Origin of the sequence: Streptomyces venezuelae, assembly GCF_008642275.1 — a bacterium.
GTDB lineage: Bacteria > Actinomycetota > Actinomycetes > Streptomycetales > Streptomycetaceae > Streptomyces > Streptomyces venezuelae_E.
Window position 1 is genome coordinate 3,371,377 of record NZ_CP029189.1, and the last position, 53,712, is coordinate 3,425,088.

Here is a 53,712-nt window from a genome sequence, read left to right on the forward strand (position 1 = left end):
AGGCACCATGCGCGGCGCCCTCCTGCACGCGGACGGCTGGCACGACGAACACCTCCACGCCCGCCTGCGCACCGACGCCCCCGTGTGAGGGAGGGTCAGCGGGCCTGGGGCGGAGGCGGCGTGGGAGCGGCGGTCGAGGGCGGGGCAGCGCCCTTCTCGGTGGCGCGGGCCTTCTCCAGGAGCTCCGGATAGGGCGTCTGCGCCATGGAGCCGTGCTCACGCGAGAGTCCGTACCGCTCGATGGCCTCCTGATTCTCCAGGGGGTGCGGACCGCCGTAGTCGATCCGTTCCCCGGGCGGTGACACGTCCACGTTGAAGCGCGGCCAGTCGCCGCTGTCGACCTTCCACACGGTGATGCGCTGCGGGCCGCGGGTCGCGTTGAGGATCTCGCTGCTGTTCTCCATCTGCGACCGGTCCCGGTACGCCGCGCCCTTCGGAGCCCCGTCCCCGTCCTCCTTCACGATCCGGGCGGCATCATCCACCCTGGAACGCTGGTAGTCGGGGGACAACGTCATCCTGTCCTTCCTGATCACATACACCTCGGTCTCGGCCCTGAGCGCCTCGTACGGATGCTCCTTGCGGTTTTCAGGATGCTGGATCTCGACGACCGCGTCCTGTGCCACTTCTTCTCCGGGATTCAGCACGCGGCCGACCGGTGTGACGAACTCCCCGTCGTCGATCAAGTCGTACTGGGAGAGCTCCACGTCGGGCGGACTGGCCGGCGCACCGTGAATCCAGTAGATGCTGCCGAGGAGATAGACGGGGACCTGTCCGGCGTTCTTCACGGACAGGTGGACCGTCACGTACAGCGACCCGCCCTGTTTCATGTTCGATTCTTTGAACTCGGCCCCGCCCAGGATGAGGGGCGTCGTCACATAGGGCACGTAGATCTGCGAGTACGCCAGGTTGGAGCCGGCGAGAAGCACGGAGACGACCACTCCGATCGCAATCGACTTGGGAACGCGCAGCCCCTTCCACGCCCGGCATTCGAGGAGTTCCCACAGGGCTGCCACGGACCAGACGCCGAGTGCTATGCCGATCGCGGTGTACCGGTTCAACTGCTCGCCGATCTGCAGCACAAGGATGGAAAGGCTGCAGAAGAGCGCGATCAGGACTCCGATCAGAACGGCCACCCCGGAGTAACGCCACCGCCGCCCGCCCCAGTAGTCGACCGCGGCGGCCGCAGCAACCACTTCCATCACCGCGACCGCAAGGATGGTGAAACCCGCGATGCGTCCGCCGTAGGTCAGGGCCTCGTTGCTGTCCGACGCCCCGATCTTGAAGAGCGGATACGCGGTGGCGAGGAGGCCGACGACCATGAAGAAGCCGGTCGTCCTGCGCAGCCCCGCCCGGTCCGGCCAGACGGTCTCGTCCTCGCCGAGCCAGCGGACAGGGTTGTCCTCCGGTACGCCTTCACGGCTCAGGATGCTTCGGAATTCCTGGTAGGACCAGGCCTTGCCCTCGGACCTGCCGTCGATCAGCACCTCGCGTACTCCGAGGTCGTCAGGCGCCCCCACGACCACTACGCGTGCGTTTGCCATGACACCAGCCTGCCGCCGCTCCGGGGCGGGCGCCTCCGGAGCGCGCCCCGCGTGGGCACTGCCGCGTCAGGGTGCGCCCGACGCGGCAGCGGGCCAAGCTGGAGGTGAGCTGTTGGTGTCCGCTCGACCCCACGGGAGCCTCCATGCGTACACGACTTCTCGGCTTCACCACCGCCGTCGTACTGGCCCTGCTCGGCGCCTCGGTCCCTGCGGCACAGGCCGCGGCACCGGCCGTCACCGGACCGCAATGCACGCAATCCCAAGGCTCCGTGGAGTACATCTCCACCACCAGCCTGTGGACCTGCATAGGCGGCGCCTACGACGGCGAGCTCATCACGTCGAACTGAACGCCCGCCGCCGCCACTTCCCGAACCCTCTCAGCCCGCGGCGGTCCGCAGGAACCACACCAGGTCGTCGACGCCGTAGCCGAGCTTCGGCCCGCGCTCGGCGGCCATCAGCAGCAGCTGGCCCACGATTTCGGCACCCCAGCCGTCCGTACCGTCCTCGGACCACTCCCACAGCTTCTCGATGCCCAGGTCCGACATGAGCAGCCCGTGCTCCGTCCGGATCTCGCGGCAGGTCTCGGCGACGGCGTCCAGCAGCCGCACCCCGGGCCGCTCGCAGCGCAGCCCGAAGTACCCGCCGACGTAATCGACCACACACCCCTGTGGCGGCCGCGCCTCGATGCGTTCGTAGCTCGGCTGCTCGCCCACCGGGCAGTGGATCAGAGTGAACCGCTGCCACCCCGGCGGCGGAGGCGGCTGGGGACGCCACGCGGTCAGCCCGAAGGCCTCCTGGACCAGCGCGGTGGCCTCGTCCGCCGTGCCGGCCGTCCGCACCTCCCGGCGCTCCCCGTCGTCCCCGACCGCGTTCCAGACCGTGCCGCCCTCCCGCCCCTGCACGCGCACGGACAGCCCCATGCCTCCACGCCTCCACGCGCCGGCGGCGAGGGCGGTTTCCAACCCCCGCAGCTTCCAGCCGAGTTCGAAGGCGAAGTTCACCGCCTCCACGGACTCGCTCACGTACCCGCCGCCCGCTCGTGGAGAACGGCGGCCAGGCGGAGCGCGGTGTCCAGGTTGCAGCGGCCGAGATCGACCAGCGGCAGGCCGTACGTACCGGCGGCCGAGACCCGCTCCACGCCCAGCGAGGGGAACAGCACCCCGACCGCGGCGAGCGATTCCCGCAGCTGCCGGACGGCCTCCTCGGCCGCCTCCATGCGCTCCTGTGGGGAGAGCACCATGACATGTCACCTTTCCACTCTGTGTATCCGACTTCGACACACAGAGTGGCGACGGGCTCGCTAGCCTTTCAAGTGAGGGCCCCTCAACAACCGGACATGTTGCTCAGGGAGTTGTCATGCCACAAAAGAACCTCGATCCCTCGTCCTCACCCCGCGCCCTCCTGGGCGCGGAACTGCGCGTGGCGCGCGAACGCGCGGGCCTGAGCCAGGTCGAACTCGGCGAGCGGCTCTTCGTCAGCGGCTCGTTCATCGGCCAGCTCGAAACCGGGACGCGCCGCATGCAGCTGGAGTTCGCCCGCCAGATCGACCAGACCCTGGAGACGGATGGTTTCTTCGAGCGCAACTGTGGGGCGGCGGCCGAGTCCAAGTACCCGGACCACTTTGCTGCGGCTGCCGAAGCGGAGGCCCAGGCGAAGACCATCCGGGAGTACGCGCCGCAGATGATCCCTGGACTGCTCCAGACGGAGGCCTACGCGCGTGAGGTGTTCCGCGCGTACCAGCCGACGGCCACCGAGGAGACCATCGACGAACTGGTCACGAATCGCCTGGCCAGGGCCTCACTGCTCAATGACCCAACAACCCCACAGTTGTGGTGCGTCCTCGACGAGGCCGTCCTACGTCGCGCCGGGGAGAGTCCGGCAATTCTGGCCGAAGCGCTGCGACACATCGCGAGGCTGATCCGATCGCGCCGGATCATTGTTCAAGTCCTGCCGTTCAGCGCGGGTCCCCATGCAGCCATGGAGGGGTCCCTGAAGCTGATGTCGTTCGACGACGCACCCCCGCTCGCGTACGTCCAAGGCATGGGAACAGGGCAGCTGTTCGATGATCCGGCGACGGTCACTCAACACACCCTGGCCTACGATCTCCTCACGGCCAACGCGCTGTCACCGCGCAAGTCCCTGGCCCTGATCGAGTCGGTGGCGGAGGAATACGGACATGCCCAACACACCTGAGTACGAACTCTCGACAGCCACATGGCACAAGTCCAGCTACAGCGGCGGCGACGGTGGCGAGTGCCTGGAGATGGCAACCTGGCGGAAGTCCACGTACAGCGGCGGCAGCGGCGGCGACTGCCTCGAAGTTGCCGACGGCCATCCCGATCTCGTTCCCGTGAGGGACTCCAAGCAGCCCGAAGGCCCGCACGTGGTGTTCCACGCGCAGGCCTGGGCCCGGTTCGTCAGGTCGCTCTGAGCGATCAGAGGCCGTCGGTGAACAGCAGCTTGTTCGGGCCGTCGTCGCTGAGGTTCTGGACGATGTCCTTCGTGGACACCTCGTCCAGGAAGTCCGTCACCTCCGCCGGCAGCGCGTTCGGGTGCTCCGACTTGTAGAGCGCGGCCACGCCGGTGACGTGCGGCGCGGCCATGGACGTACCGTCCAGGGCCACGCTGCCGCCGCCCAGACGCGCGGAGATGATCTCCTTGCCGGGGGCGTAGATGTCCAGGCAGGTGCCCCAGTTCGAGAAGTCGGTCTCCTCGTCGAAGCGGTTCGTCGCGCCGACCGTCACCACGCGCGCGGCGGAGGCGGGCGAGACCCGGCAGGCGTCGATGTTGTCGTTGCCCGCCGCGATGACCGGAAGCACGCCCCGGTCCGACAGGGCGGTCGCGGCCGCGTTGACCGCTTCGAGCCGGCCGCCGCCCAGGGAGGCGTTCAGGACGGCGGGCTGGCGGGCGTTGTTGGCCACCCACTCGAAGCCCGCGATGATGCCCGACCAGGCACCCCGGTTGTCACAGCCGAGGACCCGGACGCTGACCAGGTTCACCTTGCGCGCCACACCGAAGGTCTCCCCGCCGACCGTGCCCGCGACGTGCGTGCCGTGGCCGTTGCAGTCCAGGCCGTTGCGGCCGTCACCGATGGCGTCGAAGCCCGGACGGGCGCGGCCGCCGAACTCGGCGTGACGGAAGTCGATGCCGCTGTCGAGGATGTACGCCGTCACACCCTGGCCGCTGCGGTTGGCGCTGAAGTCGTTGTCCAGCGGCAGGAACCGCTGGTCGATGCGGTCCAGGCCCCACGAGTGGGCGGGCGACTTGGTCCCGATCCCGGTCGCCGGGGCCGGCGGCGCGGTCACCGTCGCGTCCTCCGCCACTGCCGTCACACCGCTCGTCGCACGGACGGTCTTCAGCTGCGCCGCCGTGAGGGACGCCGCGAACCCGTTGATCGTCTTGGTGTAGGTGAACTTCGACGTCAGGCCCAGCTTCTTCGCGAACGCCGCCGGGGCGACCTTCTTGTCGAGGGTGACGATGTAGCTGCCCGGAATGGCTTCCGCGGAGGTGATCAGCGGGGCCGGGGTCGGCTCAGGCGTGTCGGCGGAGGCCGCACCGGCCGCGACGGGGGTCACTGCGAGGAGGGCGGCGGCGGTCAGGGCTGCGAGCTGACGCATGAAGGGAACTCCCAGAAGTGCGAGGTGCATCGGCGTGGGTGAGCCGCGCTCCTCACAGGCGAAAGCCTCCCGGAGCGCGGCCCTCCCCTTCATCGGGTGCGGTACGGCACGACCTTGAGCCGCCCGCCGCCGCCTGGCCGATAGACCGGGAAGCTTCCCGGGCGTCCACCGCGCACGGCGCAGAAAGGGTCATCCCCGGCGTTCTCCTGGGGCCGGGCCTTGGAGGCACCCCCTTCGAAGATTCATTCGTACGGGTGACGTGACCGACAGGTGTCAGAGGCCTCCGGTGAAAAGGAGCCGGTTCGGGCCGGTCGGGCCGGCGGCCTTCAGCACGTCCTTCGTGGACGCGTCGACCAGGAAGCCGCCGAGCTCCGCCGGGCCCGCCCCGGGGTGCGCCGCCTTGTAGAGCGCGGCGACACCGGTGACGTGCGGCGCCGCCATGGACGTACCGTCGTGGGCCACGCTGCCGCCGTCGAGCTGGGCGGACACGACACCCTGGCCGGGCGCGTAGAGGGACACGCACGGGCCGTAGTTGGAGAAGAAGGCCTGTTCGTCGGCCTCGTTCGACGCACCGACCGCGAACACCCGGTCGGCCGAGGCCGGCGAGACCGTACAGGCGTCCTTCGCCGAGTTGCCCGCCGCGAAGACCGGCAGCACACCCCGGTCGGCGACTTCGGTCGCGGCCCTGTTGACCGTGTCGGACGCCTCGCCGCCCAGCGAGCCGTTCAGCACGGCCGGCTGCCTGGCGTTGTCCGCCACCCAGTCCAGGCCCGCGACGACCCCCGACCACGTGCCCGAGCCGTCGCAGCCGAGGACGCGGACACTGACCAGGCTCACCCCCTTCGCCACCCCGTACGTCCTGCCGCCGACCGTGCCCGCCACATGCGTACCGTGGCCCTGGCAGTCCGCCCCGTCCCGGCCGTCGCCCACGGAGTCGAAGCCGGAGCGGGCCCGCCCGCCGAACTCCTCGTGCGCGTAGTCGATGCCCGTGTCGAGGACGTACACGGTCACCCCGGCGCCGTCGCCCGCGGTCGTGAAGCCGCCGTCCAGCGGCAGGGCGCGCTGGTCGATCCGGTCCAGGCCCCACGTACCCGCCGACCCGCGGACCGCTCCCGCCCGGCTCGGCGTCGGCACGGACCGCACCTTCGCGTCCTCCTCGACGGACTTCACCTCCGGGCTGCTGCGGACGGCCGTCAGCTGGAGCGGGGTCAGCGGCACGGCGAAGCCGTTCAGCGCGGAGGTGTAGACGAACGACGGCTCCAGGCCGAGCGCCTCCGCGACCTCGGCCGGGTCGTGCCCCTCCGCCACGGTCACGAGATACCGGCCGGGCACCGCGTCCCTGGAGGTGACCAGCGGGGCGGGGGTCGGCTCCGGAGCCTCGGCGGAGGCCGCGCCGGCCCCTACCGGGGTGACGGCGAGCAGGGCCGCGGCGGCGAGCGGGGCGAGCAGGCGCATGGAGGGAACTCCCGGGAGGGGTGGGGACACGAACGGGCCCCGCCCGCCCGGCGCCGATCGCTCCGACAGGTGTGGCCCTCATCCACATCGCTGCCACACCGGTACGGGTCGCACAACCCTCCCTCACCCGGCCGCCGGTCCGGCGGGCACGTGCCCGGCGCGGTCCGCCGCACCCGCCGCGGCCGGTTCGGCCTTGTCCCGCCGGGCCCGTGCCGCGGCCGCCGCCGCCGGCCCGGCCCGACACGATCACCCGTACGGCCCGCCCCCCATCGGGGGGCGCGTGACGGACCGGCTCCGCGTGCACCCGCCTCACCCCGGGACCTCGTTGACCCCCGCCGCGGCCCGTGATGGCCTCGGCCCATGCGCAACCGTCTGAGCCGAGCCCTGCCCGTGGCCGTGACCGTGCTGGCCGCCGTCGTCGCCCTGCCCGCGTGCGCGGCCACCGCCGCCGTGCGGGAACCCGTACCCCACACCGCTCCCGCCGCCGATCACGCCACGTACATCGTCACCGTGCGCCAGGACAGCGACCCCGCCGAGGTGGCGGAGCGCGTCGGCGCCACCCCGCTGCACGTCTACCGCACCGTCCTGCACGGCTTCGCGGCCCGGCTGAGCCCCGGACAGGTCGAGGACCTGCGGGCGATGCCGGACGTGGAATCCGTCGAGGAGGACCGCCCCGCGAGCGGCGACGACACCCCCGGCCACGGCCCGTACTGGGGATGGGGGCCCGCAGGCATGTGAACGGGGCCGTGGCTCAGAGCGCGGAGCCCCCGGTGGCGTCGACCACGCGCCCGGTCACCCAGCGGGCGGCGTCGGAGGCGAGGAAACCGACGACGTCCGCGATGTCCTCGGGGCGGCCGACCCGGCCGAGCGCGGAGAGGGAGGCGGCGTGCGCCTCGGCCTCGGCGTTGCCGCGCAGCCAGCCCGCGTTGACGTCGGTGTCGACGATGCCGGGGGCGACCGAGTTCACGGTGATGCCGCGTGCCCCGAGGGCCTTGGCGAGGTTCAGCGTGAGGGTGTCGAGCGCCCCCTTGGTGGCCCCGTAGGCGAGGATCTCGGGCATCGCGATACGGGCGGCGCCGCTGGAGATGTTGATGATCCGGCCCCCGTCGCGCAGCCGGCCGAGGGCCTCCTGCACCACGAAGAACGGCGCTCGCACGTTCACCGCGAAAACCCGGTCGAAGTCCTCCTCGGTGATCTCGCCGAGCGGAACGGGGAGTCCGATGCCCGCGTTGTTGACGATGACGTCGACCCCGTCCAGCCCCAGCGCGTCGTACGCCGCCCAGAGCGCCGCGGCGGAGCCGGGGCTGCCGAGCTCGGCCCGGAGGGCGAAGGCCCGGCCGCCGTCCTTCGCGATCCGCTCGACCGTCTCGCGGGCGGCCGCCTCGTCGCTCGCGTAGGTGAGCACCACGGTGACGCCGTCGGCGGCGAGCCGCTCGGCGATGGCCCGGCCGATGCCCCGGCTGCCGCCCGTGACCAGTGCTGTCCTGCTCATGAAGTTCCCCCGTGAGATTCCGTAACGATCACTACAGAATTAACTTAACACGGCACCCCCGTCCGTCAAGCCACGAATATTCGCGCCGTGCCGCGGGTATCCGCGCGAGGCGCAATGGAGTCAGCCCCGCTCCCCCGACACCGCAGAGGACCGTCCCATGACCTTCACGAGGATCCGCCGCGCGACCCTGGCCCTGGTCACCCTCCTGGCCGGCCGCCCGGCACCGGCCGCGGCCACCGACTGACGCCAGGAAGCGTCAGCGCGCTCCGGCGGCCTCGACGAAGGCGCGGATCAGCTCCGGCGACTTCACGCCGCGCTCCCGCTCCACCCCGCTGGACACGTCCACGCCCCACGCCCCGGTGGCCGCGAGCGCCGCCCGTACGTTGCCCGGGGTCAGCCCGCCCGCGAGCAGCCACCGGCCCTCGGGCGCGGTGAAGTCCGCCGCGCCCCAGTTCCACGGCTTGCCGGAGCCGGGGTCGGGCGCGTCCAGCAGCAGCAGGTCCTCGCCGTACTCGCCACAGCGCTTCACACGCTCGGCGGTGGCCCGCAGCAGGGTCCGGCCCTCGGCGCGCAGCGCCGCGAAGTCCTCGGGGCCCTCCTCGCCGTGCAGCTGCACCCCGCGCACCCCGCTCTCCTCGGTGAACCGGCGCACCTCCGCCACCGACTGCCCCCGGAACACCCCCACGGTGAGCACGTGCTCCGGCACCCGTGCGGCGAGCTCCCGCGCGGTCGCGGCGTCGACGGTCCGCGGGCTCCCGGGCGCGAAGACGAACCCGACGGCATCGGCCCCGGCGTCCACGGCCACGTCGACGTCATGCGCGGTCCGCAGCCCGCAGATCTTGATGAACACGCCCGCCGCATCAGTCATGCCAGCAGTCAACCATCCGCTCCACGTCAACGACACCAGGCACTTTCACTCAGTGGTGTGCACCTCGCACCGTGCTCGTATTATGTCGCCAACGACATAATACGGTCAGCAACATGGACGACCTGTATGCGATCGAGGTGGAGCCCGAAGTACGCAGCTGGCTGGAAGGTCTGACCGACAAGCAACACCACAAGGTCGAGGAGTACGCAGAACTCCTCGCCGCCTGCGGTACCCGCACTCCCATGCCATTCGCTCGCCCGCTTCGCGACGGGGTGTACGAACTACGCCCCACCCTCGACGGCGTGGCCACGCGGATCACCTATTGGTTCGCGCCTGGGCGCAGAATCGTGCTTCTCACCGTCTTCCGCAAGACGCGACCGCACGAGCAGGGCCAGGTGAGCCGCGCGGTGAGCGCCCGTATCGTGTGCGGGACGGAGCACGGCCCGGCCCACACGACGTACAGCCGCGGCAACGAAGGGAACGCGTCATGAACCACACCCGCTGGAAGCTGACCCGCGAGAGGACGGCCGCGCGAGGGTACGTCGAATCGGCCGAGGTACGGGCCGAGCGGGCCGAGATCCGGCTGGCCATGGCCTTCGCCAAGGCCGTCTACGAGCGGCGCAAGGCGCTGGGGCTGTCCCAGGCCCAGCTGGCCGAGCGGGCCGGACTCACCCAGGCGAAGATCTCCCGGGTGGAAGGCGCCGACGCGGTGCCGACGCTGCCCCTGCTGCGCCGCCTCGCGCACGCTCTGGACGCCGGCCTGACCATCGCCTTGGACGAGGACCACGAAGAGGTCACCTTCACCGCACGCCCCGCCGCCTGAGGCGCCGCGTTCCGGAAACGCCCGAGGGCGGCACCCCCCGTGTCGGGGAGTGCCGCCCTCGTTCGAGAACAGCCGATCTACCGGTGGCCGGAGCCAGGGGTGGATCAGAAGTCCATGTCACCACCCGGCATGCCGCCGCCCGCGGGGGCACCGGCCTTCTCGGGCTTGTCGGCGATGACGGCCTCGGTGGTGAGGAACAGCGCGGCGATCGACGCGGCGTTCTGCAGCGCGGAGCGCGTGACCTTCGCCGGGTCGATGATGCCCTCGGCGATCATGTCGACGTACTCGCCGGACGCGGCGTTCAGGCCGTGACCGATCGGGAGGTTGCGCACCTTCTCGACGACGACGCCGCCCTCAAGACCACCGTTGACGGCGATCTGCTTGAGCGGGGCCTCCAGGGCGAGCTTCACGGCGTTGGCGCCGGTCGCCTCGTCACCCTCAAGCTCCAGCTTCTCGAAGACCGCGGAGGCCTGCAGCAGGGCCACGCCACCACCGGCGACGATGCCCTCCTCGACGGCCGCCTTCGCGTTGCGAACGGCGTCCTCGATGCGGTGCTTGCGCTCCTTGAGCTCGACCTCGGTCGCGGCACCGGCCTTGATGACGGCCACGCCGCCGGCCAGCTTCGCGAGGCGCTCCTGGAGCTTCTCGCGGTCGTAGTCCGAGTCGGAGTTCTCGATCTCGGCGCGGATCTGGTTCACGCGACCGGCGACCTGGTCGCTGTCACCGGCACCGTCGACGATGGTGGTCTCGTCCTTGGTGATGACGACCTTGCGGGCGCGGCCGAGCAGGTCGAGACCGGCGTTCTCCAGCTTGAGGCCGACCTCCTCGGAGATGACCGTGCCGCCCGTGAGGATGGCGATGTCACCGAGCATGGCCTTGCGGCGGTCACCGAAGCCCGGGGCCTTGACGGCGACGGACTTGAAGGTGCCACGGATCTTGTTGACGACGAGGGTGGAGAGCGCCTCGCCCTCGACGTCCTCGGCGATGATCAGCAGCGGCTTGCCGGACTGCATGACCTTCTCCAGGAGCGGCAGCAGGTCCTTGACCGAGCCGATCTTGGAGTTGACGATCAGGATGTACGGGTCGTCGAGGGACGACTCCATGCGCTCCATGTCGGTGGCGAAGTACGCCGAGATGTAGCCCTTGTCGAAGCGCATGCCCTCGGTGAGCTCCAGCTCCAGACCGAAGGTCTGGGACTCCTCGACGGTGATGACGCCTTCCTTGCCGACCTTGTCCATGGCCTCGGCGATGAGCTCGCCGATCTGGGTGTCGGCGGCGGAGATGGAGGCCGTCGAAGCGATCTGCTCCTTGGTCTCGACATCCTTGGCCTGGGCGAGCAGGGCGGCGGAGACGGCCTCGACGGCCTTCTCGATACCACGCTTGAGGGCCATCGGGTTGGCACCCGCGGCCACGTTGCGCAGACCCTCGCGGACGAGCGCCTGGGCGAGAACGGTGGCGGTGGTCGTACCGTCGCCGGCGACGTCGTCCGTCTTCTTGGCGACTTCCTTGACCAGCTCGGCGCCGATCTTCTCGTACGGGTCCTCGAGCTCGATCTCCTTGGCGATGGAGACACCATCGTTGGTGATCGTGGGGGCGCCCCACTTCTTCTCAAGGACGACGTTGCGACCCTTGGGGCCAAGGGTGACCTTGACGGCGTCGGCGAGCTGGTTCATCCCACGCTCGAGGCCGCGGCGGGCCTCCTCGTCGAACGCAATGATCTTGGCCATCTGAAGTGGTCCTCCCGGACAGCGGTGGATTGCTCCCAGGACCGCGCCCGCGCCCGCGACGGACGGCCTGCGTGCCCGGCGGTTCCTTCCCGCCGGACCCTGCGGGCCTCACCGACCCGGTCCTCGTTTCAGTAGCACTCTCACATGGAGAGTGCTAACGCCAATGATTAGCACTCGACCCCCTAGAGTGCAAGCGGCTTCGTAGAAGCCCCGATGAGGGGTGGCGGTCGGGTGACGGGTGGGAGCAAGCGGCTTCGAAGAAGCCCCGATGAGGGGCGGCGGTCGGGTGACGGGTGGGAGCAAGCGGCTTCGAAGAAGCCCCGGCCTCTGCCGGGCGCACGGACGAGGGGCCCCATCCCGTGTCCGGGATGTGGGCCCCTCATGGTGTTCCAGGTCTTCACTGAAGACCGTGCGTCGGTGGTCGATCGCTCCAGGACTAGCCGAGTGCGAGCTTGACCATGTCCGCCTGCGGACCCTTCTGGCCCTGCGAGATCTCGAACTCGACCCGCTGACCCTCTTCGAGGGTGCGGTACCCGTCCATCTGGATGGCGCTGTAGTGGACGAACACATCCGCACCACCGTCGACCGCGATGAAGCCGTAGCCCTTCTCCGCGTTGAACCACTTGACGGTGCCCTGAGCCATGCCTAACTCCCCTATTACTGGCCCTTGCGCAGGAACGCACTTCACGATCCCGGGTCAGAACTTGCGTCGGAACGCGTCGACCGAGGCTGAATGTATCTGCGCGGATGCGGTCTGCAACAGGTCAATCCGATGAGAATTCTGGACACCAGGAAACATTGAAATAGAGTGAAAATTTGCCATACTCCCGGGCAACTCGGGCCCGACATATCTCGCCAATGCCCCATACCGCACTCGCATGTTGGCCCGATGTCGACCCTTGCGCGGCCCGTTCATATGCAGGGGGCAAGAACAGCGGAGGGGACTTCCCCAACCCTACCGTGCCCAATCAAGCAGAATTGCCCCCTCCGCTTTTAGCGGAGGGGGCAATTACGGTTTGCGCGTGTCACCTCGGAGGTGACCAGGGGATCCGCGGAATCAGCAGCCGCCGGCCACGGCCGGGATGATCGAGACGCCGGCGCCGTCGGGCGTCGCCGCCTGCAGCCCGCCCTCGAAGCGCACGTCGTCGTCGTTGACGTAGACGTTCACGAACCGGCGCAGCTTGCCCTGGTCGTCCAGGACGCGCGCGGCGATGCCCGGGTGGCTCTTCTCCAGGGACTCGATGACCTCGGCGAGGGTCGCGCCCTCGGCCGGGACCTCGGCGGCGCCGCCGGTGTAGGTGCGCAGGATGGTGGGGATGCGGACGTTGACGCTCATGGCGCTACTGCCTTTCCGGTAGAGCGGAGGAGAAGTGGTCAGGCCAGGCCGGCGGCGCGGAACGCGTCCAGGCTCGGGCGGATGGTGGCGGTCTGCCCGCTGTCCGCGGCCACCGCCTCCAGGGTCTTGAGACCGTCGCCGGTGTTGAGGACGACGGTGGTCAGCGCCGGGTCGAGCTGCCCGTTCTCGATCAGCTTCTTCGTCACGCCGACGGTCACGCCGCCCGCGGTCTCGGCGAAGATGCCCTCGGTCTGCGCGAGGATCTTGATGGCCTCGACGACCTGCTCGTCCGTGACGTCCTCGACGAAACCGCCGGTGCGGCGGGCGATGTCCAGGACGTACGGGCCGTCCGCCGGGTTGCCGATGGCCAGCGACTTGGCGATGGTGTTCGGCTTCTGCGGGCGGACCACGTCGTGACCGGCCTTGAAGGCGGTCGACACCGGGGAGCAGCCCTCGGCCTGGGCACCGAAGATCTTGTACGGCTTGTCCTCGACGAGACCGAGCCTGATCAGCTCCTGCAGACCCTTGTCGATCTTCGTCAGCTGCGAGCCGGACGCGATCGGGATCACGATCTGGTCGGGCAGCTGCCAGCCGAGCTGCTCGCAGATCTCGTAGGCCAGGGTCTTGGAGCCCTCGCCGTAGTACGGGCGCAGGTTGACGTTGACGAAGCCCCAGCCCTCGCCCAGCGGGTCGCCGATGAGCTCGGAGCAGAAGCGGTTGACGTCGTCGTAGTTGCCCTCGATGCCGACGAGGTCTCCGCCGTACACACCGGCCATGACGACCTTGCCCTGCTCCAGGTCGTGCGGGATGAACACGCAGGAGCGGAAGCCGGCCCGGGCGGCCGCGGCGCCGACGGCGCCGGCCAGGTTGCCGGTCGAGGAGCAGGACAGGGTGGTGAAGCCGAAGGCGCGGGCGGCCTCGACGGCGATCGCCACGACACGGTCCTTGAAGGAGTGCGTCGGGTTGCCGGAGTCGTCCTTGACGTACAGCTTGCCGGTGACGCCCAGCTCCTTGGCCAGGTTGGCCGCGTCGACGAGCTTGGTGAAGCCGGGGTTCAGGCTGGGCTTGGACGCCACGTCCGCGGGGACGGGCAGCAGCGGCGCGTAGCGCCAGATGTTGTTCGGGCCGGCCTCGATGGCGGCGCGCAGGGCCTCGGGGTCACCGGTCGGGAGGTCGTAGGCGACTTCCAGAGGTCCGAAGCACTCGGCGCACGCGAAGATGGGACCGAGCTCGAAGCGGGTACCGCACTCACGACAGGAAAGGCCGGTGGCAGGTCCGAGATCAACAGAGGTGGCGACAGTCTGTGCAGCCATGATGGCGAGGCCCTTTCTCCTCATCTTCCCCATGGCGCATTTCGCCATGAGACGGAATTGGCACCTTCCCTAGCCGGGGACCTCGCTGACGTCGCTGATGTGCGCGATCGCGAGAACCGACTGGAGGGTTGCCGGGGCTTCAACGGGCCGTGTCCCTCTGCCCCTCTGGATGAGCGGTATGGCACCGGCACACGCGCTCTGTGGCGCGCCGGTGCGTTTGTCGCGAGGACCCCCGGCATGCGGTGGTCCTTCGCGTTGTTCAAGACTGTAACCGAAGGCCCGGGCGGTTGAGACAGCCGTCCGAACCGCGAGATGGATCACATAAGGGCGAATATCGCCGACACGCAGGGAGTGCTGAGGGTGCTGGAAGAGGTGGAGCGATGGCTGGCCGACCGCTCCTGGTCCGCCGCCGACCGACCGCTCGACCAGCTGCTCGACCGGAAACGGGCGGCCGGGACCACGGTCAGCGTCGTGCTGCCCGCGCTGGACGAGGAGGCGACGGTCGGCGAGATCGTCGAGGTCATCCGGCGTGAGCTGATCGAAGGACTGCCGGTCCCCCTGGTGGACGAGCTGGTCGTCGTCGACTCGGGCTCCGCCGACCGGACCGCGGAGGTCGCGGCGAAGGCCGGCGCCCGCGTGGTGCACCGCGACGAGATCCTGCCCCGCGTCCCGGCGCTGCCCGGCAAGGGCGAGGTGCTGTGGCGCTCGCTGCTGGCCACCGGCGGGGACATCGTCTGCTTCGTCGACGCCGACCTGCGGGACTTCTCCGGCGCCTTCGTCTCCGGCATCGTCGGCCCGCTGCTGACCGACCCCGAGGTGCAGTTCGTCAAGGCGATGTACGACCGCCCGCTGGGCGGCGCCCCCGGCCAGGGCGGCCGGGTCACCGAGCTGGTCGCCCGCCCGCTCCTCAACCTCCACTGGCCGCAGCTGGCCGGCTTCGTCCAGCCGCTGGGCGGCGAGTACGCCGTGCGCCGCTCCCTGCTGGAACGGCTGCCGTTCCCCGTCGGGTACGGCGTCGAGCTGGGCCTGCTGGTCGACGCGCTGCACACGGTCGGGCTGGACGCGCTGGCCCAGGTGGACGTGGGGGTACGGGTCCACCGCCACCAGGACGGGCAGGCGCTCGGCCGGATGGCCGCGGCAATCTACCGCACCGCCCAGGTACGGCTCTCGCGCGGGCACCTCGTACGGCCCGAGCTCACGCAGTTCGAGCGCGGACCGGAGGGCTTCGTACCGCGGACGTACCCGGTGGACACCGAGGAGCGGCCGCCGATGGCGGGCATCAAGGAGTACGCCCTGCGGCGCGTGGCGTGAGGGAACGTACGGTTTGAGCGGGGGCGGGCCGGGCTAGGTTGGCCGCATGGCTTCCCAGGTACTCGTAGCAGCGAACCGCGGCCCCCTCACCTACGCCCTGGCCGAGGACGGGACGCTCAGCGCCCGGCGCGGCGGGGGCGGCCTCGTCTCCGGACTCTCCGCGGCCCTCGCGGAACAGCCGGAGGCCCTGTGGATCTGCGCGGCCCTCTCGGACGCGGACCGGGAGGCGGTCCGCCGGGGCGTGGCCGAGCCGGGCGTCCGGATGCTGGACATCGATCCCGCGATGTACGACGACGCGTACAACGGCATCGCCAACTCCGTGCTCTGGTTCACACACCACCACCTGTACGACATCCCGCGCGAGCCGGTCTTCGACGCGGAGTTCCGCGAGCGGTGGGAGTCCTACGAGCGGTACAACCAGGCCTTCGCCGACGCCCTCGCCGAGGAGGCCGCGCAGGGCGCGCAGGTGCTGGTGCAGGACTACCACCTGGCGCTGGTGCCCGGACTGCTGCGGGTGCTCCGTCCCGACCTGCGGATCGCGCACTTCACGCACACCCCGTGGGCCGCGCCGGGCTATCTCTCCATGCTGCCGGACGTGGTCCGCGAAACCCTGCTGTGGGGCATGCTCGGCGCGGACGTGCTCGGCTTCCACACCGAGGCGTGGGCGGCGGAGTTCCTGGGGTCGGCGCGGCTCGACGGCGCGTACGGGCGGTCCGAGGTGCGCGAGGGCTCGGTGGTGGAGCACCAGCGCTACTCGGTGTGGCCCACCCGCACCACGCGGGTGCGGGCGTACCCGCTGGGCGTGGACGGTGACGAACTGCGGGCGCTGGCGCACCGGCCGGAGGTGAACGCCAAACTGGCGGAGCTGCGGGCGGAGGTCGACGGCCTGCGGACGATCGTCCGCGTGGACCGCACCGAGCTGTCGAAGAACATCCTGCGCGGCCTGCTGGCCTACCGGGAGCTCCTGACCGCGCGCCCGCAGTGGCGGGGCCGGGTGGTCCACCTGGCGTCGGCGTACCCGTCGCGGCAGGACCTGAAGGTGTACCGGGACTACACGCAGTCGGTGCGGGACCTGGCGGCGCAGATCAACACGGAGTTCGGCACGGAGGACTGGCAGCCGGTGCTGGTGTCGGTGAAGGACGACTTCACCCGCTCGCTGGCGGCGTACCGGCTGGCGGACGTGGCCCTGGTGAACCCGGTGCGGGACGGGATGAACCTGGTGGCGAAGGAGATCCCGGTGGTGTCGGAGGAGGGCTGCGCGCTGGTGCTTTCCACCGGGGCGGGGGCGTACGAGGAGCTCCGCCAGGACGCGCTGACGGTGAACCCGTACGACGTGACGGCGACGGCGGAGGCGTTGCACGCTGCGCTGGCCATGCCGGTGGGTGAGCGGGCGGAGCGCACCAAACGCCTCGCGGCGGCTGCGACGTCCCTCCCCCCGGCAGCCTGGTTCGAGGCCCAGCTCGCAGCCCTGGCCGACTGACCATCCTGCGGCGCCGCTGCCGGGGCTCCGCCCCGGACCCCGCTCCTCAAACGCCGGAGGGGCTGGAATACCGGGCTCCGCCCGGACCTGGTCCTCAAACGCCGGACGGCTGGAAAATCCAGCCCCGCCGGCGTTTGAGGCGCGGGGGTTCGGGGGCGGAGCCCCCGCAGCGGCGGCGCGCCCGCAGGCGGCGGTCAGTCCCGGACGGCCGCGGCCAGCTGGGCCAGGAAGGCGGCGACCGAGGAAGGGCCCGGCAGGACCAGGTCGGCCCGCGCGGCGAGCTCGGGGACCTCCGCGGAGCCACTGCACACCAGCAGCCCCGGCAGGCCGTCCGTACGGCCCTTCTCCACCGCCGCGAAGGCCGCCAGGTCGCCCAGGTCGTCGCCCGCGTACAGCACGGCCTCCGCGTCCCGCTCCGCCAGGAACTCGGTCAGGGCGACGCCCTTGTCCATGCCGGGCGGCCGGAGCTCCAGCACCGCCCGCCCCGGCTCGACCATCAGCCCGTGCCGAGCCGCCAGCTCCGCCAGCGGCTCCCGCAGCGCCGCGAAGGCCGCCTCGGGGTCCTCCGCCCGCCGGGTGTGCACGGCCAGCGCGCGGCCCTTCTCCTCGATCCAGGTGCCGCGCCAGGCCCCGATGGAGTCCAGGAACCCCGGCAGCTCGGCCCGGACCGCCGCGACCCCGGGGTGCTCGGCGGGCGCGTGGACGATGCCGCTGACGGCGTCCCACCGCTCGGCTCCGTAGTGGCCGAGGACGACCAGGTGCTGCAGGCCGGGGACTCCGGCGAAGCCTCCGTAGCGGACGGCGACGCCCGCCGGCCGTCCGGTGATCACCGCCACCGAGTCGACCTCGGGGGCGAGTGCGGAAAGGGCCGGGACGGCTCCGGGGTGGGCTCGGGCCTGGTCCGGGTCCGGGACGATGTCGGCGAGGGTGCCGTCGAAGTCCAGGGCGACCACGGACCGGCGAGGTGTGCGGAGGAGGGCTTCGAGTCCCTCGCGTCCGGCAGCGGTGACGGGCATCGGCAGGTCGTGCGGATGGCTCCCCATACGCACGACCCTAACGGCCCAGCCGTGGGACGGCTACGGCTATCGCCGGGCTCTCCGGTCCTCGCGGATCCTTCGCAGCCGGTTCACCGTGCCCGGGGCGTGGGCCAGCGCCCGCGGGTCGTCCATCAGCGCGTTGAGCAACTGGTAGTAGCGGACGGGGGTCATTCCCAGTCCTTCCCGGATGGCCCGTTCCTTGGCTCCGGGCCCGGGCCAGGTGCGTCCCTCGTACGCGAGCACCGCGGCCTCCGTGGCCGTCAGCTGCCCCTCGTCCGTCATACCGACACATTAACGCCGTGGTCTGACACCCGGCGCGCCGCCACCGGTCAGCGCGGGTCGGACGCCCGGGCGGCGGTGGCGATCTGCTCCAGCACCTTCGCGGGCTGTCCGCCCGGCTGGACGGTCTTGCCGATGTTCTGCTTGATGTCCTCGCTGACGCCCGCCCAGGACTTCTTGCCGACCGGGTACAGCCGGGAGCTGGGCAGCGCCGTCAGGAAGGGCTTCAGCTGCGGGGCCGAGCCGCCCGTGGCGGCCTGCTTGGCCTGGTAGCCGCTGGTGGTGGCGGGCAGCAGGTCGTACTTCTCGGTGAAGGCCGTCACGTTCTTCGGCTGGTACAGGAAGTCCAGGAACTTGCCGGACTGCTGGCGGTGGCCGTTCTTGAAGGCCATGACCCAGTCCGCGACGCCCATCGCGGGCTGGTCGCTGCCGTCGGCCGTGGGCAGCGGCACCATGCCGAACTTGATGCCCTTGGCCGCGGCCTGCTTGAGCAGCGTCGGGTGCCCGTTGAGCATGCCGACCTCGCCCTTGGTGAAGCCGTCGAAGGCGGCCTGGCGGTCCAGCTTGCCGGGCTCCACGGGGCCGGTCAGGCCCTGGCCGACCATCTTGTCCCGCAGGAACTCCAGCGCCTTGACGTTGGGGGCGGAGTCGATCGAGTACGACTCCTCGTTGTCGGTGTAGCCGCCGCCGCTCGCGAGCATCCACATCATCGTCTCGGCCTGTGCCTCCTCGCGGCCCAGCGGCAGCGCGAAGGGGGTGGGGACGTTCGCGGCCTTGAGCTTCTTGGCGGCGGCTTCCAGGTCCGCCCAGGTCTTCGGCTGCCAGCCCTTGGCGTCCTTGCCGATCACACCGGCGTCGGCCAGCAGCTTCTCGTTGTAGAAGAGCAGCCGGGTGCTGGAGACGAAGGGCAGGCCGTACTGGACCTGCTTGACCTTGCCCGCGTCCGCGAGCGGCCCGAGGAAGTCGGCCTCGGTCTTCACGGAGAGCAGCTCTTCCGCCGAGTACAGCTTGCCGGCGGCCGCGTAGTCGGAGTAGGCGCCGATCTGGGCTATGTCGGGGGCCTTGCCGGCCTTGACCATCTCGGCGACCTTGGCGTCGACCTCGGACCAGGAGTAGACGCTGACCTCGACCTTCGTGCCGGGGTTGGCCTTCTCGAAGCCGGTGGCGAGGTCCTTCCAGTACGCCTCGGAGGAGTTCTGCGGATTGTCCCCGTAGTCGGCCGCCACGACCCGCAGGGTCACCTCGTTGTCTCCGGTGAGCCCACCGACGGCTCCGCAGCCCGTCAGCGTCACGGCAGTCAGGCACAGCGCGGCGCCGGACGCGGCCAGGCTCAGGTAACGGCCCTTCACAGTTCTCCATCCACCCCTTCTTGTACGTACGATCCACGTAAGGTCTACACCACTTTGGCGGCTCGTCCACATCGGGACCCCGGCCGGTGTCCCGTATTTGTATGGCCGCTCAACAATCTCCCTCATTGGACTAGACCTTTCCCCGCCGAGCACGCGAGACTGTCTCTGTGAAACCCGTGAAACACGTCATCGCCCTCGATGTGGGCGGCACCGGGATGAAGGCCGCCCTCGTCGCCGACGACGGCACCCTGCTGCACGAAGCGCGCCGGGCCACCGGCCGCGAGCGGGGCCCCGAAGCCGTCGTCGAGACGATCCAGGACTTCGCCGCCGAGCTGCTCGACACCGGCCGGGAACGCTTCGGACGGCCCGCATCGGCCGCCGGCGTCGCCGTCCCGGGCATCGTCGACGCCGAGAACGGGATCGCCGTCTACGCGGCGAACCTGGGCTGGCGCGACGTACCGATGCGCGCCCTGCTCGGCAGCCGCCTCGGCGGCATCCCGGTGGCCCTCGGCCACGACGTGCGCACGGGCGGACTCGCCGAGGGCCGCATCGGCGCCGGCCGGGGCGCCGACCGCTTCCTCTTCGTCCCGCTCGGCACCGGCATCGCCGGAGCCATCGGCATCGCCGGCCGCATCGAGGCCGGCGCCCACGGCTACGCGGGCGAGATCGGGCACATCGTGGTCCGCCCGGGCGGCCCCGCCTGCGGCTGCGGCCAGCACGGCTGCCTGGAGACCCTCGCCTCCGCCGCGGCCGTCAGCCGCGCCTGGGCCGCCGCCTCCGGCGACCCGGAGGCCGACGCCGCGGACTGCGCCAAGGCCGTGGCGTCCGGGGACGAGCGCGCCCGGGAGGTCTGGCTGACCGCCGTCGGCGCCCTCGCCGACGGGCTGGTCACCGCCATCACCCTGCTGGACCCGCGCACGCTGATCATCGGCGGCGGGCTGGCGGAGGCCGGGGAGACCTTGTTCACACCACTACGGACGGCCGTGGAGGAGCGCGTGACGTTCCAGCGGCTCCCCCACATCGTGCCGGCGGCCCTCGGGGACACCGCCGGATGCCTGGGCGCAGGGCTGCTCGCCTGGGACCTACTCGCCACGGAGGTACCTGCCTGATGTCCGGAAGCGCGCACAGCACTGTTCTTTCGGGCGCCAGGGTGGTGCTGCCCACCGGAACGGTGGCGAACGGCAGGGTCATCGTCGACGGCGACCGCATCGCCGGCAGCGCCCACGAGGGAGCCCGGACCGTCGACCTCACCGGGCACTGGATCGTCCCCGGCTTCGTCGACATGCACAACCACGGCGGCGGCGGCGCCTCCTTCACCTCCGGCACCGCGGAGGACGTCCTCCAGGGCGTCCGCACCCACCGCGAGCACGGCACCACCACCCTCGTCGCCTCCACCGTCACCGGGGACCTCGACGAACTGGCCCGCCGCGCCGCCCTGCTCGCCGAGCTCACCCAGCAGGGCGAGATCGCCGGCGTCCACTTCGAGGGGCCGTTCATCAACCCCTGCCGCAAGGGCGCCCACAAGGAGGACCTGCTCCGCGACCCCGACCCGGCCGAGGTCCGCAAGCTGATCGACGCCGCGCACGGCGCCGCCCGCATGTTCACCCTCGCCACCGAACTGCCCGGCGGCCTGGACTCCGTACGGCTGCTCGCCGAACACGGGGTCATCGCGGCGATCGGCCACACGGACGCCACGTACGAGCAGACGCGCGCCGCCATCGACGCGGGCGCGACCGTCGCCACCCACCTCTTCAACGCGATGCCGCCCCTCGCCCACCGCGAACCGGGCCCGATCGCCGCGCTGCTGGAGGACGAACGGATCACCGTCGAGCTCATCAACGACGGGACCCACCTGCACCCGGCGGCCCTGGAACTGGCCTTCCACCACGCGGGCGCGCACCGCGTCGCGCTCATCACCGACGCGATGGACGCGGCCGGCTTCGGTGACGGGACCTACCACCTCGGCCCGCTGGAGGTCGAGGTCAGGCACGGAGTGGCACGGCTCGTGGAGGGCGGCTCCATCGCCGGCTCCACCCTGACCCTGGACACCGCCTTCAAGCGCTCGGTGACCCTCGACAAGCTGCCGGTGGAGTCCGTGGTCCAGGCGATCTCGGCCAACCCGGCCAAGCTGATCGGCCTCTACGACGAGATCGGCTCGCTGGAGCCCGGCAAGTACGCGGACCTCGTCGTGCTGGACGCCGCCTTCGACGTCAAGGGAGTCATGCGGCGCGGCGAATGGATCGTCAGCCCGGCCGCCTGACCGGCGATCTGACGGCCAGGCGGCCGCGGACAGGAAATCGGTCGGCCCCGGGACTGGGCCGACCGCCCTGTGTTTGGCATGATCCCGGCAGCATCAGACCCGGGAGTGCCCATGATCCTTACCGTGACGCTCAACACCGCGCTCGACGTCACGTACCAAGTGCCGAGGCTCCTCCCGCACGCCTCGCACCGGGTCTCCGCCGTCACCGAACGTGCCGGCGGCAAGGGGATCAACGTCGCGCACGTCCTGGCCGCCCTCGGCCACGAGGTGACCGCGACGGGCTTCGCCGGCGGGCCCGTCGGCTCGGTCGTGCGGGGGCTGCTCGCGCGGTCCCCGGGGATCGTCGACGCCCTGGTGCCCTGCGCGGGCAACACCCGCCGCACGGTCGCCGTGGCCGCCGCGGCCTCCGGCGACACCACCCAGTTCAACGAACCGGGCCCGCTGATCACGGCGGCCGAGTGGTCGCGGTTCCTGGCGCGCTACGAGGACCTCGTGCGCGGCGCCCGCGCCGTCGCCCTGTGCGGCAGCCTCCCGCCCGGCGTGCCGGTGGGCGCGTACGCGCTGCTCGTACGGTCGGCCCGCGCGGCCGGGGTGCCCGTCCTGCTGGACACCAGCGGCGAGGCCCTGCGCCGCGGGGTCGCCGCCCGCCCGGAGATCATCAAGCCGAACGCCGCCGAACTGGCCGAGCTCACCGGATCCCGGGACCCGCTCCCCGCCACCCGGGACGCCCGCCGCCGGGGCGCCCACGCGGTGGTCACCTCGCTCGGCCCGGACGGCCTGCTGGCCGCCACCGCCGACGGCTGCTGGCAGGCGGCCCCGCCGCGCCGGCTCTCCGGCAACCCGACCGGAGCCGGCGACTCGGCGGTCGCCGGGCTGCTGTCCGCGCTGGCGGAGGGCCTGGGCTGGCCGGAACGCCTCACCCGCGCGGTCGCCCTCTCGGCGGCCACGGTCCTCGCCCCGGTGGCGGGGCAGTTCGACCCCGGCGTCTACGAGGAGTTGCGGGGCGCGGTCTCCGCAAGCGTCGCGAGCGGAAGTTGAATGCGCACGAAATGAGGGTCCGTCACCGTGCGGCCCCCAGCAGGACGCCTATCCGCTCGGTGACAACCAGGGCGTCTCCGGAGCCGGCGTCGTCTTCCTGTACTACAACAGCTCCAACGGCACGAACTGCGCGATCGTGCGACGCGACCCCCGGTTCAAGGTCACCGACGGCATGGGCGTCTCGCTGAAGGACTCCGCCGGCAACAGCGTCGCCGACGGGCAGCGCTCCTACACCCAGTTCGCGGGCCCCGTCTACCTCAAGGCGCCGGGCCGGTGCGTCCAGGTCTGGGGCATGGTCACGGGCGTCTGGCTCACCGAGAACTCCAGCCACCTGGAGAAGGAGCACGACGGTGGCAGCGGCTGGGTCGACTGCGGCTAGAAGTCCGGTGAACGCACGAGTCCGGCTCCCCAGCGCATGCGGGGGAGCCGGACTCGTTCAGGGCGCCGGTGGAGCGACGGACCGGGCGGAACCCCTGGGGATCAGAAGTTCTCCAGCCACAGCTGGTCGATGTTGACGTTGCAGCTGTTGCCGGTCTCGCACGACAGCTTGATCGTGTTGGTGCCCTTCTCCAGGTTCACCTGACCCCAGGTCGTCTGCCAGCCCTTCTCCCAGTCGCCCTTGGGCGACTTCGCGAAGTTGCGCATGCTGATCGGCGACTCGTTGGCCTTGCCGTTGACGGTCAGCGTGCCGTTGGCGTCCTCACCCGGGATGCCGAACCGCACGTAGAACTTGTACTTGCCGGCCTTCGGAACGTCCAGGGTCCAGGTCACGGCCGCGCCGACCTGGTTGAACCGGCCGACGTACTGGCCGCCCGAGCTCTTCGCCCCCGGCACCGCGGTCTCCAGCCCCGCACCGCCCGTGATGGACATGCCCGCACCGGCCGCCTCGCCCTTCGGCAGCGGAGTCTCGGCGGGCTTCGGGCTGCTCGGGGCCGGGCTGGCCGGGTTCTGGGGGGCCGCCGACTGCTGGCCCGCGTTCGCGGTCGGCTCCTCCTTGCCCTTGTCCTCGTCGCCGAACTGCAGGGCCGCGACGATGCCCACCACGACCACGGCGACCACCGCGACGGCCGCGATCAGCAGACCGCGCCGGCTGGACCCGCCCGCACCGCCGCGACCGCCTCCGTGACCACCGCCATGACCGCCCGGCTGCCCGATCGTCTGCGTCTGCTGCGCCGGAACCCCGTAGCCGCCCGCCTGGAGCGCTTCCGGGGCCTGGTACTGGGCCTGGTAGCCCTGCGCGGGGCCCGGCTGGTGCGGGACGGGACCGCGCTGGCCGCCGCTCCTGCGGTCGCCGACGGTACGCACCTGGTGGTGCGAGGTACGGGGGACGCCGGGCTGAGGACCGGGGTGACCGCCGCCCGCCGAGCCGGGGTAGCCGTATCCGCCCTGCCCGGGCGGGGTGGCCCCGGCGGCCTGGCCGTCCTCGTAGAGGTAGCCGAACGGATCGTCGTCCTCGGGCTTGTTCGCCCCACCGTGCGGGCCGTTGTTCGCGGGCGTCGTCATCGCAGGTCACTCCTTTCGACCCCCGGGAGCCTACCCCGAACACGTGCACCCACGAGCGGCAGACCGCCTCATCCCGCCCGGCGATGGGCCTTCGAGCGGGACCTCTTCTCGATGTACATCCGCTGGTCGGCGGAGCGCAGCACCTCGTCGGCGGACATCCCGCAGCTGGCCCAGCCGATACCGAAACTGGCCCCCACCCGCACCGCACGGCCGTCCACCCGGATCGGCGGGATGATCGCGTTGCGCAGCCGGACGGCGAGGTCGGCGGCGTCGGCGGCGCCCAGGCCGTCGGCGAGGACGACGAATTCATCACCACCCAGCCGGGCGACGGTGTCACCGTCCCTGACGCCGGTCGTCAGCCGCCGGGCCACCTCGATCAGGACCGCGTCGCCCGTGTGGTGCCCGAAGCGGTCGTTGATCGACTTGAAGCCGTCCAGGTCACAGAAGAGGACGGCCAGCCCCTTCGTCCCGTCGTCGATGTCGGCTGCGGGCGCCACCGTGTGCACGTGGTGGTCGTAGGGACCGTCCGACGGGGCGGGCGGCGCCCCGGGGAACTCGAAGGGGTCGGACCCGGAGTACGGGTCGGACCCGTCTGCGTGAAAGCCGTGCTCACCCGCACCACCCGCCTCCGCCCCCACCGGGTGCCCGTCGTGCCCCGCGTGCGCGGCGTGCCCCCCGTGTGCCGCGTGCCCGTCGTATCCGTCGCGCCCCTCGAAGGCCGCGTCCAGCGCCTCGATCGCGGTGGCCCGTACGGACTGCGGCCTGCGGCACAGCCGGGCGCCGAGCCGGGCCCGCAGCTCGGCGCTGTTGGGCAGGCCGGTCAGCGAGTCGTGGCTGGCACGGTGGGCTAGCTGCAGCTCGTGCCGCTTGCGCTCCTCGATGTCCTCCACGTGCGTGAGCAGGAACCGGGGTCCGTCGGCGGCGTCGGCGACCACCGAGTTGCGCAGCGAGACCCATACGTACGTGCCGTCGCGCCGGCCCAGGCGCAGCTCGGCGCGGCCGCCCTCGGCGGAGGTGCGCAGCAGGGTGCCGATGTCCTCGGGGTGGACCAGGTCGGAGAAGGAGTAGCGGCGCAGCACGGAGGCGGGCCGGCCGAGCAGCCGGCACAGCGCGTCGTTGGTCCGCAGCAGCCGGCCGTGCTGGTCGCCGCCCATCTCGGCGATGGCCATGCCGCTGGGCGCGTACTCGAAGGCCTGGCGGAACGACTCTTCACTGGCCCGCAGCGCCTGCTGTTCGCGCTCCAGCCGGACGAGGGCGCGCTGCATGTTGGCCCGGAGCCTGGCATTGCTGATCGCAATCGCCGCCTGGAAGGCGTACATCTGGAGCGCTTCGCGGCCCCAGGCGCCGGGCCGGCGGCCGTTGCGCGGTCTGTCCACCGAAATGACACCCAGAAGTTCCCCGCCGGACGCGTACATGGGTGCATAGAGCCGGTCCTCGGGGTGCCACTCGTCCTCGAAGCGCGGATCGGGGCCGTCGGTGTGCCACTGCGGGACGTCGTCCTCCAGGAGGACCCAGCCCTCGGTGTGCGGGATGAACCTCAGCCCGTCCCAGTTCTCACCCATCGTCAGGCGGCGCTCCCAGGAGGCGCGGGAGCCGACACGGCCGGTGATGAGGGCCTCTGCGGCGGGGTCGCCGGCGAAGGCCGCGACGACGAGATCACCGTCCGGGCGAACGAGGTTGACGCAGGCGAGTTCGTAGCCGAGCCCCACGACGATGCCGTCCACGACGGTCTGCAGAGTGTCCGCCAGGCTCCGGGCCGTATTGAGCTCGGCCACCACCCGGTGCAGCTGCCGCAGGGTCGCAAGACGGACGTACGGCTCCGACTCGGTCTCCATTGCTCGCTCTCCCCGAGACCTCGACAGCAACTCCAGGTTTGTCATCGGCGTTTCGTTGCGGTGTCCCGTCCACTGAATCACAGTGAGCTGTGCGGCAGGTACACAGGGTCAACAAATCTTGCCCTCTGTGACTCAAGTCACATCAGGTGAATATCGGTACGCAGTGGGCTCGTGCACGGCTGGGAGCGCTCCCTCCCATTCCCGAGAGCAAACGATACGCCCGGGCCTAGGCCAAGGGGCGGGGACGCGACTCGGACCTGGGCCCGATGTGCGGCGCGAAAGGGCGAGACTAGCGTTTCAGCGTGCTGAAGACGACCCCCGTACCCGCCCCGCCCCACGGCACCCCCCATGCTGAGGGAGTGAGCAATGACGAGTTCCGGGCCGCGATGTCCCGGCTGGCGGCGGGCGTGTGCCTGATCACCGCGCACGAGCCGCCGCTTTCGGCGGACGGCCCGCGCGGCGAGGACGTCGGCATGACGGCGACCGCCTTCATGTCCGTGTCCCTGGATCCGCCGCTGGTGCTGGTGAGCCTGCGCGAGGGCTCCCGGATGGACGACCTGCTGGCGGAACAGCCCCTGTGGGCGGTGTCGGTCCTCGCCGACCACCAGCTCCAGGTGGCGGGCCGCTTCTCGATGAAGGGCCGCATCAGCGACCGGCTGCTCTTCGCCGACCTGCCGTACGTACGCGGCGGGGCCTCCGGCGCACCCCTGCTGAGCGGCGCCCTGGCCACCCTGGAATGCCGCACGGAGAACCGCGTCGAGGCGGGCGACCACACCCTGGTCGTCGGCCGCGTCCTGACGGCCGCCCTGCCCTCCCCGGACGGGCAGCCGCTGACGTACTTCCGCGGGCGCTACCGGCACCTGGAGTCCTAGAGCGTGTCCGGAGGGGCGGGAGGGGCGGGAGAGTCCTCCTACCAGTCCCGGCCCGTGCGGCCGCGCTTGGTCTCGGCCCGCGCCTTCTTCTCCCGCAGCCGCCGCTCGTTGATCCCGCGCGGGATCTTCGTCGCCCGGCGCTGCTTCGGCGGCGGCGCCGTCGCCTCCGCCAGCAGCGAGGCCAGCCGGACCAGCGCCATCTCCCGGTTGCGCAGCTGCGAGCGGTGCTCGGAGGCCCGTACCGTCACCACCCCGTCCACCAGCTTCGGCGCGAGCCGCTCCAGCGCCCGCTCCTTCCACACCTCGGGCAGCGCCTTGGTCGCCGCCAGGTCGAACAGCAGCTCCGCGCGCGAGTCCGAGGTGTTCACGTGCTGTCCGCCCGGCCCCGAGGACCGCGAGAACCGCCAGGCGAGCTCTCCCTCGGGGAGCACGACCGAACCGCGGATGACATAAGGACCAGGCATGCCCCTATGATCCGCCCCCGGCCCGGCCACCGTCACCCGTATTTACGGCCCCGCCCGTCCGCCTCCCGGAGATCCGCCGTCACTGACAATTCACGACGGGAACCCGACCGGCCTCTCGTCGCGTTATAGGGGGCAGCGGTAGTTTGACCGCCTGTACGTGCATGTTGGATGAGGAAAGGGACATTCCCATGGCTGTCAGCCTGTCCAAGGGCGGCAACGTCTCGCTCTCGAAGGAGGCCCCGGGCCTCGCTGCCGTCACGGTCGGCCTCGGCTGGGACGTCCGTACGACGACCGGCGTCGACTTCGACCTCGACGCCTCGGCCATCGCGGTCAACCCGACGGGCAAGGTCGTCTCCGACGGCCACTTCGTCTTCTTCAACAACAAGTCCACCCCGGACCAGACCATCGTCCACACCGGTGACAACCGCACCGGCGAGGGCGCGGGCGACGACGAGGCCATCAACGTCAACCTCGCCGGCCTCCCGGCCGACGTGGACAAGATCGTCTTCCCGGTCTCCATCTACGACGCCGAGGCCCGCAGCCAGAACTTCGGCCAGGTCCGCAACGCGTACATCCGCGTCGTGAACCAGGCCGGCGGCGCCGAGATCGCCCGCTACGACCTCTCCGAGGACGCGGCGACCGAGACCGCCATGGTCTTCGGCGAGCTCTACCGCAACGGCGCCGAGTGGAAGTTCCGCGCGGTCGGCCAGGGTTACGCCTCCGGCCTCACCGGCATCGCGCAGGACTTCGGCGTCAACGTCTAAGACCGCCAGGACCGCGAGGCCCGGCACCGCCGGACACCAGCGCAGGCGAAGCCCCCTCCCGGCCGTCCGGGGAGGGGGCTTCGCTACCGTTCGACAGGTGATCCTGCAACCGCTCGTCCCGCTCGACGGCGCGCTCCCCGGCCCGGTGCTCACCGAGATCGCCACCCTCTACTCGACGAACCACGCGTTCTTCGAACTCAGCGGGGACTTCCCCGACCCGGACCGCATCACGGTCGAACAGGTCGCCGCCGCGCTCGCCGGTGAACTCGCCCACGACAGCGCCGAGGTGCTCCTCGCCCGGTCCGCCGGCCGCCTCGTCGGACTCGCCGCCACCCTCGCGCAGGCGCCCGCCGCCGACGACCCGGACCCGTGGATCGGCCTGCTGCTCATCGACGCCACCGCACACCGCGAGGGATACGGCCGCACCGTGGCCGCCCTCGTCGAGGACCGCTTCCGGGCCGCCGGACGCACGGGCGTACGCATCGCGGTACTGGACGACAACCCCGGGGCCCTCGCCTTCTGGCAGTCCCAGGGGTACGTCCCGCTGCGCAAGGCCCGGGACCGCGAGCGGGGCCGCGCCTGCACCGTGCTCCGCAAGCCCCTCGAAGCCCCGTAGCGGACCGGGGCGTTACTCGGGCCGGCCCTTCCCGTACAGCCACACGTCCCAGACCTTCTTCAGGTCGCGCCCCGTCTTCTCCTCGGCGTAGGCGGTGAAGTCGGCCGTGCTCGCGTTCCCGTGCCGGTGGTCGGCAGCCCAGCCGCGCACCAGGGCGAAGAACTTCTCGTCGCCGACCTCCTGCCGGATCCGGTGCAGGACCATCGCGCCGCGGTAGTACACCGGATCCCCGGAGATGTCCTGGGGCCCGGGCGGGGCGGCCGGCGGGAACGCGTCCCAGTCGTTGCCGGCGTCCACGTCGACGTCCGTGTCACCGGTCCGGAAGGCCTCGAAGTGCTCCTGCGCCGTGGGCCCGCCGTGGTCCTCGGCCCACAGCCACTCGGCGTAGGTCGCGAAACCCTCGTTGAGCCACATGTCCTTCCAGGACTTCGGCGACACCGAGTCGCCGAACCACTGGTGCGCGAGCTCGTGCACGACGAGCTCCTCGCTCGTGGGCGCGCCGGGGTAGACGGGCCGCCCCTGGGTCTCCAGGGCATAGCCGAGGGTCCCGGCGGGCGCCACGATCGCACCCGCCGTGGCGAAGGGGTACGGACCGAACCGGCCGGTGCTCCAGTCGACCATCTCCGGCAGCCGCGCGAGCGGACCGCTGTTCGCGGCCTCCTCCCCGGGCGCCACGGCACTGTAGAGGCCGATCCCCGAGGGCGTCCGCCCGGTGGACACCTTGTACGGCCCGATCGCGACGGTCGCCAGATAGCTCGCCATCGGCTCCGGACTGTGCCACGCGAAGGCCGTCCGCCCGTCCGCCTCCTCGGTGCGGGAGCGCAACTCGCCGTTCGACACCGCCTCGTAGCCGCGCGGAACGGTGACGGTGATGTCGTACGCGGCCTTGTCGCTCGGGTGGTGGTTGCCGGGGAACCACGTCATCGAACCGACCGGCTCGCCGACGGCGACCGCGCCGTCCTCGGTGGTGATCCATCCCTCCGCGGAGCCGTCCGGATCCGCGAGGGGCTTCGGCTTCCCGCTGTAGTCGACCTCCGTACGGAAGACCTCGCCCTTCTCCAGGTCCTCGGCGGGGCGCACGGTCAGCTCGTTTCCGGTCCGGTTGTACCGGGCCCCCTCGCCCTGGACGGTCACGCCCTCGACGTCCATGCCGCTGAAGTCCAGGTTGAAGGAGCTGAGCGCCTGCCCGGCGCGGGCGGTGATCACGGCCGTGCCGTGCAGTTTCCCGTCGGCGGGGTCGTAGTCCAGGTCCAGCGCGTAGTGGTCGACCTGGTAGCCGCCGTTCCCGGCCCGGGGGAAGTACGGATCACGCAGCCCCGACGCACCGGGCCGCCCCTGCACCGTGTCGCCCGTACACCCCGTGGTGAGGGCGAGCAGGGCGGCGACGGCAGGGGCGGCGAGGCGGGAGAGAGCACGGGGTTCCACACACCCGATCCTAGGCGGGCGCGCTCCGGGGATTACTTTGCGAGCGCGTCCACGCCCGCCTTGGCGAACTTCTCGTCCAGGTCACCGCTCGGGGCACCGGCCACGCCGACACCGGCGACGGGCGCGCCGTTCGCCTGGACCGGGGCGCCACCGCCGAGGAAGAGGGTGCCCGGGATGTCCTTCAGGTTCGGGGTCTGGGCCAGCCGGCCCGCGAGCACCGAGGTCGGGGCGTTCCAGGACACGGCGGTGAAGGCCTTGCGCTCGGCCGACTCGTAGGACTGCGGACCCGCGCCGTCACCACGCAGGGTGACGATGGTGTTGCCGTTGCGGTCGACGACCGCGACCGTCACCTTCTGGTTCTCGGACTCGGCGGCCTTCAGCGCGGCCTGCGCGGCGCGGGTGGCGGCGTCGACGGTGAGGTGCGTCGTCGTGGTGAAGTTCTTGTCGCCCGGGCCGTCCTTCTTCCCGGACAGGGACACCTGGGCGGTCTCCGCGGTGGGGGTGGTCGCGCTGGCGCTCACGGCACCGAAGGCTCCGGCGCCCAGGGCGACGGCGAGGGCGGTACCGGTGAGAACGCGGGTGCGGGTGTTCATCTCTGCTCCTGAGAACGGTGGCATCGGGCCGGTCCGACCGGCTCCTTCACTGCTCCAAGCCTCGGCCCGGAACCCCCCGCGCCCCGTCCCCGTACCGGCTCGCCCCACCCACCGCACCGGCTGACCCGAGGGTCGTCCGATCGGTCGATGCGCACCGCCTCCGACGCGGTATTGGCTGTTCACCCCACCCGGCCGAACCCCAGCCCCGCTCTTCCAGCCCCGCCGGCGTTTGAGGCGCGGGGTCCGGGGCGGAGCCCCGGCAACGGCGCCGCAGGCAACAATGGACGCGACCTCGCAAACCAGGAGCAACCGGTGAGACACCCCGCACCGCAGCGCGACGACATCCGTACGCTGACCACCGTCGCCCACACCGCGTTCTTCCTGCTCCTCGGCGCCTCCGTGGTCCGCTTCCTGCTGCGCCACCCCGGCGAACCCCGCACCCCGTGGATCATCGCCCTCAGCGTCACCCTGGCCCTGCTCTACGTGCTCGGCCCCGCCCTCGGCGCCGCCCCCACCGCCCGACGACTGCTGTGGCTCGGCCTGGTCGTCACCACCTGGATGGTCCTGGTCGTCCTCGCGCCGAGCTTCGCCTGGTGCGCCGTCCCCCTCTTCTTCACCGCCCTGCGCACCCTGCCGCCACGCGCCGCCGTCGTCCTCGTGGCCCTCCTCACCACCTTCGTCGTGATCGCCCAGCTCCAGCTGTCCAAGTCCTTCGACCCCAACCTCCTCCTGGCCCCGCCCGCCGTCGCCGCCCTCGCCACCGCCGTCTTCGTCCACATGGAACGCCAGGCCCAGGCGCAGCGCACCCTCATCGACGACCTGATCCGCACCCGCCGCGAGCTGGCCGCCACCGAACGCCGCGAAGGCACCCTCGCCGAACGCCAGCGGCTGTCGATGGAGATCCACGACACCCTCGCGCAGAACCTGTCCAGCCAGCAGATGCTGCTCCAGGCCGCGGACCGCACCTGGGACACCGACCCGGCCACCGCCCGCGCGCACGTCCGTACGGCCACCGGCATCGCCGCACACGGCCTCGCCGAGGCCCGCCGGCTCGTGCACGACCTGGCCCCGCCCGAGCTCGCCGACGGCGCCGGACTCGCCGAAGCCCTGCGCTCCCTCGACGCCGGCCCCGGCATCGAGGTCCGCTTCCACCTCGAAGGCGCCCCGGCGCCGCTCCCGGACCGCGTCCAGTCGGCCCTGCTGCGCATAGCCCAGGGCGCGCTGGCCAACGTCCGCGAGCACTCCGGCGCCCGTACGGCCGCACTCACCCTCAGCTTCCTGGGCGACCAGGTCGTCCTGGACATCGCCGACGACGGCCACGGCTTCACCGAACCCCGCACCGGCACCCGCGCCCGCTCCGGCACCGACTCCGGCACCGCCGGACGCGGGCACGGCCTCCCGGCCATGCGGGCCCGCGTCCGCCAGCTCGGCGGCACCCTGACGATCGAATCCACGCCGGGCGAGGGCACCGTCCTCTCCGCGGCCATCCCCCTGGAGCCGGCCCCATGACCACGATCCTCCTCTGCGACGACCACGTGGTGGTCCGCGCCGGGCTCCTGGCCCTGCTCGGCAGCGAGCCCGACATCGAGGTCCTCGGCGAGGCGGGCAGCGGCGAGGAGGCCGTCGCCCTGGCCGCGAAACTCCACCCCGACGTGGTCCTGATGGACCTCCAGCTGGGCGAGGGCATCGACGGCGTCGAGGCCACCCGCCGCATCACGGCCCTCCCCACGCCCCCGCACGTCCTGGTGCTCACCACCTACGACACCGACGCGGACATCACCCGCGCGATCGGCGCCGGCGCCACCGGCTACCTCCTCAAGGCCGAACGCCCCGAGGAACTCTTCGCCGCCATCCACTCCGCGGCCCAGGGCCGCACCACCCTGTCCGCACCCGTGGCCAGCCGCGTCATGGCCCACATGCGCGGCACCCGCCCCACCCTGACCGACCGCGAACTCGACATCCTCGGCCAGCTGGCCCGGGGCCTGGGCAACCGCGACATCGCCCGCGCCCTGTTCATCAGCGAGGCCACCGTCAAGACCCACCTGGGCCGCATCTACGACAAGCTCGGCGTCGACACCCGCGCCGGCGCGGTCTCCGTGGCCAAGGAACAGCGCCTCCTGCCCTGACACCGGAGGTGAACGCCCCCGGCACCCGTGACACCATCAGCTGGTGCTCGACATCGGCTACTCCCTCTCCCGGCGCTTCCCGGACCCCCCGCAGACCGACTACCGCCACGCGGACGTCCGCTCCCTGCGACACGACCTGTTCTGCGGGGACGTCTACCTCGCCGACACCCACGCGGACCGGGAAGTATCCACAGCCTGGGGATGGGTGCCCGTACTGGACTTCGCCTGGGCACTGTGCGACATCGTCGAACAGCTCGACGAGGACCCCCGCGGCAACCGCTCCGCCCGCCGGCAGTACGCCGAACTCGACTTCACCGAGTCCACGGACCGGATGCTCTTCGAGCGCCGCTTCGGCTGGGTCGACATCGAAGCCGACTGGATGCCGGCCGAGGAAGCCCCGCTGACCTTCAGCCACCGCCTGCTGCGCCGCGAGGCCCGCGACTTCCTGCACGACCTCGTCGCGGACCTGATCGACATGCACGACGGACTCGCCGACAACCCGGCCATCTGGACCCTCCAGGCCCGCTTCCCCCGCGTCCCGGCGTAGCCCGCGGCGCCGGCGCCGGCCGGCCGCGTCACCCGGAGGACAGGATCTCCCGGAACACCTGGGAGGAGCGGGGGTTCTGCCCGCACTGCCACACGCCGTGCGGGCAGTAGTCGGTGATGCTGTGGTACAGCGGCTCGTGCTCGGCGAACCAGGCCAGCATGCCCCGTACGTACTCGGGATTGTCGCCGTGCCGGAACAGCCCCCATTCGGGGTACGAGATCCGCTTGCCGTGCGCCTTCGCGAAATCGACCTGCCGGCGGAGCCCGTAGGGCTGGGTGACCTGCTCGTCGAAGGTGCGGCCGGGCTCCTGGTCGTAGGAATCCATCCCGACGACGTCGACCACGTCGTCGCCCGGATAGCAGCTGGTCCAGGCGATCGCGTCGCCCCCGCGGTTGGGGGCGTAGTCGAAACGGAACCGCTGCCCCTCCACCGACCGCATCGCGGCCACGATGCGCCGCCAGTACGTCTTCCAGTTCGCGGGGTCGGGACGGCACCGGTGGGTGTAGTTGAAGCCGTTCATCTCCCAGCCGAGCACGATCACCGTGTCCGGCACCCCGAGGTCGACCAGACGCCGGGCCAGCTGCCGGAAGTGGTGGTCGTTCGCACCCCGGGCGCCGGACCGGATCAGCTCCGCGACCCGGGCGTCGGGGACTCCGGCCTCGTTCCGCTCCTGCATGGGCACGTTCAGGACGAACAGCCGGTCGGCCTTCTCCTGACGCCACCGCGCCCAGCTGCGCAGGGAATCCGGGGCCCCTTCGATGTTCGCCCAGGTGTCACCCGGCAGATAGGTGTGCCCGGCGCGCAGCTCGGCACCGCCGAGCCAGGCCGAGAGCTCCCGCATCCGCTCGACGCCGGGCGAGCCGTAGTGGAGGTAGGCGCCCACGGCGGTCCCGGCGGCCTCGGCGGCCCCGGCGGTCCTGGCCGCCTCGGTCCCCGCACCGCCCCCGGCCCCTTCCCGCGGCGGCCGCGTGCCGACGGAACTCCCCACGACGAGCAGGCCGACGGCGACCGTACTCGCGCACGCTCCCGCCAGCCGGCGACGCAGACGGGACATGGGTACCTCCACGGGCCTCGTGCACCGATGTGTCTGTCAGCGACCGTAGGCACCACCTCCGGTGTACGGCCTGTCCGGGCAGCCGGATGCTCGGCCATTCGCCGCAGCCGCCGCCGCGGACTCGGCCGGCACGATCCGCAAGGGACGGCCTACGCTGTCCGGGTGCCCACGACCGAGCCACCACTGCTGGCGGACGTCTACCCCGCGCTGGTCTCGTTCCTCGACGCGGCACTGACCGAAGAGGGCGAGCCCGCCCTGGCGCGGGCTCTGGCACGGTTGCGCTTCCACGGATGGTGCACATGCGGCCACGCCTGCACCTACCTCATCACCGCTCCCGCGCCCCGCGCCTCCGGCGCCTGGATCCATGTCGACGACGAGGAAGCACCGCGCGTGTGGCTCCAGCTCGACCAGGACCGCAGCTCGTTCGCGGGCATGGAGATCTGCGCCTTCGACCTGGGCCCCGCCCCGGCGCTCGACCCGCACCGGCCCGCCGCCCTGGGGTGACCGGCGTCCGGGACCGGGTACGCGCCCCGACGGCCCCGGCAGCCCCTACGGCACCACCCGCACCCCCAGCCGCGCCGCCAGCGCCGGAGCCAGGTCGAACAGCTGCGCCGGGCTGATCACCGCCCCGGCCAGCGCCTCCACCCCCCGCACGATCTCCAGCACGGACGCCTCCCGCAGGTCCACGTCCGTCATCCGCACCCCGCTGAAATCCACCCCCCGCAGCGCGCAGTCCCGGAACTCCACCCGCTCCAGCACCGCCCCCGCGAAGTCCGGCTCCACCAGCACACACCCCTCGAAGACCACGTCCTTGAGGTGCGCCTTCCGCAGATTCAGATAGTCGATCTTGCCCCCGCGGACCACCACCCGCTCCAGCACCGCCCCGTGCAGCTGCACCCCGCCCAGCCGCGCGTCCACCACCTCCACGTCCCGCAGCGACGCCCCCGACAGGTCCGTCCCCACCCCCCGGACCCCCTCCAGCACCGAATCCAGGACCCGCGCCTTCGCCAGCCCCGCCTCGTCCAGCACACAGCGCCGCACCGCGCAGTCCATGAACCGGGACCCGATCCCCTCCTGCCCCGCCAGGTCGAGATCCGCGAACTCCAGCCCGTCGTAGTCCCCGTCCGGCTCCAGCCCGCCCCCCTCCCACACCGTCAGCTCCGGCAGCCGCAGCTCCGGCCGCCGCGCCGCCTTCACCGTCTGCCGCTCCTGCTGCCCTTTGCGTGCCATCCCCCCATCGTGAACCAGCCCACCGACAACGGCCGACAACAGCCGACCTCAGCGGCCCTTGACCTCAACCGCGATCGAGGTCGCAACCTGGCTCCATGACCACCATGCGAGCCATCCGCCTCCACGCCTTCGGCCCCGCCGAGAACCTCTCCCACGAGCACACCGACACCCCGGTCCCCGCCCCCGGCCAGGTCCGCATCGCCGTCGCCGCCGCCGGTGTCCACCTCCTCGACACCAGCCTCCGCCAAGGCATCCAGGGCCCGCCCGCCCCGCTCCCCGAGCTCCCCACCATCCCCGGCCGCGAGGTCGCCGGCACCGTCGACGCCCTCGGCCCCGGCACCGACCCCGACTGGCTCGGCCGCACCGTCGTCGTCCACCTCGGCTTCGCCCCCGGCGGCTACGCCCAGTACGCCGTCGCCGACGCCGACCGCCTGCACCCCGTACCGCCCGGCCTCGACCCCGCCGAAGCCGTCGCCATGATCGGCACCGGCCGCACCACCCTCGGGATCCTGCAGTTCGCCGACCTCGGCCCGGACTCGGTCGCCCTGATCCCCGCAGCCGCCGGCGGCATCGGCACCCTCCTCGTCCAGTCCGCCGTCAACGCCGGCGCCACCGTCGTCGCCCTCGCCGGCGGCCCCGCCAAGACCGCCCGGGCCGCGGCGAACGGCGCCCACCTCGCCCTCGACTACACCGACCCCACCTGGCCCGACGCCGTACGCGCCCACCACCCCGGCGGCGCCACCGTCCTCTTCGACTCCGTCGGCGGCGACACCGCCCGCACCGCCCTCGGCCTCCTCGCCCCCGGCGCCCGGCACCTGGTCTTCGGCTGGTCCGGCGGCCCCCTCCGGCTCACCGACGCCGAACGCGCCGACCTCGACGCCCGCGCCGTCACCACCCAGGGCGTCCTGGGCCCCGTCATGCTCCAGCGGGCCGGGGGCGAAGACCCGCTGCGCCTCCTGGAGACCCGCGCCCTCGCCGAAGCCGCCGCCGGCCGCCTCCGCCCGGCCCTGACCCGCTACCCCCTCGCCCGCGCCGCCGAAGCCCACCGCGACCTGGAAACCCGCGCCACCACCGGCAAGGTCGTCCTGGAACCCTGACCCCTCCGGGACGGGGCCCGGTGCATCCGGAGCAGCCGACCGGACTACGGGCAAGGGAGCGGACGCGGCGCGCCCGTACCGCTCACGCCCCTGCGCCGCCGGTCCCGCCCGCCCCGCCGAGCGCGGCCAGCGCCCCGTCCGTCAGCCGGTACACCGACCACTCCTCCTGCGGCCGCGCGCCCAGGGCCTCGTAGAAGGCGATGGTCGGCGCGTTCCACTTCAGCACCGACCACTCCAGCCGCTCGTAGCCGCGCTCGACGCACGTACGCGCCAGCTCCGCCAGCAGCGCCTTGCCGTGACCGCCACCGCGCACGCCCGGCCGTACGTACAGGTCCTCCAGGTAGATGCCGTGCACACCGCGCCACGTGGAGAAGGAGAGGAACCACACCGAGAAGCCGACCGCCTCCCCCTCGTCCGTCTCCGCGATGTGCGCGAACACCGCGGGACGCTCCCCGAACAGGGCCTCCCGCAACTGCTCTGGGGTGGCCCGCGCCTCGTGCGGCACCTTCTCGTACTCCGCGAGTTCACGGATCATCGCGTGGATGACGGGGACATCGGCGACTTCGGCGCTACGGATCATGCCCGCAGCCTAGGACGGATCACCGCCCCAGCAGCAGCCGCGCGACCGCCAACTGCTCGTCGTCCAGCCTCTCTTCGCCGTCCTCCACGTCCCACAGGCAGTTCTGCAGCACCCGGCCCAGCGTCCAGGCCCGCGCCCGCTCCCGGTCCAGCCCGACCGCCTCCGTCAGCAGGTCGAACCGCCACCGCACGTCCTCCGCACGGAAGTTGTTGACGATCGCCGGCATCAGGTCGAAGCCGGGGTCGCCGGCCAGCGGCTTCGGGTCGATCGCCAGCCAGGGCTCCCGGCCGCCCGCGAGCACGTTGCCGTAGTGCAGGTCCCAGTGCAGCAGCCGGTCCCCGGGCTCGCCCGCCACCTCCGCGACCGCGGCCGCGCAGTCCCGCAGCAGCCGCCGGTCCCGCTCGTCGACCAGCCGCGCCAGCGCCTGCGGCACCTCCGCCAGCATCCCCGCGGTCATGTCCCCGAGCCCGCGCAGCCCGGCCGGAGCGGGCACCGCCGTCAGCCGCGCCAGCAACTCCCCGACCACCCGCACCGCCTGCCGCGCGTCCCGCCGCGCGAGGTCCGCCAGGTCGCGCCCGGCATCCAGCCGCTCCAGCAGCAGCGTGCCGGTGTCCGCGTCGTGGTCCAGCAGCCGTACGCAGCCGTCCCCGTCCCAGGCGCGCAGCGCGACCGGCTCCCCCACGCACTCCTCGTCCAGCGACACCAGCTTCAGCACGGCCCCGCTGCCGTCGGCCCGCTCCACCGGCAGCACCAGGGCCGTCACCCCGTGCATCGCCGGCCCGGTGCGCCGCAGCCCCCACCGCTCCAGGAACTCCGCCGCCCGCACGGGCAACGCGGCGATGAACTCCCGCCCGGCGTCCCCGTTGAACCCGACCTGCGCCTCGACCAGCCCGTCCGGAATCTCCAGCATGTCAAGCATGCTCCGACGCTACCCCCCTGCGGGGTGCTCGGCGGTGTGCGGTCCAGGCGGTCCCCGCCGGGGTGGGCGCCTCAAGCGCCGGCGGGGCTGGGTGGTGCGGTGTGGGGTGGTGCCCCGCACGAGGATCTCCTCGGCTCGGCGCGCGCGGGGCGTCCCGGCCAGACGGCCGTGGTCGCGCCTCGTCCTGCGGGGACCCTCCTACGTGCCACCACCCCACCCCGGTGCTTCGACAGCCCGCGCACATCAAGCCCCGCCGGCCATTTCAGCCCCGCCGGCGATTGAGGCGCGGGTCCGGGCAGCGCCCGGGGCACCGCACACACCGCCGAGCCGCCCGCAGGGCAACCGGCATACGGCAAACCCCCACGCCCCGCCGCGCGACATCCCGTACCTGGCCCCCCGGGAGGGAAAGGGTGTAGCAACGGCCCCATGACGATCAACGGTGGTATTTCCTTCTGGTACGCGTCCGAGCGCCCCGGCCCCCCGGCCACCCCATCCCGCACGCCCCTCACCGCCCACACCACCGCCGACGTCGTCATCGTCGGCGGCGGATACACCGGCCTGTGGACCGCCTACTACCTGAAGCAGGCCGCCCCCGACCTGCGCGTCACCGTCCTGGAGCAGAAGTTCTGCGGCTACGGCGCCTCCGGCCGCAACGGCGGCTGGCTCTACAACGGCATCGCCGGCCGCGACCGCTACGCCGCCCTCCACGGCCGGCAGGCCGCCCGAAGCCTCCAGCAGGCCATGAACGAGACCGTCACCGAAGTCATCGACGTCGCCGCCAAGGAGGGCATCGACGCCGACATCCACCGCGGCGGCGTCCTCGAAGTCGCCCGGACCCCCGCCCAGCTCGGCCGCCTCAAGGCCTTCCACGCCGCCGAGCTCGCCTTCGGCGAGACCGACCGCGCGTTCCACGACGCCGCCGCCACCCGCACGCGCATCGGCATCGCCGACGCCGTCGGCTCCAGCTGGAGCCCGCACGGCGCCCGCATCCACCCCCTCAAGCTGGTCAGGGGCCTGGCCGAGGCCTGCGAACGCCTCGGCGTGGTGATCCACGAATCCACCCCGGTCACGGAGATCTCCGCGGGGAAGGCGGTCACCCCCTACGGCACGGTCCGCGCCCCGCACGTCCTGCGCTGCACCGAGGGCTTCACCGCCGCCCTCAAGGGCCAGAAGCGGTCGTGGCTCCCGATGAACTCCTCGATGATCGCGACCGCCCCGCTGCCCGCCGAGACCTGGGCACAGCTCGGCTGGTCGGGCCGGGAGGTCCTGGGCGACATGGCCCACGCGTACATGTACGCGCAGCGGACCGCCGACGACCGGATCGCGATCGGCGGGCGCGGGGTCCCGTACCGCTTCGGCTCGCGCACCGACAACGACGGCCGCACCCAGCTGGCCACCGTCGACTCCCTCCGCGACCTGCTCTTCTCCTTCTTCCCGGCCCTCACCGGTACGGAGATCACCCACGCCTGGTCGGGCGTCCTCGGCGTGCCGCGCGACTGGTGCGCCACCGTCACCCTGGACCGCACCACGGGCGTGGGCTGGGCGGGCGGGTACGTCGGCTCGGGCGTCGCCACCGCCAACCTCGCCGGCCGCACCCTGCGCGACCTGGTCCTCGGCGAGTCCACGGAGCTGACGGCCCTGCCGTGGGTGGACCACCGCGTCCGCCGCTGGGAGCCGGAGCCGCTGCGCTGGCTCGGCGTGCAGGCCCTCTACGCCGCCTACCGCGAGGCGGACCGCCGGGAGGCGGCCTCCCACACCCCGAGGACGGCCCTCCTGGCCCGCCTCGCCGACCGCATCTCGGGCCGCCACTGATCACGCCGGCCGATCACGCCGGCCGATCACGCCGGCGGCGGGCCCGGCACGTGTGGCGCGTGCCGGGCCCGCCGGTTCACTCCTGGGAGGTGTCCGTCCCGCTAGACGGTCTTCTCCGCTCCCTCTTCGTGTTCGTGCGCGTCGCCGCGGCCGTGGTCGTGGCCGTGCTCGTGGTTGCCGCCCTGCCCGGGCTTGTGACCGTGGCCGGGCTTGTCGCAGTCCTTGTGGTCGTGCTTCTTCTTGACGTGGATCGTGACGGAGCAGGTGCGCGCCGATGCGCAGGACCCGCCCGGCGCGGTGGGTGCGACGTAGTTGACCAGGGTGTGGTCGCCGGTGTCCGGGGTGTTGACCCGCACCTGGTACGTGACGGTCGCGGTGCCGCCGGGTGCCAGCGTGCCGGTCCAGGACAGCGTGTTCCCGCTGAGGTTCGCGGTGCCGCTGGTGGAGGTGAGCGAGCCGGGCACGAACGTGGCGTCGTCCAGGACGTCGCCCAGGTCGTCGGTGAAGTCGCCGTTCGCGGCGACGGTTCCGGTGTTCCTGACGGTGAGCCGGTAGGTGATGGTGTTGCCCTCGTTGACCGGCCCGGTCGGTGAGGCCGACTTCGCCACCGTGTAGGCGGGCACGACGCAGCTGCCGCTGTCCTGCGCGGAGGTGGCCCCGTAGAAGCCGCGGCCCGTCGCCTCGACGGTCGTCACCGGCAGCGGCGCGGTCGACGCCGTGGTGGGCAGGCTCGTCAGCAGGTTGATGTCGCCGTTGGAGGCGAAGGCGTACACGCTCCCCGCGGACTTGGCGGCACCGAAGGTCTGCGGGACCGTGCCGATCTGGACGACGGAGTTGTCGGGGCGGATCCGGAACACCGGGGACGGGCCGGTCGTGTCCGGGGTGCCGAAGGCCAGGACGTCGCCGTCGTCCAGGGTGATGAAGTCACCCGCCGAGACGACGCCGGCCGGGAAGGAGGCGGGGAACAGCGTGGAGACGCCGGTGGCGGGGTCGATCAGGAAGATCTGGCTCGAATTGAACGAGCCGGCGATCAGCTGTCCGTCCGCGCGGGCGGTCAGGCCGTTGACGGCGGGCAGCGAGGTCACCGCCGCGAGCGGCCCCGAGATCGGCAGGCTGGCCGTCTCCGCACCGGTGACGGGGTCGATGGTGTAGAGCGTGGCCGAGCCGGGGGAGCCGGGGAAGTCCACCCCGTAGAGCGTCGAGCCGTTGGGGCTGAACGCGATGTCACCGTAGTCGCGGGCCAGCGCGACGCTGCTGAGCGTGGAGCCCGTCGTGTCGTACTGGATGAGCCTCCGGTCGTTCCCACCGGTGTTCGCCCACAGGGGCGTCGGCGGGCACACCGCACGCGCCTTCGACGTGACGGCTCCGGCCTGAGCCGAGGCCGTCCCCGTGTGCGCCTGCGCCAGTCCCGCGGTGCCGGTGCCGGTGACGGCCAGGACGAGGCCGATCGCCGCTCCCGTCAGCACACGTCGCAGGCCGTTCTGCCCGTAACACGCCATGAAGGCTCCTCACTTCTCCCGTTCCTCCCGGGAGGAACGGATCGCGCCCGTAGCCGGCCGGGAACCCCGAGGGGCACCGGGCCGGCCGAACCAGTCGACGCAGAGTTCCCGCGGCGGAGCCCTCGGATCGCCAGGGGCGGCGGGAGCCCTCCTTCCGGCCCATCACCACCACTCGGACAGGCTTGGCGTACGGCGCAGTGGGGCGCCGGACGCGCGGCGGATCCGGCGGCAGGCGCCGGCGCCTCGCCGCAGCCACGCCCCGGGAACGAAAAAACCCCAGGTCACGGCAGGTGACCTGGGGTTCGCGGAGCCCCCTGTCGGATTCGAACCGACGACCTACGCATTACAAGTGCGTTGCTCTGGCCGGACTGAGCTAAGGAGGCACGACCCACCCGCCGTGTACGGCGAGCGAAGCCGCCATCACTCTACACAGCACGTGAATCCCCCGGCCATCACATTGCCCGGCCCCTGAGGGGGTGCAGGCGGGGGGTCCGACGGATCGCACAAAGTTCGAAGTCACGACGGTGCGGTGCTGACAGCGGGGGGAACGGCGGGTAGCGTCGGGCGGAGTCCGGATTCTGGACTAGACCTTCCACTCGGATCGTCCGGCACGTTCCTGCCGGTAGAAGGGATTCATCACCATGGCTTCTGTCACCTTCGACAAGGCGACCCGTCTGTACCCGGGCGGCGACAAGCCCGCCGTCGACCAGCTGGAGCTGGAGATCGAGGACGGCGAGTTCCTCGTCCTCGTCGGCCCCTCCGGCTGCGGCAAGTCCACCTCGCTGCGCATGCTCGCCGGCCTGGAGGACGTCAACGGCGGCGCCATCCGCATCGGCGACCGCGACGTCACGCACCTGCCGCCCAAGGACCGGGACATCGCGATGGTGTTCCAGAACTACGCGCTCTACCCGCACATGTCCGTCGCCGACAACATGGGCTTCGCGCTCAAGATCGCCGGCGAGGACAAGGCCACCATCCGCAAGAAGGTGGAGGACGCGGCGAAGATGCTCGACCTCACCCAGTACCTCGACCGGAAGCCGAAGGCGCTCTCCGGCGGTCAGCGCCAGCGCGTCGCCATGGGCCGCGCCATCGTGCGCAAGCCGCAGGTGTTCCTCATGGACGAGCCGCTGTCGAACCTCGACGCCAAGCTCCGCGTCTCCACCCGCACGCAGATCGCGGCCCTCCAGCGCGACCTCGGCATCACCACCGTCTACGTCACCCACGACCAGGTCGAGGCCATGACGATGGGCGACCGCGTGGCGGTCCTGAAGGACGGTCTGCTCCAGCAGGTCGACACCCCGCGCAACATGTACGACCGCCCCGCGAACCTGTTCGTCGCCGGCTTCATCGGGTCGCCCGCCATGAACCTGGTCGAGGTCCCGATCACCGACGGCGGCGTGAAGTTCGGCGACAGCGTCGTCCCGGTGTCCCGCGAGGCGCTGTCCGCGGCGGCCGACGCGGGCGACCGCACCGTCACCGTCGGCGTCCGCCCGGAGCACTTCGACGTCGCCGAGACCGGCGGTCTGACCATCACCGTGAACGTCGTCGAGGAACTCGGCGCCGACGGCTACGTCTACGGCTCGACCTCGGCGGCCGAGGGCTCGCAGGACCTCGTCGTCCGCGTGGGCGGCCGCCAGGTCCCGGAGAAGGGCTCCAGCCTGCACGTCGTGCCGCGGGCCGACGAGATCCACGTCTTCTCGACGTCCTCCGGGCAGCGACTGTCCGACTAGTCGTACCGGATACGGAGTTGGAGGGGCGTCCCGTTCAAGGGGCGCCCCTCCGCCGTCCGTTGCCGGAGGACACCCCCCAGGAACCCCGGCAGACCGGGCCATTCGGACGCGTCCGTCAACCCTTGATTCGAAAAACCACGTCGAACCATCCCCCGACCGAGTGACTAAATGTCGCCAAATCCTCACCGAGCGCTACTCTCGCCCTCGTGACCCACACTGCCCGCCGAATCGGCCGTTCCCTCGCCCTGGTCCTGCCCGTCGTCCTGGTCCTGTCCGGGACCCTCGCGGTCACCATGGTCCCCTGGGCGGACACCTCGTCCTCCCAGATCCTGACCGCCTCCGCCGAGGACGTCTCCGTCCCCGCGAAGCCGCGTGCCGCGCACGAGGTGCTGCGCGATCAGCTCGTCGGTGAGCTGCAGCAGGGCGGCCGGCCGGACGACGTGCTCACCCACCTCCAGCAGGAGGTGGACAAGCGGCCCTCGCTCGCCGAGCACTGCGTGGGGATCGCGCGGGCGCTGGGGCGGGCCGCCGTGGACGCGTACGGCCCGACGAAGGCCCAGTCCTACTCCCGGCCCGTCTGCGACACCTCGTACGCCTCCGGGGTCGCCTCCATGGGCTGACGCCCGTCACGTCCCTACGCTGGCCGTCATGACCGACGACCACCGATCCGCTCCGCCCGCTCCCTCCGCAGCCGCGTTCCCCGCCGCCCCCACCCAGGCCGTCGTCCTGGCGGGCGGCCAGGGTTCGCGGCTGCGTCCGTACACGGACGACCGCCCGAAGCCGATGGTCGAGATCCCGGGCACGGGGGTGCCGATCATCGGGCACCAGCTGGCCTGGCTGGCCTCCGAGGGGGTCACGGACGCCGTGGTCTCCTGCGGGCACCTGGCCGAGGTGCTCCAGGAGTGGCTCGCCGGGGCCCGGTTGCCGCTGCGCGTGACCACGGTCGTCGAGACGGAGCCCCTGGGCCGCGGCGGCGGTCTCAAGTACGCCGCCCGGCACCTCCCGCATCCCGACGGGTCCTGGTACGCGACCAACGGCGACATCTGGACCCGGTTCTCGCTGCGCGAGATGGCCGCCTTCCACGCCGAGCGCGACGCGGTGGCCACCCTCGCGCTGGCGCGGCCGCGGATCCCCTGGGGGGTCGTGGAGACCAACGAGTTCGGGCAGGTCCTGGACTTCATCGAGGCCCCGCCGTCGCCCTATCCGGTCAACGCGGGCGTGTACGTCTTCAGCCCCGAATTCACCGCGCTGCTGCCGGACTTGGGCGACCACGAGCGAACGACGTTCCCGCGCCTGGCCCGTGAGCGGCGCCTCGCCGGCTTCCCGCTGCCCCAGGGGGCCTACTGGCGGGCGATCGACACCGCGAAGGACCTCACCGAGGCGGCACGGGAGTTGGCGGCGCAGCAGGGCGCCTGAGGCCCCGCACGGGCCGGCCGGCGCCCGGCGCGTCGTACGTACGCGGCCCCGCGCGCCCGGCACACGCACCGGGGCCCGGCACGCTCGTGCGTGCCGGGCCCCGGTTTTCCCGTGCGGGTGTCGACGAGTGCCGACGGAGGTCCGCGGATGTCAGCCGATGAGCCCGCCGATCAGGCCCGGCTGCTTGGGGGCGGGAGCCCCGCCGCCCGTGCTGCTCCCCGCGGAGGAGGACGGCTGCCTCGGCGAGGAGGACTGGCGGGGGGTGCTGCGCGGGGTCTGCTGCTTGCCGGTGGTGCCGCGCGTCGCGGCGGGCGACTCGGAGCGGGTCCCCGAGGTTCCCTTGGAGGGGCTGCCGGACGCGGTCTTCCCCGACTTGGTGGCGGGCTCGGTCGCACTGGCCGAGGGCGAGGCCGCCTTGGCCGGCGGCTTCGTGGGCTGCTGCTGCCCGGGCTGCCGCCCGGCCGGCGCCTGCTGCGGCAGCGGACGGCCCGGCAGGTAGTTGCTGGGGGCCTCGCCCGGCCCGGGGACGGTGACGACGGTGGAGGAGCGGACGGCGCCGCCGAGGAGCGAACCGACGAGCAGGGTGAGCCCGCACACGACGGCGGCCATGACGGCCCCGCGGCGCAGCACGCGCCGCCGCAGCCGCCAGATCTCGGAGCGCGGGCCGAGGGTCCGCCAGGCCTCGCCGGCGAGGCGTCCGTCGAGGGAGTAGACCGGGGCGCCGGCGATGATCAGCGGGGACCAGGCGGCGAGGTAGATGATGTCGGGCGCGTCGTAGGCCGGGACGGTCTTCCAGCTCACCGTCATCAGCAGTGCGGCGGACAGCAGGGCCCCGAAGCAGGCCGCGAACCGCTGCCACAGGCCGAAGACGGTGAGCACACCGACGACGACCTGGAGGAAGGCCACGCTCAGGCCCGCGCCGACCGGGTGGGCGAGGGCGAAGTCGCGCAGCGGCTCGGCGAGGGCCCAGGGGTTCAGCGTGTGCAGCCAGGTGACCATGGAGCCGCGTTCGCCGCCGTCGAAGTAGACGGGGTCGCAGAGCTTGCCCATGCCGGCGTAGATGGAGATGAAGCCGAGGAAGACGCGCAGCGGGAGCAGCACGACGCCGAGGTTCATCCGGCGGCCGGGGTAGTAGGAGGCCTGGCCGCGGCTGTCGGATCCGGTCCGGCGGGAGTCGGCCCCGGGACCGGAGCCTGGCGGCTCCTGCTGGTGGTGCAGGTCGCGCACGGCGGCCAGGGGGCGGGTCTCGGCGGGGTCCCCGTAGCTGCGCTGCCCGATGACGGTGGGCGTGGCGAGGGTGTCCTCGGCGAGGTCGTGGGCCAGGTCCACGCGGGGGATGACCTGGGTGGTGCCGCCGTCGTACTCGTCGTGTCCGCGGCCGGCCTCGCGGACGGCCTGGAGCAGTCCGCCCATGGCGGCGGCGTCGCCGGCGTCGGACTTGCCGCTCCAGACCACGGGGGCCCGGCGGCGGGTGGCCCCGGCGGCCGCCACCACGGCGCCACCCAGAACGGGTGCGCGGCCGGGGGCCTTCGCGGGCTTGGAACGCGCGCTCGGGCTCGGTGCGAGCCGCACGCGGAAGCTGGCGTGGTTGACGATGACCTGTGCGGGGTCGCACGGCACCTTGACCATGCTCAGCGCGGGCTGGTCGTCGAACCCTGACGTTCTGGTGTCCACACTCATCTAACCGAGTGATCAGTGTTTAGGACACTGCCTTGACGCCAGTGATGTGTCCGAGACCCGTCAAGATCAAGCCACCCCGCCCGAATCGGGTGGGGTGACACGCTCACGGGTCATCTCCCGTGAGCCAAGTGGATCAGTTGCGCGAGGGATCCGCCGCGTGCGGATCCCTCGCCCGGGGGATCAGACCCGGCCGCGGTCGGCGCGGCGGCGGGCCGCCTCGTAGAGGACCACGCCGGCGGCGACACCGGCGTTGAGGGACTCGGCACCGCCCGGCATCGGAATGCGGACGAGGTAGTCGCAGTTCTCGCCGACGAGACGGCCGAGGCCCTTGCCCTCGGAGCCGACGACGATCACGACCGGGCCGGCCAGCTCGTCCAGGTCGTTGACCGTGTGCGTGCCCTCGGCCGCGAGGCCGACGATGGTGATGCCGGCCTTCTTGTAGTCCTGGAGGGCGCGGGTCAGGTTGGTGACGCGCGAGACCGGGGTGCGGGCGGCGGTGCCGGCCGAGGTCTTCCAGGCGCCGGCGGTCATACCGGCGGCACGGCGCTCGGGGATGACCACGCCGTGGCCGCCGAAGGCGGAGACGGAACGCACGATCGCGCCGAGGTTGCGCGGGTCGGTGACACCGTCGAGGGCCACGATCAGCGGCTCGTCGCCGTTGTCGTAGGCGGCGGCGGTGAGGTCCTCCGGGTGCGCGTACTCGTACGGCGGGACCTGCAGGACCAGGCCCTGGTGGTTGAGCCCGTTGGTCAGGCGGTCGAGCTCGGGGCGCGGGGCTTCCATCAGGTTGATGTTGCCGCGCTCGGCGGCGAGCTGGAGGGCCTCGCGGACGCGCTCGTCATTGTCGATGAACTGCTGGACGTAGAGGGTGGTGGCGGGGACGCCGTCGCGCAGCGCCTCGAAGACCGGGTTGCGGCCGACGACCATCTCGCTGGTGCCCTTGGGGCCGCCGCGGCGCGGCGCCGGACGGCGCTTGGCGGCCTGGCGGGCCATCGCGTTGGCGATGCGGTTGGCCTTGTGCTTCTTGCGGTCCTCGGCCTTGGGCGTGGGGCCCTTGCCTTCCAGGCCCTTGCGCCGCTGGCCACCGCTGCCGACCGTCGCGCCCTTCTTGTTGGACGTGCGGCGGTTCCTGCGCTGGCTGTTCCCGGCCATGACTTCTACCTGTTTTCGTTGGTGCTGCGGTATGTACGTATGAAGAGTGTGCCGCCCGGAGCTCCGGGCAGCACACCAAGCTCAGCTGCCCGGGCTCAGCGGGGGCCGAGCGTCCAGCGCGGACCCGTGGGGCTGTCCTCGATGACCAGCCCGGACTGCTGGAGCTGGTCGCGGATCGCGTCGGCGGTCGCCCAGTCCTTACGGGCCCGGGCGGACTCGCGCTGGTCCAGGACGAGTCGGACGAGGGTGTCCACGGCGCCGTGGAGCTCCTCGCCGCGGTCGGAACCGTTCCCGCCGTCCCAGTGGGCGTCGAGCGGGTCCAGGCCGAGGACGCCCAGCATGGCCCGCACCTCGGACAGGCGCGCGATGGCCGCGTCCTTGTCGTCGGCGGCGAGCGCGCTGTTGCCCTGACGGACGGTGGTGTGGACGATCGCGAGGGCCTGCGGGACACCCAGGTCGTCGTCCATGGCCTCGGCGAAGGCGGGCGGCACCTCGGCCGCCGGCTCGACGGGGCCGCCGGCCTTCTCGATGACGCGCTGGTAGAAGCCCTCGATCCGGGCGAAGGCCGACTCGGCCTCGCGCAGGGCCTCCTCGCTGTACTCGATCATCGACCGGTAGTGCGGGGTGCCGAGGTAGTAGCGCAGGACGATCGGACGCCACTGCTTGACCATCTCCGAGACGAGCACGGAGTTGCCCAGCGACTTGGACATCTTCTCGCCGGCCATCGTGACCCAGGCGTTGTGCACCCAGTAGTTCGCGAACTCGTCACCGAAGGCCTTGGCCTGGGCGATCTCGTTCTCGTGGTGCGGGAAGATCAGGTCGAGTCCGCCGCCGTGGATGTCGAAGGCCTCGCCGAGGTACTTGTGCGCCATGGCCGAGCACTCCAGGTGCCAGCCGGGACGGCCGCGGCCCCAGGGGGTCTCCCAGGAGGGCTCGCCGGGCTTGACGGACTTCCACATGGCGAAGTCGCGCGGGTCGCGCTTGCCGGTCTCGCCGGTGCTCTCCGGCTGGCGGATGTTGTCGAGCTCCTGGCGGGACAGCGAGAGGTAGCCGGGGAAGGACTTCACGTCGAAGTAGACGTTGCCCTCGGACTCGTAGGCGTGGCCGCGCTCGATGAGGCCGCGCATCATCTCGACCATCTCGGTGACGTGACCGGTGGCACGCGGCTCGTAGGTGGGCGGGAGGCAGCCGAGAGCGGTGTAGCCGTCGTTGAAGGCGCGCTCGTTCTCGTAGCCGATGGACCACCACGGACGGCCCTGCTCGGCGGCCTTCGTGATGATCTTGTCGTCGATGTCCGTGACGTTGCGGATGAAGGTGACCTCGTAGCCCCGGTACTCGAACCAGCGGCGCATCATGTCGAAGTTGAGGCCCGACCGGATGTGCCCGATGTGCGGGGCGGCCTGCACCGTGGCGCCACACAGGTAGATCGAGACACAGCCCGCGGTGAGCGGGGTGAAGTCGCGGATCTGCCGGGCGCTGGTGTCGTACAGGCGAATAGTCACGGCATCCAGGGTAGTGGCCCTGTAGCAGTGCCCCGCGACCCTTTCGGGACCCGGGGCACCTTTGTTGCCGAAGATGTACGGCCGCTACGAGGGATCAGGCCCGGTTCGTCCGGTACACGAGGGCCGTGGCGATCGCGGCGAGCCCTTCGGCGCGGCCGGTGAGACCCAGCCCGTCGGTGGTGGTGCCGGACACCGAGACGGGGGCGCCGGCGGCGGCCGCGAGCGCCTTCTGCGCTTCTTCGCGCCGCTTGCCGATCTTCGGGCGTACGCCGATCACCTGGATGGCGATGTTGCCGATCTCGAAGCCCTCGGCGCGGACGATACGGGCCGCCTCCGCCAGAAGGGTGACACCGGCGGCGCCCGACCACTCGGGGCGGGAGGTGCCGAAGTGCGCGCCGAGGTCACCGACGCCGGCGGCGGAGAAGAGCGCGTCGCAGGCGGCGTGGGCGGCGACGTCGCCGTCGGAGTGCCCGGCGAGGCCGTCCTCGCCCTCCCAGAGCAGGCCGGCGCACCACAGCTCGCGGCCGGCCTCGAAGGCGTGCACGTCCGTGCCGATGCCGACGAGCGGGATCGCCGGAGCAGCGGGAACGGCGGGGGCGGTGGGATCAGTAGCCATCGGTGGCCCTCCTGCGGGCGAGTACGGCCTCTGCGAGGACCAGGTCGAGGGGACGGGTGACCTTGAAGGCCTCTTCGTGGCCCGGGATCACCACGACGGTGACACCGAGCCGTTCCACCATCCCGGCGTCGTCGGTGGCACCCTCGCCGTCGACGGCGATCGCGGCGTGCGCCCGCTGGAGGGTGTCGAGGTCGAAGCCCTGCGGGGTCTGCACGGCGCGCAGCCGGGCCCGCTCGGGCGTGCCGAGGACCGGCTCCGCCTCGCCGGGCCTGCCGGGCTCGACCTCCTTGACCGTGTCGGCCAGGGGCAGCGCGGGCACCACCGCGGGCGCTCCGTCGCGTACGGCCTCGATGACGGAGTCCACGGTGTCCACGGGGACGAGCGGCCGGGCCGCGTCGTGGATGACCACGGAGGTGACGTCCGGCGGCAGCGCGTCCAGGCCGGCGCGGACGGACTCCTGGCGGGTCTCCCCGCCGGGGACGACCAGCAGCTCGGTGCGCTCGGGCAGTGCGTGCTCGCCCAGCAGCAGGCGCACCTCGGCGGCCTCGGCGGGCGGGGCCACGACCACCACGAGGGAGACCGCGCGGGAGCGGGCCATCGCGCGTACGGCGTGGACGAGCATCGGGGTGCCGCCGAGGGCCCGCAGGGCCTTGGGGGCACCGGGACCGAGGCGTACCCCCCGGCCGGCGGCCGGGATCACCGCGGCGGTGCGGTGGGGACGCGTAACGTCAGACATCAGTAGCTCCGAGCCAGGTTTGTGACTTCGGCCGACATGGGTATGGCCTGAAGGGTGCCGGGTGCGACGCCCCTCGCCCCTTCCGTGACGACCGGTCGAGCAGGCTGCCCGGACCCGGCACGCCATCGTGATGGTGGCAGTGAGGTAGTAAGGCAAAAGGTACGAATACAGACATGCCGCAGCGCCCGGCAACAGGCCTCTCGTGGAGGAGAGACCTTGTCATCGGGCACCGCGGCAAGCTGCGCACCAGATGGTGCACGGGGGACTCGCGTCAGGACGCGAGCACCTCGTCGAGGAGGGCCTCGGCCTTGTCCTCGTTCGTGTTCTCAGCGAGCGCGAGCTCGCTCACCAGAATCTGGCGTGCCTTCGCGAGCATGCGCTTCTCACCCGCGGAGAGTCCGCGCTCGCGCTCACGACGCCACAGGTCACGCACCACTTCGGCGACCTTGATGACATCGCCAGAAGCGAGCTTCTCCAGATTTGCCTTGTAGCGCCGGGACCAGTTCGTCGGCTCTTCTGCATACGGTGCGCGGAGCACCTCGAAGACCCGGTCCAGCCCGTCCTGGCCGACTACGTCGCGAACGCCGACGAACTCCGCATTGTCCGCAGGCACACGAACCGTCAGGTCGCCCTGGGCGACCTTGAGCACCAAGTAGGTCTTGTCCACGCCTTTGATCTGACGAGTCTCAATGGCCTCGATCAGCGCGGCCCCGTGATGGGGATAGACCACGGTGTCGCCAACCTTGAACGTCATGTGACAGGTACCCCTTCCGTGGCTATCCAGGGTAACACGAGAACTGACTGTTATGAATGGCGTTTTCGCAGGTCAGGGCACATCTCGGGGCTTGACAACAGCAACACGAACGTGCTGCGGAGGGCTTCCGGAAGGGGGTATTCGCAGGTCGGGGGCGCTGCGCGGACCAGGCGAAAGGGCCACGCTACACCTGCCCGGCACCCCCATCAGTGTGACGTACGTCCCGTTTTGCCGGTTTCCGAGTCGGGAAACCGAACTACTCCGTCCGACTGGCGGCCGCCCTCGCCGGGCGGGTTCCGGCCCAATCCCGAATTGATCACTCAGTGGTGTTCGAGGGAATCCGGAAATTGATCACCAGGGGCCCGGCGCACGATATGCGGGCGCCACAAGATCGGCACGGTGAAGGGCGCCGTGGAATGCAAGATCGCGGGACACTCCCAGGGCCGCGGTGGCGCTGCGGAGGGTCGGGTGCGGGGGCGGGGCGGCGGCTCGGTAACCTAAGCGCGCTGACACACCCTTAGAGCGGCTTTACCTCGGCCGTTCCGAGCGTCCACCCGCCCCTTCCGTTCGTCCAAGGAGTTGCCGCCGCCGTGAGCCGCAGCCTTCGACGCGGCGCCCTCGCCGCCACTGCCGTCGTGTTCTCGATCGCCTCGCTGGCCGCATGCGGTGCGGGCCAGGATGCGCAGACCCTCCAGATCAAGCCGGACAACGCCGCCGCCACCAAGGGCGACATCGAGGTCCAGAACGCCCTGGTGATCACCCAGGGCCAGAAGGGCGAGAAGGGTCCCGCGGTCGTCTCCGCGACGGTCTTCAACAACGGCACCAAGGCGGAGACCCTTGACGGCATCACCCTCCCGGGTGGCAAGGGCAAGGTCGTGCTGAAGCCCGCAGAGGGCTCCGGCAAGGTCACCGTGCCGGCCCTCGGCTACGTGGTCATCGGCGGCAAGGGCAACGCCTCCGCCGTGATCGAGGACGGTTCCGTGGCCGCCCGCGACGGCGAAGTGCAGGACGTCGTCTTCCAGCTGAGCAGCACGGGCGGCGTCGAGCTGCAGGCCTTCGTGGTCCCCAGCACCGGCGGGTTCGCCCCGTTCGGCCCGTCCGCGGCCCCGTCCACCGCCCCGAGCCCGTCCGGCTCCGCCTCGGGCACGCCGTCCGGCTCCCCGTCGGGCTCCCCCTCGGCCGGTGCCACCGGCGCGGCCGCGGGCGCGACCCCGGCCGGCTCCGCCTCGGGCGCGGCCGCCGGCACGCCGTCGGGTTCCCCGTCGCACAGCGCCGGCCACTGACCCGGACGCTCCGTACGTACACGGGAAGGGCCCCCACCCGCAGCTGCGGGTGGGGGCCCTTCCCGTGTACGCCCTCCGGGCGGGTTCCGGCCTGCCGCTCGAACGCGCGGCCCGGGCCCGGACGGACCGCGCGAGTGCCGCAGGCCTACGGCTCGAACTTGTAGCCCAGGCCACGCACCGTCACCAGGTAGCGCGGCGCGCCCGGGTCCGGCTCGAACCCCTTCCGCGTGCGCCCCTCGCGCGGCGAGGCCCGGGGGGCCTCACCGGCATCGGGACGCCGCGCCGGCCTCCGGCCGGCCTGGACGGACCGCGCGAGTGCCGCAGGCCTACGGCTCGAACTTGTAGCCCAGGCCACGCACCGTCACCAGGTAGCGCGGCGCGCCCGGGTCCGGCTCGATCTTGGCGCGCAGGCGCTTGACGTGGACGTCCAGCGTCTTGGTGTCACCGACGTAGTCGGCGCCCCAGACCCGGTCGATGAGCTGCATACGGGTCAGTACGCGGCCCGCGTTGCGCAGGAGCATCTCCAGCAGGTCGAACTCCTTCAGCGGGAGGTCCACCTTGCCGCCGGAGACGGTGACGACGTGGCGGTCGACGTCCATCCGTACGGGCCCGGCCTCCAGGGCCGCCGGGGTGACCTCCTCCGGTTCGCCGCGGCGGCGCAGGACCGCGCGGATGCGGGCGACCAGCTCGCGGGAGGAGAAGGGCTTCGTGACGTAGTCATCTGCTCCTATCTCCAGCCCGACGACCTTGTCGATCTCGCTGTCCTTGGCGGTCACCATGATCACGGGGACGTTGGAGCGGCCGCGCAGCTGTCGGCAGACCTCCGTGCCGGGCAGGCCGGGAAGCATCAGGTCGAGGAGGACGAGGTCGGCGCCGTTGCGTTCGAACTCGTCCAGCCCGTCGGGCCCGGTCGCGGCGATGGCGACCTCGAAGCCCTCCTTGCGGAGCATGTAGGACAGGGCGTCGCTGAAGGATTCCTCA

56 protein-coding genes, 1 tRNA gene, 1 pseudogene and 1 riboswitch (2 of these 59 cut by a window edge) are annotated in these 53,712 nt (G+C 71.9%); of the genes and pseudogenes, 26 read left to right on the plus strand and 32 right to left on the minus strand.

The genetic code is table 11. The features are described 5' to 3' along the window. A protein-coding gene (locus DEJ51_RS14630; protein WP_150257982.1) for a GNAT family N-acetyltransferase crosses the window boundary here: on the plus strand, nt 1–88 show its end. The gene continues 503 nt to the left of window position 1, outside the view; the window shows 88 of its 591 coding nt (coding positions 504–591); its start codon lies off the left edge, out of view; the stop codon is at nt 86–88. 7 nt (nt 89–95) lie between these two features. Here DEJ51_RS14630 and DEJ51_RS14635 read toward each other — a convergent pair whose 3' ends face one another. After that, nucleotides 96–1,541 carry a hypothetical protein gene (locus DEJ51_RS14635; protein ID WP_150257983.1) on the minus strand — a complete coding sequence of 482 codons (1,446 nt, stop codon included), beginning with the start codon at nt 1,539–1,541 and terminating at the stop codon, nt 96–98. Between the two features lie 143 nt (nt 1,542–1,684). Here DEJ51_RS14635 and DEJ51_RS14640 point away from each other — a divergent pair, with 143 nt between their 5' ends. Beyond that, nucleotides 1,685–1,888, plus strand: a complete 204-nt coding sequence (locus DEJ51_RS14640) for a hypothetical protein (protein ID WP_150257984.1) — start codon at nt 1,685–1,687, stop codon at nt 1,886–1,888. A 30-nt stretch (nt 1,889–1,918) separates the two neighbouring features. Here DEJ51_RS14640 and DEJ51_RS35040 read toward each other — a convergent pair whose 3' ends face one another. After that, nucleotides 1,919–2,563, minus strand: a complete 645-nt coding sequence (locus DEJ51_RS35040) for a hypothetical protein (RefSeq protein ID WP_223835811.1) — start codon at nt 2,561–2,563, stop codon at nt 1,919–1,921. After that, complete coding sequence (locus DEJ51_RS14650; RefSeq protein ID WP_150257985.1) at nt 2,560–2,781, minus strand: hypothetical protein; 222 nt, start codon at nt 2,779–2,781, stop codon at nt 2,560–2,562. The genes DEJ51_RS35040 and DEJ51_RS14650 overlap by 4 nt, the downstream gene beginning before the upstream one ends. 116 nt (nt 2,782–2,897) lie before the next feature. Here DEJ51_RS14650 and DEJ51_RS14655 point away from each other — a divergent pair, with 116 nt between their 5' ends. After that, nucleotides 2,898–3,734 (plus strand): helix-turn-helix domain-containing protein, encoded by an 837-nt coding sequence (locus DEJ51_RS14655; RefSeq protein WP_150257986.1) that lies wholly within the window; start codon nt 2,898–2,900, stop codon nt 3,732–3,734. Continuing rightward, nucleotides 3,718–3,972, plus strand: coding sequence for a DUF397 domain-containing protein (locus DEJ51_RS14660; RefSeq protein WP_150257987.1), 255 nt, complete (start codon nt 3,718–3,720; stop codon nt 3,970–3,972). Before DEJ51_RS14655 ends, DEJ51_RS14660 begins: the two co-directional genes overlap by 17 nt. A 4-nt stretch (nt 3,973–3,976) precedes the next feature. On the opposite strand, the gene DEJ51_RS14665 is transcribed toward DEJ51_RS14660, so the two are convergent. Both DEJ51_RS14665 and DEJ51_RS14670 read right to left on the minus strand, forming a co-directional pair. Next, the gene (locus tag DEJ51_RS14665) at nt 3,977–5,158 is read right to left on the minus strand and encodes a S8 family peptidase (protein ID WP_150257988.1); all 1,182 of its coding nucleotides are present in this window, start codon (nt 5,156–5,158) and stop codon (nt 3,977–3,979) included. 273 nt (nt 5,159–5,431) lie between these two features. Continuing rightward, the gene (locus tag DEJ51_RS14670) at nt 5,432–6,613 is read right to left on the minus strand and encodes a S8 family peptidase (RefSeq protein WP_150257989.1); all 1,182 of its coding nucleotides are present in this window, start codon (nt 6,611–6,613) and stop codon (nt 5,432–5,434) included. 360 nt (nt 6,614–6,973) lie between these two features. On the opposite strand from DEJ51_RS14670, the gene DEJ51_RS14675 reads away from it, so the two are divergent. Beyond that, entirely contained in the window at nt 6,974–7,351 is a 378-nt protein-coding gene (locus DEJ51_RS14675; protein WP_150257990.1) for a protease inhibitor I9 family protein, read from the plus strand. Between the two features lie 13 nt (nt 7,352–7,364). On the opposite strand, the gene DEJ51_RS14680 is transcribed toward DEJ51_RS14675, so the two are convergent. Both DEJ51_RS14680 and DEJ51_RS14685 read right to left on the minus strand, forming a co-directional pair. Further along, nucleotides 7,365–8,105, minus strand: coding sequence for an SDR family oxidoreductase (locus DEJ51_RS14680; protein ID WP_150257991.1), 741 nt, complete (start codon nt 8,103–8,105; stop codon nt 7,365–7,367). 256 nt (nt 8,106–8,361) lie between these two features. Then, nucleotides 8,362–8,973: a phosphoribosylanthranilate isomerase gene (locus tag DEJ51_RS14685; RefSeq protein ID WP_150257992.1), complete on the minus strand. Its 612-nt coding sequence runs from the start codon at nt 8,971–8,973 to the stop codon at nt 8,362–8,364. A 113-nt stretch (nt 8,974–9,086) separates the two neighbouring features. Between DEJ51_RS14685 and DEJ51_RS14690 the strand changes: the two genes are divergently transcribed. Both DEJ51_RS14690 and DEJ51_RS14695 read left to right on the plus strand, forming a co-directional pair. Continuing rightward, on the plus strand, nt 9,087–9,464 hold the full coding sequence (locus tag DEJ51_RS14690) for a type II toxin-antitoxin system RelE/ParE family toxin (protein WP_150257993.1): 378 nt from the start codon (nt 9,087–9,089) through the stop codon (nt 9,462–9,464). Beyond that, a complete protein-coding gene (locus tag DEJ51_RS14695) occupies nt 9,461–9,796 on the plus strand; it encodes a helix-turn-helix domain-containing protein (RefSeq protein WP_033223631.1) in 336 nt (111 codons plus the stop codon). The genes DEJ51_RS14690 and DEJ51_RS14695 overlap by 4 nt, the downstream gene beginning before the upstream one ends. A 104-nt stretch (nt 9,797–9,900) precedes the next feature. Here the strand turns inward: DEJ51_RS14695 and groL are convergent, their stop codons facing one another. The 4 genes from groL to thrC all read right to left on the minus strand — a co-directional run bounded on the left by groL (nt 9,901) and on the right by thrC (nt 14,196). Further along, complete coding sequence (groL, locus tag DEJ51_RS14700; protein WP_150257994.1) at nt 9,901–11,523, minus strand: chaperonin GroEL; 1,623 nt, start codon at nt 11,521–11,523, stop codon at nt 9,901–9,903. Between the two features lie 436 nt (nt 11,524–11,959). Then, the gene (locus DEJ51_RS14705) at nt 11,960–12,166 is read right to left on the minus strand and encodes a cold-shock protein (RefSeq protein ID WP_030009783.1); all 207 of its coding nucleotides are present in this window, start codon (nt 12,164–12,166) and stop codon (nt 11,960–11,962) included. Nucleotides 12,167–12,580: 414 nt separating this feature from the next. Further along, a complete protein-coding gene (locus DEJ51_RS14710; RefSeq protein ID WP_030387325.1) occupies nt 12,581–12,859 on the minus strand; it encodes a MoaD/ThiS family protein in 279 nt (92 codons plus the stop codon). A 38-nt stretch (nt 12,860–12,897) separates the two neighbouring features. Further along, nucleotides 12,898–14,196 carry a threonine synthase gene (thrC, locus tag DEJ51_RS14715; protein ID WP_150257995.1) on the minus strand — a complete coding sequence of 433 codons (1,299 nt, stop codon included), beginning with the start codon at nt 14,194–14,196 and terminating at the stop codon, nt 12,898–12,900. Beyond that, nucleotides 14,190–14,348, minus strand: a riboswitch (SAM riboswitch). It overlaps the preceding gene by 7 nt. A 184-nt stretch (nt 14,349–14,532) precedes the next feature. Between thrC and DEJ51_RS14720 the strand changes: the two genes are divergently transcribed. Both DEJ51_RS14720 and DEJ51_RS14725 read left to right on the plus strand, forming a co-directional pair. After that, nucleotides 14,533–15,483, plus strand: coding sequence for a glucosyl-3-phosphoglycerate synthase (locus DEJ51_RS14720; RefSeq protein WP_150261927.1), 951 nt, complete (start codon nt 14,533–14,535; stop codon nt 15,481–15,483). A gap of 46 nt (nt 15,484–15,529) precedes the next feature. After that, on the plus strand, nt 15,530–16,963 hold the full coding sequence (locus DEJ51_RS14725; RefSeq protein WP_150257996.1) for a trehalose-6-phosphate synthase: 1,434 nt from the start codon (nt 15,530–15,532) through the stop codon (nt 16,961–16,963). A gap of 194 nt (nt 16,964–17,157) precedes the next feature. Here the strand turns inward: DEJ51_RS14725 and otsB are convergent, their stop codons facing one another. From otsB to DEJ51_RS14740, 3 genes are read right to left on the minus strand one after another with little or no spacing between them, the layout of a single operon-like run. Continuing rightward, complete coding sequence (gene otsB, locus DEJ51_RS14730; RefSeq protein ID WP_150257997.1) at nt 17,158–18,006, minus strand: trehalose-phosphatase; 849 nt, start codon at nt 18,004–18,006, stop codon at nt 17,158–17,160. A gap of 39 nt (nt 18,007–18,045) precedes the next feature. Continuing rightward, nucleotides 18,046–18,282 (minus strand): DUF3263 domain-containing protein, encoded by a 237-nt coding sequence (locus DEJ51_RS14735; protein WP_150257998.1) that lies wholly within the window; start codon nt 18,280–18,282, stop codon nt 18,046–18,048. Between the two features lie 47 nt (nt 18,283–18,329). Continuing rightward, nucleotides 18,330–19,628: an extracellular solute-binding protein gene (locus tag DEJ51_RS14740; RefSeq protein ID WP_223835812.1), complete on the minus strand. Its 1,299-nt coding sequence runs from the start codon at nt 19,626–19,628 to the stop codon at nt 18,330–18,332. A 176-nt stretch (nt 19,629–19,804) separates the two neighbouring features. On the opposite strand from DEJ51_RS14740, the gene DEJ51_RS14745 reads away from it, so the two are divergent. From DEJ51_RS14745 to DEJ51_RS14760, 4 genes are all read left to right on the plus strand, one after another. Further along, nucleotides 19,805–20,737 (plus strand): ROK family protein, encoded by a 933-nt coding sequence (locus DEJ51_RS14745; protein ID WP_150261929.1) that lies wholly within the window; start codon nt 19,805–19,807, stop codon nt 20,735–20,737. Continuing rightward, a complete protein-coding gene (gene nagA / locus DEJ51_RS14750) occupies nt 20,737–21,888 on the plus strand; it encodes an N-acetylglucosamine-6-phosphate deacetylase (protein ID WP_150257999.1) in 1,152 nt (383 codons plus the stop codon). The genes DEJ51_RS14745 and nagA overlap by 1 nt, the downstream gene beginning before the upstream one ends. A gap of 111 nt (nt 21,889–21,999) precedes the next feature. Next, nucleotides 22,000–22,926: a 1-phosphofructokinase family hexose kinase gene (locus DEJ51_RS14755; RefSeq protein ID WP_150258000.1), complete on the plus strand. Its 927-nt coding sequence runs from the start codon at nt 22,000–22,002 to the stop codon at nt 22,924–22,926. A 136-nt stretch (nt 22,927–23,062) separates the two neighbouring features. Continuing rightward, complete coding sequence (locus tag DEJ51_RS14760; protein WP_150258001.1) at nt 23,063–23,305, plus strand: hypothetical protein; 243 nt, start codon at nt 23,063–23,065, stop codon at nt 23,303–23,305. Between the two features lie 101 nt (nt 23,306–23,406). Here the strand turns inward: DEJ51_RS14760 and DEJ51_RS14765 are convergent, their stop codons facing one another. Further along, nucleotides 23,407–24,429 carry a CBM35 domain-containing protein gene (locus DEJ51_RS14765; RefSeq protein ID WP_150258002.1) on the minus strand — a complete coding sequence of 341 codons (1,023 nt, stop codon included), beginning with the start codon at nt 24,427–24,429 and terminating at the stop codon, nt 23,407–23,409. A gap of 68 nt (nt 24,430–24,497) precedes the next feature. After that, nucleotides 24,498–26,264, minus strand: coding sequence for a diguanylate cyclase CdgB (gene cdgB, locus DEJ51_RS14770; RefSeq protein ID WP_150258003.1), 1,767 nt, complete (start codon nt 26,262–26,264; stop codon nt 24,498–24,500). A 386-nt stretch (nt 26,265–26,650) separates the two neighbouring features. Between cdgB and DEJ51_RS14775 the strand changes: the two genes are divergently transcribed. Continuing rightward, a complete protein-coding gene (locus DEJ51_RS14775) occupies nt 26,651–27,136 on the plus strand; it encodes a flavin reductase family protein (RefSeq protein WP_150261930.1) in 486 nt (161 codons plus the stop codon). Nucleotides 27,137–27,174: 38 nt separating this feature from the next. Here DEJ51_RS14775 and arfB read toward each other — a convergent pair whose 3' ends face one another. After that, the gene (arfB, locus tag DEJ51_RS14780) at nt 27,175–27,600 is read right to left on the minus strand and encodes an alternative ribosome rescue aminoacyl-tRNA hydrolase ArfB (protein ID WP_150258004.1); all 426 of its coding nucleotides are present in this window, start codon (nt 27,598–27,600) and stop codon (nt 27,175–27,177) included. Between the two features lie 188 nt (nt 27,601–27,788). On the opposite strand from arfB, the gene DEJ51_RS14785 reads away from it, so the two are divergent. Further along, the gene (locus DEJ51_RS14785) at nt 27,789–28,364 is read left to right on the plus strand and encodes a TerD family protein (RefSeq protein ID WP_030009238.1); all 576 of its coding nucleotides are present in this window, start codon (nt 27,789–27,791) and stop codon (nt 28,362–28,364) included. 97 nt (nt 28,365–28,461) lie between these two features. Next, nucleotides 28,462–28,980, plus strand: a complete 519-nt coding sequence (locus DEJ51_RS14790) for a GNAT family N-acetyltransferase (RefSeq protein WP_150258005.1) — start codon at nt 28,462–28,464, stop codon at nt 28,978–28,980. A 12-nt stretch (nt 28,981–28,992) separates the two neighbouring features. Here the strand turns inward: DEJ51_RS14790 and DEJ51_RS14795 are convergent, their stop codons facing one another. Both DEJ51_RS14795 and DEJ51_RS14800 read right to left on the minus strand, forming a co-directional pair. Further along, entirely contained in the window at nt 28,993–30,405 is a 1,413-nt protein-coding gene (locus DEJ51_RS14795; protein ID WP_150258006.1) for a M1 family metallopeptidase, read from the minus strand. Nucleotides 30,406–30,437: 32 nt separating this feature from the next. Next, the gene (locus tag DEJ51_RS14800; protein WP_150258007.1) at nt 30,438–30,998 is read right to left on the minus strand and encodes a GlcG/HbpS family heme-binding protein; all 561 of its coding nucleotides are present in this window, start codon (nt 30,996–30,998) and stop codon (nt 30,438–30,440) included. A gap of 147 nt (nt 30,999–31,145) precedes the next feature. Here DEJ51_RS14800 and DEJ51_RS14805 point away from each other — a divergent pair, with 147 nt between their 5' ends. From DEJ51_RS14805 to DEJ51_RS14815, 3 genes are read left to right on the plus strand one after another with little or no spacing between them, the layout of a single operon-like run. Continuing rightward, on the plus strand, nt 31,146–32,507 hold the full coding sequence (locus tag DEJ51_RS14805) for a sensor histidine kinase (RefSeq protein WP_223835813.1): 1,362 nt from the start codon (nt 31,146–31,148) through the stop codon (nt 32,505–32,507). After that, the gene (locus tag DEJ51_RS14810; RefSeq protein WP_150258009.1) at nt 32,504–33,124 is read left to right on the plus strand and encodes a response regulator; all 621 of its coding nucleotides are present in this window, start codon (nt 32,504–32,506) and stop codon (nt 33,122–33,124) included. The genes DEJ51_RS14805 and DEJ51_RS14810 overlap by 4 nt, the downstream gene beginning before the upstream one ends. A 43-nt stretch (nt 33,125–33,167) precedes the next feature. Next, nucleotides 33,168–33,671 (plus strand): hypothetical protein, encoded by a 504-nt coding sequence (locus DEJ51_RS14815; RefSeq protein WP_150258010.1) that lies wholly within the window; start codon nt 33,168–33,170, stop codon nt 33,669–33,671. 37 nt (nt 33,672–33,708) lie between these two features. Here the strand turns inward: DEJ51_RS14815 and DEJ51_RS14820 are convergent. Next, nucleotides 33,709–34,725 (minus strand): annotated as a pseudogene (locus tag DEJ51_RS14820) (glycosyl hydrolase); the annotation flags it as partial. Nucleotides 34,726–34,887: 162 nt separating this feature from the next. On the opposite strand from DEJ51_RS14820, the gene DEJ51_RS14825 reads away from it, so the two are divergent. Continuing rightward, entirely contained in the window at nt 34,888–35,229 is a 342-nt protein-coding gene (locus tag DEJ51_RS14825; protein WP_150258012.1) for a hypothetical protein, read from the plus strand. A 45-nt stretch (nt 35,230–35,274) separates the two neighbouring features. On the opposite strand, the gene DEJ51_RS14830 is transcribed toward DEJ51_RS14825, so the two are convergent. Then, on the minus strand, nt 35,275–35,955 hold the full coding sequence (locus tag DEJ51_RS14830) for a pentapeptide repeat-containing protein (protein WP_150258013.1): 681 nt from the start codon (nt 35,953–35,955) through the stop codon (nt 35,275–35,277). A 104-nt stretch (nt 35,956–36,059) separates the two neighbouring features. Here DEJ51_RS14830 and DEJ51_RS14835 point away from each other — a divergent pair, with 104 nt between their 5' ends. After that, nucleotides 36,060–37,052: a zinc-binding dehydrogenase gene (locus DEJ51_RS14835; protein WP_150261931.1), complete on the plus strand. Its 993-nt coding sequence runs from the start codon at nt 36,060–36,062 to the stop codon at nt 37,050–37,052. Nucleotides 37,053–37,134: 82 nt separating this feature from the next. On the opposite strand, the gene DEJ51_RS14840 is transcribed toward DEJ51_RS14835, so the two are convergent. Both DEJ51_RS14840 and DEJ51_RS14845 read right to left on the minus strand, forming a co-directional pair. Next, entirely contained in the window at nt 37,135–37,632 is a 498-nt protein-coding gene (locus DEJ51_RS14840; protein WP_150258014.1) for a GNAT family N-acetyltransferase, read from the minus strand. Nucleotides 37,633–37,651: 19 nt separating this feature from the next. Further along, entirely contained in the window at nt 37,652–38,551 is a 900-nt protein-coding gene (locus tag DEJ51_RS14845) for an aminoglycoside phosphotransferase family protein (protein ID WP_411757317.1), read from the minus strand. Nucleotides 38,552–38,977: 426 nt separating this feature from the next. Between DEJ51_RS14845 and DEJ51_RS14850 the strand changes: the two genes are divergently transcribed. After that, nucleotides 38,978–40,363: an NAD(P)/FAD-dependent oxidoreductase gene (locus DEJ51_RS14850; RefSeq protein ID WP_150258015.1), complete on the plus strand. Its 1,386-nt coding sequence runs from the start codon at nt 38,978–38,980 to the stop codon at nt 40,361–40,363. Nucleotides 40,364–40,464: 101 nt separating this feature from the next. On the opposite strand, the gene DEJ51_RS14855 is transcribed toward DEJ51_RS14850, so the two are convergent. Beyond that, nucleotides 40,465–41,862 (minus strand): DUF11 domain-containing protein, encoded by a 1,398-nt coding sequence (locus tag DEJ51_RS14855; RefSeq protein ID WP_150258016.1) that lies wholly within the window; start codon nt 41,860–41,862, stop codon nt 40,465–40,467. Between the two features lie 308 nt (nt 41,863–42,170). Beyond that, nucleotides 42,171–42,245, minus strand: a tRNA-Thr gene (locus DEJ51_RS14860). Between the two features lie 258 nt (nt 42,246–42,503). Here DEJ51_RS14860 and DEJ51_RS14865 point away from each other — a divergent pair. From DEJ51_RS14865 to DEJ51_RS14875, 3 genes are all read left to right on the plus strand, one after another. Beyond that, a complete protein-coding gene (locus DEJ51_RS14865) occupies nt 42,504–43,592 on the plus strand; it encodes an ABC transporter ATP-binding protein (RefSeq protein ID WP_150258017.1) in 1,089 nt (362 codons plus the stop codon). 206 nt (nt 43,593–43,798) lie between these two features. Further along, a complete protein-coding gene (locus tag DEJ51_RS14870) occupies nt 43,799–44,212 on the plus strand; it encodes a hypothetical protein (RefSeq protein WP_150258018.1) in 414 nt (137 codons plus the stop codon). Nucleotides 44,213–44,240: 28 nt separating this feature from the next. Then, complete coding sequence (locus tag DEJ51_RS14875; RefSeq protein ID WP_150258019.1) at nt 44,241–45,008, plus strand: NDP-sugar synthase; 768 nt, start codon at nt 44,241–44,243, stop codon at nt 45,006–45,008. Between the two features lie 150 nt (nt 45,009–45,158). Here DEJ51_RS14875 and DEJ51_RS14880 read toward each other — a convergent pair whose 3' ends face one another. From DEJ51_RS14880 to DEJ51_RS14905, 6 genes are all read right to left on the minus strand, one after another. Next, nucleotides 45,159–46,688 (minus strand): DoxX family protein, encoded by a 1,530-nt coding sequence (locus DEJ51_RS14880; RefSeq protein WP_150258020.1) that lies wholly within the window; start codon nt 46,686–46,688, stop codon nt 45,159–45,161. A gap of 180 nt (nt 46,689–46,868) precedes the next feature. Continuing rightward, nucleotides 46,869–47,840, minus strand: coding sequence for a 23S rRNA (guanosine(2251)-2'-O)-methyltransferase RlmB (rlmB, locus tag DEJ51_RS14885; protein ID WP_150258021.1), 972 nt, complete (start codon nt 47,838–47,840; stop codon nt 46,869–46,871). Nucleotides 47,841–47,935: 95 nt separating this feature from the next. Next, a complete protein-coding gene (cysS, locus tag DEJ51_RS14890; protein ID WP_150258022.1) occupies nt 47,936–49,342 on the minus strand; it encodes a cysteine--tRNA ligase in 1,407 nt (468 codons plus the stop codon). Between the two features lie 94 nt (nt 49,343–49,436). Then, entirely contained in the window at nt 49,437–49,958 is a 522-nt protein-coding gene (ispF, locus tag DEJ51_RS14895; protein ID WP_150258023.1) for a 2-C-methyl-D-erythritol 2,4-cyclodiphosphate synthase, read from the minus strand. Next, nucleotides 49,948–50,694 (minus strand): 2-C-methyl-D-erythritol 4-phosphate cytidylyltransferase, encoded by a 747-nt coding sequence (ispD, locus tag DEJ51_RS14900; RefSeq protein WP_150258024.1) that lies wholly within the window; start codon nt 50,692–50,694, stop codon nt 49,948–49,950. Before ispD ends, ispF begins: the two co-directional genes overlap by 11 nt. Nucleotides 50,695–50,965: 271 nt before the next feature. Further along, the gene (locus tag DEJ51_RS14905) at nt 50,966–51,448 is read right to left on the minus strand and encodes a CarD family transcriptional regulator (protein WP_003953493.1); all 483 of its coding nucleotides are present in this window, start codon (nt 51,446–51,448) and stop codon (nt 50,966–50,968) included. 590 nt (nt 51,449–52,038) lie between these two features. Here DEJ51_RS14905 and DEJ51_RS14915 point away from each other — a divergent pair. Continuing rightward, on the plus strand, nt 52,039–52,731 hold the full coding sequence (locus DEJ51_RS14915) for a DUF461 domain-containing protein (RefSeq protein ID WP_150258025.1): 693 nt from the start codon (nt 52,039–52,041) through the stop codon (nt 52,729–52,731). A 326-nt stretch (nt 52,732–53,057) separates the two neighbouring features. On the opposite strand, the gene DEJ51_RS14925 is transcribed toward DEJ51_RS14915, so the two are convergent. After that, nucleotides 53,058–53,712: the 3' portion of a response regulator transcription factor gene (locus tag DEJ51_RS14925; RefSeq protein WP_030009598.1), read on the minus strand. 26 nt of this gene lie beyond the right edge of the window; the window shows 655 of its 681 coding nt (coding positions 27–681); its start codon lies beyond the right edge, outside the window — the gene reads right to left on this strand; it ends in the stop codon at nt 53,058–53,060.

Excerpts from the sequence above, each read along its gene's own strand:
- DEJ51_RS14830 (WP_150258013.1), bottom strand. The coding sequence starts at position 35,955 with ATGGCACGCAAAGGGCAGCAGGAGCGGCAGACGGTGAAGGCGGCGCGG.
- DEJ51_RS14665 (WP_150257988.1), bottom strand. The coding sequence starts at position 5,158 with ATGCGTCAGCTCGCAGCCCTGACCGCCGCCGCCCTCCTCGCAGTGACC.
- DEJ51_RS14705 (WP_030009783.1), bottom strand. The coding sequence starts at position 12,166 with ATGGCTCAGGGCACCGTCAAGTGGTTCAACGCGGAGAAGGGCTACGGC.
- DEJ51_RS14690 (WP_150257993.1), top strand. The coding sequence starts at position 9,087 with ATGGACGACCTGTATGCGATCGAGGTGGAGCCCGAAGTACGCAGCTGG.
- DEJ51_RS14835 (WP_150261931.1), top strand. The coding sequence starts at position 36,060 with ATGCGAGCCATCCGCCTCCACGCCTTCGGCCCCGCCGAGAACCTCTCC.
- DEJ51_RS14695 (WP_033223631.1), top strand. The coding sequence starts at position 9,461 with ATGAACCACACCCGCTGGAAGCTGACCCGCGAGAGGACGGCCGCGCGA.
- DEJ51_RS14635 (WP_150257983.1), bottom strand. The coding sequence starts at position 1,541 with ATGGCAAACGCACGCGTAGTGGTCGTGGGGGCGCCTGACGACCTCGGA.
- DEJ51_RS14800 (WP_150258007.1), bottom strand. The coding sequence starts at position 30,998 with ATGAACACCCGCACCCGCGTTCTCACCGGTACCGCCCTCGCCGTCGCC.
- DEJ51_RS14805 (WP_223835813.1), top strand. The coding sequence starts at position 31,146 with ATGCGCACCGCCTCCGACGCGGTATTGGCTGTTCACCCCACCCGGCCG.
- DEJ51_RS14810 (WP_150258009.1), top strand. The coding sequence starts at position 32,504 with ATGACCACGATCCTCCTCTGCGACGACCACGTGGTGGTCCGCGCCGGG.
- nagA (WP_150257999.1), top strand. The coding sequence starts at position 20,737 with ATGTCCGGAAGCGCGCACAGCACTGTTCTTTCGGGCGCCAGGGTGGTG.
- DEJ51_RS14680 (WP_150257991.1), bottom strand. The coding sequence starts at position 8,105 with ATGAGCAGGACAGCACTGGTCACGGGCGGCAGCCGGGGCATCGGCCGG.
- DEJ51_RS14840 (WP_150258014.1), bottom strand. The coding sequence starts at position 37,632 with ATGATCCGTAGCGCCGAAGTCGCCGATGTCCCCGTCATCCACGCGATG.
- DEJ51_RS14785 (WP_030009238.1), top strand. The coding sequence starts at position 27,789 with ATGGCTGTCAGCCTGTCCAAGGGCGGCAACGTCTCGCTCTCGAAGGAG.
- otsB (WP_150257997.1), bottom strand. The coding sequence starts at position 18,006 with ATGGGGAGCCATCCGCACGACCTGCCGATGCCCGTCACCGCTGCCGGA.
- ispD (WP_150258024.1), bottom strand. The coding sequence starts at position 50,694 with ATGTCTGACGTTACGCGTCCCCACCGCACCGCCGCGGTGATCCCGGCC.
- DEJ51_RS14875 (WP_150258019.1), top strand. The coding sequence starts at position 44,241 with ATGACCGACGACCACCGATCCGCTCCGCCCGCTCCCTCCGCAGCCGCG.
- DEJ51_RS14675 (WP_150257990.1), top strand. The coding sequence starts at position 6,974 with ATGCGCAACCGTCTGAGCCGAGCCCTGCCCGTGGCCGTGACCGTGCTG.
- cdgB (WP_150258003.1), bottom strand. The coding sequence starts at position 26,264 with ATGGAGACCGAGTCGGAGCCGTACGTCCGTCTTGCGACCCTGCGGCAG.
- DEJ51_RS14650 (WP_150257985.1), bottom strand. The coding sequence starts at position 2,781 with ATGGTGCTCTCCCCACAGGAGCGCATGGAGGCGGCCGAGGAGGCCGTC.
- DEJ51_RS14735 (WP_150257998.1), bottom strand. The coding sequence starts at position 18,282 with ATGACGGACGAGGGGCAGCTGACGGCCACGGAGGCCGCGGTGCTCGCG.
- DEJ51_RS14850 (WP_150258015.1), top strand. The coding sequence starts at position 38,978 with ATGACGATCAACGGTGGTATTTCCTTCTGGTACGCGTCCGAGCGCCCC.
- DEJ51_RS14865 (WP_150258017.1), top strand. The coding sequence starts at position 42,504 with ATGGCTTCTGTCACCTTCGACAAGGCGACCCGTCTGTACCCGGGCGGC.
- DEJ51_RS14855 (WP_150258016.1), bottom strand. The coding sequence starts at position 41,862 with ATGGCGTGTTACGGGCAGAACGGCCTGCGACGTGTGCTGACGGGAGCG.
- ispF (WP_150258023.1), bottom strand. The coding sequence starts at position 49,958 with ATGGCTACTGATCCCACCGCCCCCGCCGTTCCCGCTGCTCCGGCGATC.
- DEJ51_RS14765 (WP_150258002.1), bottom strand. The coding sequence starts at position 24,429 with ATGACGACGCCCGCGAACAACGGCCCGCACGGTGGGGCGAACAAGCCC.
- DEJ51_RS14710 (WP_030387325.1), bottom strand. The coding sequence starts at position 12,859 with ATGAGCGTCAACGTCCGCATCCCCACCATCCTGCGCACCTACACCGGC.
- DEJ51_RS14640 (WP_150257984.1), top strand. The coding sequence starts at position 1,685 with ATGCGTACACGACTTCTCGGCTTCACCACCGCCGTCGTACTGGCCCTG.
- DEJ51_RS14880 (WP_150258020.1), bottom strand. The coding sequence starts at position 46,688 with ATGAGTGTGGACACCAGAACGTCAGGGTTCGACGACCAGCCCGCGCTG.
- groL (WP_150257994.1), bottom strand. The coding sequence starts at position 11,523 with ATGGCCAAGATCATTGCGTTCGACGAGGAGGCCCGCCGCGGCCTCGAG.
- DEJ51_RS14775 (WP_150261930.1), top strand. The coding sequence starts at position 26,651 with ATGTCCCGGCTGGCGGCGGGCGTGTGCCTGATCACCGCGCACGAGCCG.
- DEJ51_RS14905 (WP_003953493.1), bottom strand. The coding sequence starts at position 51,448 with ATGACGTTCAAGGTTGGCGACACCGTGGTCTATCCCCATCACGGGGCC.
- DEJ51_RS14725 (WP_150257996.1), top strand. The coding sequence starts at position 15,530 with ATGGCTTCCCAGGTACTCGTAGCAGCGAACCGCGGCCCCCTCACCTAC.
- DEJ51_RS14755 (WP_150258000.1), top strand. The coding sequence starts at position 22,000 with ATGATCCTTACCGTGACGCTCAACACCGCGCTCGACGTCACGTACCAA.
- DEJ51_RS14655 (WP_150257986.1), top strand. The coding sequence starts at position 2,898 with ATGCCACAAAAGAACCTCGATCCCTCGTCCTCACCCCGCGCCCTCCTG.
- arfB (WP_150258004.1), bottom strand. The coding sequence starts at position 27,600 with ATGCCTGGTCCTTATGTCATCCGCGGTTCGGTCGTGCTCCCCGAGGGA.
- DEJ51_RS14670 (WP_150257989.1), bottom strand. The coding sequence starts at position 6,613 with ATGCGCCTGCTCGCCCCGCTCGCCGCCGCGGCCCTGCTCGCCGTCACC.
- thrC (WP_150257995.1), bottom strand. The coding sequence starts at position 14,196 with ATGAGGAGAAAGGGCCTCGCCATCATGGCTGCACAGACTGTCGCCACC.
- rlmB (WP_150258021.1), bottom strand. The coding sequence starts at position 47,840 with ATGGCCGGGAACAGCCAGCGCAGGAACCGCCGCACGTCCAACAAGAAG.
- DEJ51_RS14685 (WP_150257992.1), bottom strand. The coding sequence starts at position 8,973 with ATGACTGATGCGGCGGGCGTGTTCATCAAGATCTGCGGGCTGCGGACC.
- DEJ51_RS14845 (WP_411757317.1), bottom strand. The coding sequence starts at position 38,551 with ATGCTTGACATGCTGGAGATTCCGGACGGGCTGGTCGAGGCGCAGGTC.
- DEJ51_RS14660 (WP_150257987.1), top strand. The coding sequence starts at position 3,718 with ATGCCCAACACACCTGAGTACGAACTCTCGACAGCCACATGGCACAAG.